At 71.3% G+C, this 57,671-nt stretch carries 36 protein-coding genes and 1 pseudogene (2 of these 37 running past the window's edge); 19 read left to right on the plus strand and 18 right to left on the minus strand.

The annotated features are described in order from the left end of the window. On the minus strand, positions 1 to 7,112 hold the 5' portion of the coding sequence (locus tag B4N89_RS25985; protein WP_078979636.1) for an amino acid adenylation domain-containing protein. It extends 241 nt beyond the left edge of the window; the window shows 7,112 of its 7,353 coding nt (coding positions 1-7,112); the start codon lies at positions 7,110 to 7,112; its stop codon lies off the left edge, out of view. Between the two features lie 218 nt (positions 7,113 to 7,330). Here B4N89_RS25985 and B4N89_RS25990 point away from each other — a divergent pair, with 218 nt between their 5' ends. The 3 genes from B4N89_RS25990 (at position 7,331) to B4N89_RS26000 (ending at position 19,868) form a co-directional block, all read left to right on the plus strand. Next, entirely contained in the window at positions 7,331 to 8,497 is a 1,167-nt protein-coding gene (locus B4N89_RS25990) for a M20 family metallopeptidase (RefSeq protein WP_078978217.1), read from the plus strand. 705 nt (positions 8,498 to 9,202) lie between these two features. Beyond that, positions 9,203 to 19,432: a LamG-like jellyroll fold domain-containing protein gene (locus tag B4N89_RS25995; RefSeq protein ID WP_078978218.1), complete on the plus strand. Its 10,230-nt coding sequence runs from the start codon at positions 9,203 to 9,205 to the stop codon at positions 19,430 to 19,432. 13 nt (positions 19,433 to 19,445) lie between these two features. After that, positions 19,446 to 19,868, plus strand: coding sequence for a hypothetical protein (locus B4N89_RS26000; protein WP_143658084.1), 423 nt, complete (start codon positions 19,446 to 19,448; stop codon positions 19,866 to 19,868). Between the two features lie 169 nt (positions 19,869 to 20,037). Here B4N89_RS26000 and B4N89_RS49095 read toward each other — a convergent pair whose 3' ends face one another. The 4 genes from B4N89_RS49095 to fhuB all read right to left on the minus strand — a co-directional run bounded on the left by B4N89_RS49095 (position 20,038) and on the right by fhuB (position 26,950). After that, positions 20,038 to 20,544 (minus strand): hypothetical protein, encoded by a 507-nt coding sequence (locus B4N89_RS49095; RefSeq protein WP_143658085.1) that lies wholly within the window; start codon positions 20,542 to 20,544, stop codon positions 20,038 to 20,040. A gap of 90 nt (positions 20,545 to 20,634) precedes the next feature. Then, complete coding sequence (gene secA2 / locus B4N89_RS26010; protein WP_078978221.1) at positions 20,635 to 23,058, minus strand: accessory Sec system translocase SecA2; 2,424 nt, start codon at positions 23,056 to 23,058, stop codon at positions 20,635 to 20,637. Between the two features lie 440 nt (positions 23,059 to 23,498). Then, positions 23,499 to 24,434 carry an RNA polymerase sigma factor SigF gene (locus B4N89_RS26015; RefSeq protein WP_078978222.1) on the minus strand — a complete coding sequence of 312 codons (936 nt, stop codon included), beginning with the start codon at positions 24,432 to 24,434 and terminating at the stop codon, positions 23,499 to 23,501. Positions 24,435 to 24,568: 134 nt separating this feature from the next. After that, entirely contained in the window at positions 24,569 to 26,950 is a 2,382-nt protein-coding gene (fhuB, locus tag B4N89_RS26020; RefSeq protein ID WP_078978223.1) for a Fe(3+)-hydroxamate ABC transporter permease FhuB, read from the minus strand. A gap of 160 nt (positions 26,951 to 27,110) precedes the next feature. On the opposite strand from fhuB, the gene B4N89_RS26025 reads away from it, so the two are divergent. From B4N89_RS26025 to B4N89_RS26045, 5 genes are all read left to right on the plus strand, one after another. Continuing rightward, complete coding sequence (locus tag B4N89_RS26025; protein WP_078978224.1) at positions 27,111 to 27,890, plus strand: 2,3-dihydro-2,3-dihydroxybenzoate dehydrogenase; 780 nt, start codon at positions 27,111 to 27,113, stop codon at positions 27,888 to 27,890. Positions 27,891 to 28,138: 248 nt separating this feature from the next. Beyond that, positions 28,139 to 29,326 (plus strand): isochorismate synthase DhbC, encoded by a 1,188-nt coding sequence (dhbC, locus tag B4N89_RS26030; protein ID WP_235618790.1) that lies wholly within the window; start codon positions 28,139 to 28,141, stop codon positions 29,324 to 29,326. Beyond that, a complete protein-coding gene (locus B4N89_RS26035) occupies positions 29,323 to 30,990 on the plus strand; it encodes a (2,3-dihydroxybenzoyl)adenylate synthase (protein WP_078978226.1) in 1,668 nt (555 codons plus the stop codon). Before dhbC ends, B4N89_RS26035 begins: the two co-directional genes overlap by 4 nt. 49 nt (positions 30,991 to 31,039) lie before the next feature. Then, complete coding sequence (locus B4N89_RS26040) at positions 31,040 to 31,672, plus strand: isochorismatase family protein (RefSeq protein ID WP_078978227.1); 633 nt, start codon at positions 31,040 to 31,042, stop codon at positions 31,670 to 31,672. 7 nt (positions 31,673 to 31,679) lie between these two features. After that, positions 31,680 to 31,910 (plus strand): phosphopantetheine-binding protein, encoded by a 231-nt coding sequence (locus B4N89_RS26045; RefSeq protein ID WP_078978228.1) that lies wholly within the window; start codon positions 31,680 to 31,682, stop codon positions 31,908 to 31,910. Positions 31,911 to 31,919: 9 nt separating this feature from the next. On the opposite strand, the gene B4N89_RS26050 is transcribed toward B4N89_RS26045, so the two are convergent. Next, positions 31,920 to 33,155 carry a serine hydrolase domain-containing protein gene (locus B4N89_RS26050; protein ID WP_078978229.1) on the minus strand — a complete coding sequence of 412 codons (1,236 nt, stop codon included), beginning with the start codon at positions 33,153 to 33,155 and terminating at the stop codon, positions 31,920 to 31,922. Then, positions 33,152 to 34,417: a serine hydrolase domain-containing protein gene (locus B4N89_RS26055; protein WP_235618791.1), complete on the minus strand. Its 1,266-nt coding sequence runs from the start codon at positions 34,415 to 34,417 to the stop codon at positions 33,152 to 33,154. Before B4N89_RS26055 ends, B4N89_RS26050 begins: the two co-directional genes overlap by 4 nt. A gap of 146 nt (positions 34,418 to 34,563) precedes the next feature. On the opposite strand from B4N89_RS26055, the gene B4N89_RS26060 reads away from it, so the two are divergent. Beyond that, positions 34,564 to 34,941 (plus strand): RNA-binding S4 domain-containing protein, encoded by a 378-nt coding sequence (locus B4N89_RS26060; protein ID WP_078978230.1) that lies wholly within the window; start codon positions 34,564 to 34,566, stop codon positions 34,939 to 34,941. 48 nt (positions 34,942 to 34,989) lie between these two features. On the opposite strand, the gene B4N89_RS26065 is transcribed toward B4N89_RS26060, so the two are convergent. From B4N89_RS26065 to B4N89_RS26075, 3 genes are all read right to left on the minus strand, one after another. After that, on the minus strand, positions 34,990 to 36,672 hold the full coding sequence (locus tag B4N89_RS26065) for an amino acid permease (protein ID WP_078978231.1): 1,683 nt from the start codon (positions 36,670 to 36,672) through the stop codon (positions 34,990 to 34,992). 237 nt (positions 36,673 to 36,909) lie between these two features. Beyond that, positions 36,910 to 38,139 (minus strand): Cmx/CmrA family chloramphenicol efflux MFS transporter, encoded by a 1,230-nt coding sequence (locus tag B4N89_RS26070; RefSeq protein ID WP_078978232.1) that lies wholly within the window; start codon positions 38,137 to 38,139, stop codon positions 36,910 to 36,912. A gap of 129 nt (positions 38,140 to 38,268) precedes the next feature. Beyond that, on the minus strand, positions 38,269 to 38,850 hold the full coding sequence (locus tag B4N89_RS26075) for a TetR/AcrR family transcriptional regulator (RefSeq protein ID WP_078979638.1): 582 nt from the start codon (positions 38,848 to 38,850) through the stop codon (positions 38,269 to 38,271). Between the two features lie 97 nt (positions 38,851 to 38,947). On the opposite strand from B4N89_RS26075, the gene B4N89_RS26080 reads away from it, so the two are divergent. After that, positions 38,948 to 40,189 (plus strand): HEAT repeat domain-containing protein, encoded by a 1,242-nt coding sequence (locus B4N89_RS26080; RefSeq protein WP_078978233.1) that lies wholly within the window; start codon positions 38,948 to 38,950, stop codon positions 40,187 to 40,189. An 18-nt stretch (positions 40,190 to 40,207) separates the two neighbouring features. Here B4N89_RS26080 and B4N89_RS26085 read toward each other — a convergent pair whose 3' ends face one another. Beyond that, on the minus strand, positions 40,208 to 40,858 hold the full coding sequence (locus B4N89_RS26085; RefSeq protein WP_078978234.1) for a TetR/AcrR family transcriptional regulator: 651 nt from the start codon (positions 40,856 to 40,858) through the stop codon (positions 40,208 to 40,210). Positions 40,859 to 41,071: 213 nt separating this feature from the next. Here B4N89_RS26085 and B4N89_RS26090 point away from each other — a divergent pair, with 213 nt between their 5' ends. Next, positions 41,072 to 42,073, plus strand: a complete 1,002-nt coding sequence (locus tag B4N89_RS26090; protein WP_078978235.1) for an alpha/beta hydrolase — start codon at positions 41,072 to 41,074, stop codon at positions 42,071 to 42,073. Between the two features lie 33 nt (positions 42,074 to 42,106). Here B4N89_RS26090 and B4N89_RS26095 read toward each other — a convergent pair whose 3' ends face one another. Together B4N89_RS26095 and B4N89_RS26100 are read right to left on the minus strand one after the other, a co-directional pair. Further along, the gene (locus B4N89_RS26095) at positions 42,107 to 42,730 is read right to left on the minus strand and encodes a hypothetical protein (protein ID WP_078978236.1); all 624 of its coding nucleotides are present in this window, start codon (positions 42,728 to 42,730) and stop codon (positions 42,107 to 42,109) included. A 184-nt stretch (positions 42,731 to 42,914) separates the two neighbouring features. Then, positions 42,915 to 43,514: a TetR/AcrR family transcriptional regulator gene (locus tag B4N89_RS26100; protein WP_078978237.1), complete on the minus strand. Its 600-nt coding sequence runs from the start codon at positions 43,512 to 43,514 to the stop codon at positions 42,915 to 42,917. Positions 43,515 to 43,600: 86 nt separating this feature from the next. Between B4N89_RS26100 and B4N89_RS26105 the strand changes: the two genes are divergently transcribed. After that, a complete protein-coding gene (locus tag B4N89_RS26105) occupies positions 43,601 to 44,098 on the plus strand; it encodes a pyridoxamine 5'-phosphate oxidase family protein (protein ID WP_078979639.1) in 498 nt (165 codons plus the stop codon). On the opposite strand, the gene B4N89_RS26110 is transcribed toward B4N89_RS26105, so the two are convergent. From B4N89_RS26110 to B4N89_RS53400, 5 genes are all read right to left on the minus strand, one after another. Beyond that, positions 44,074 to 44,892 carry a polysaccharide deacetylase family protein gene (locus B4N89_RS26110; RefSeq protein ID WP_235618792.1) on the minus strand — a complete coding sequence of 273 codons (819 nt, stop codon included), beginning with the start codon at positions 44,890 to 44,892 and terminating at the stop codon, positions 44,074 to 44,076. The genes B4N89_RS26105 and B4N89_RS26110 overlap by 25 nt on opposite strands. A 126-nt stretch (positions 44,893 to 45,018) precedes the next feature. After that, positions 45,019 to 45,582 carry a rhodanese-like domain-containing protein gene (locus tag B4N89_RS26115; RefSeq protein WP_078978238.1) on the minus strand — a complete coding sequence of 188 codons (564 nt, stop codon included), beginning with the start codon at positions 45,580 to 45,582 and terminating at the stop codon, positions 45,019 to 45,021. A 103-nt stretch (positions 45,583 to 45,685) separates the two neighbouring features. Beyond that, the gene (gene metX, locus B4N89_RS26120) at positions 45,686 to 46,912 is read right to left on the minus strand and encodes a homoserine O-acetyltransferase MetX (protein ID WP_078978239.1); all 1,227 of its coding nucleotides are present in this window, start codon (positions 46,910 to 46,912) and stop codon (positions 45,686 to 45,688) included. A gap of 36 nt (positions 46,913 to 46,948) precedes the next feature. Continuing rightward, on the minus strand, positions 46,949 to 48,325 hold the full coding sequence (locus tag B4N89_RS26125; protein ID WP_101897177.1) for a bifunctional o-acetylhomoserine/o-acetylserine sulfhydrylase: 1,377 nt from the start codon (positions 48,323 to 48,325) through the stop codon (positions 46,949 to 46,951). A gap of 311 nt (positions 48,326 to 48,636) precedes the next feature. Further along, complete coding sequence (locus B4N89_RS53400; protein ID WP_371862968.1) at positions 48,637 to 48,717, minus strand: putative leader peptide; 81 nt, start codon at positions 48,715 to 48,717, stop codon at positions 48,637 to 48,639. A 521-nt stretch (positions 48,718 to 49,238) separates the two neighbouring features. Between B4N89_RS53400 and B4N89_RS51650 the strand changes: the two are divergent. The 7 genes and pseudogenes from B4N89_RS51650 to B4N89_RS26155 form a co-directional block, all read left to right on the plus strand. Then, positions 49,239 to 50,066 (plus strand): annotated as a pseudogene (locus tag B4N89_RS51650) (isopenicillin N synthase family dioxygenase); the annotation flags it as partial. A 180-nt stretch (positions 50,067 to 50,246) separates the two neighbouring features. Beyond that, positions 50,247 to 51,602, plus strand: a complete 1,356-nt coding sequence (locus B4N89_RS51655; RefSeq protein ID WP_235618984.1) for an O-acetylhomoserine aminocarboxypropyltransferase/cysteine synthase family protein — start codon at positions 50,247 to 50,249, stop codon at positions 51,600 to 51,602. Next, positions 51,599 to 52,441, plus strand: coding sequence for an alpha/beta fold hydrolase (locus B4N89_RS26135; RefSeq protein WP_078978241.1), 843 nt, complete (start codon positions 51,599 to 51,601; stop codon positions 52,439 to 52,441). Before B4N89_RS51655 ends, B4N89_RS26135 begins: the two co-directional genes overlap by 4 nt. Before the next feature lie 99 nt (positions 52,442 to 52,540). Further along, positions 52,541 to 54,094 carry an ABC transporter substrate-binding protein gene (locus B4N89_RS26140; RefSeq protein ID WP_078978242.1) on the plus strand — a complete coding sequence of 518 codons (1,554 nt, stop codon included), beginning with the start codon at positions 52,541 to 52,543 and terminating at the stop codon, positions 54,092 to 54,094. Between the two features lie 61 nt (positions 54,095 to 54,155). Continuing rightward, the gene (locus B4N89_RS26145; RefSeq protein ID WP_078978243.1) at positions 54,156 to 55,124 is read left to right on the plus strand and encodes an ABC transporter permease; all 969 of its coding nucleotides are present in this window, start codon (positions 54,156 to 54,158) and stop codon (positions 55,122 to 55,124) included. After that, positions 55,121 to 56,872, plus strand: coding sequence for a dipeptide/oligopeptide/nickel ABC transporter permease/ATP-binding protein (locus B4N89_RS26150; protein ID WP_078978244.1), 1,752 nt, complete (start codon positions 55,121 to 55,123; stop codon positions 56,870 to 56,872). Before B4N89_RS26145 ends, B4N89_RS26150 begins: the two co-directional genes overlap by 4 nt. Continuing rightward, a protein-coding gene (locus tag B4N89_RS26155) for an ABC transporter ATP-binding protein (protein ID WP_235618793.1) crosses the window boundary here: on the plus strand, positions 56,869 to 57,671 show its 5' portion. 10 nt of this gene lie beyond the right edge of the window; the window shows 803 of its 813 coding nt (coding positions 1-803); its start codon is at positions 56,869 to 56,871; its stop codon lies beyond the right edge, outside the window. The genes B4N89_RS26150 and B4N89_RS26155 overlap by 4 nt, the downstream gene beginning before the upstream one ends.

Here is a 57,671-nt window from a genome sequence, read left to right on the forward strand (position 1 = left end):
ACGAGGTGATTGGTGTTCAGGTAGATGTCGCCCAGCGCCTCGATCGTGGCCGGTTCCAGACCGGCCAGCGGACTGCCCTCGCGGCGCAACACCTCGATCACCGGGCCGAGTTCGAGCGGCGCGCCGGCCAGGCTCTCCGGCCCGTAGCCGCCCATCGTGAGCAGCGCCTCCAGCGCCTCCGCCCGGTCCGGGACGGGCAGTTCGCGAAAACCCTCGGCCGGATAGGCGTCCAGGATCGCGAGCAGCTCGACCGGCAGGCCCAGGTCCTGGAGCCGGGTGGCCATCGCGTGCGCGATGATCCCGCCGGTGGACCAGCCGAGGAGCCGGTACGGCCCGCTCGGGTCCACCTCGCGCAGGCGGTCCACGTAGTGCGCGGCCAACTCCTCCAGCGTGGCGGGCAGCGGCTCGCCGGCGGTCGCCGCACCGACCCCCTGGGCCTGGAGGCCGTGGATCGGCACATCGGCCGGCAGATGCCGGATCAGGCCCGCGTAGCACCACGACAACCCGCCCGCCGGATGCACGCAGAACAGCGGCGTACGATCGCCGGGAGCGGCCGGGCGCAGCGGCAGCAGTACGTCCAGCGCGTCGGTGCGGTCGGTGGCCTCCAGGGCGGCGTCCAGGCCCGCGGCGGTGGGGGCCTGGAAGACGGTGCCGATGCCGATGTCGACGCCGAGTGCGGCCTTGATCCGACCGGCCAGGCGCACCGCGAGCAGCGAATGGCCGCCCAGGTCGAAGAAGTTGTCGTCGACGCCGACGCGGGGCACGCCCAGGACCTCGGCGAGCAGCGCGCAGAGCAGTTCCTCGCGCGGCCCGCGCGGCGCCCGCCCCGTGGCGGTGGTCGGGGTGTACTCCGGGCGGGGCAGCGCCTTGCGGTCGAGTTTGCCGTTCGCGGTCAGCGGCAGGCGGTCGAGGACGACCACGGCCGACGGGACCATGTGCACGGGCAGCGCCGCGGCGGCGTGTTCGCGCAGCGCGGGTCCGTCGGCGGCCGGCCGCGCGGCGGGTTCGGCTCCGGGTTCGGTCCCGGGTTCGACTCCGGGATCGAGCACCGGTTCGGCGGTGGGTTCGGCGGTGGGTTCGGCGACCACGTAGCCGACCAGGCGCTTGTCCCCCGGGGTGTCCTCGCGCAGGATCACCGCCGCGTCGGCGACCGTCGGGTGCGCGGCCAACACCGCTTCGATCTCGCCCAGTTCGACCCGGAAGCCGCGAATCTTCACCTGCTGGTCGGCGCGCCCGAGGTAGTCGAGCGTGCCGTCCGCGCGGCGCCGGGCCAGGTCGCCGGAGCGGTACATCCGGGTGCCGCGTTCGCCGAACCTGGCCGCGTGCGGGTCGGCGACGAAGCGCTCGGCGGTGAGCGCGTGCCGGCCCAGATAGCCCCGGGCCAGGCCCTCGCCCGCGACGTACATCTCGCCCGTCACCCCGGGCGGCACGGGCTGGAGGTACCGATCCAGGACGTAGACGCGCAGGTCGGGGATGTTCACCCCGATCGTGCTCGCCGTGCCGGCGGCGGCCGAGGCGCGGTCCAGCGGATGGTAGGACACATGCACGGTGGTCTCGGTGATCCCGTACATGTTCACCAGGCGCGGCGCGTCGTCGGGGTGCCGTTCGTACCAGTCGGCGAGTCGGGCCGGCTCCAACGCCTCACCGCCGAACACCACGTAGCGCAGCGCCAGTTCGCGCCCGGGGCGCTCCCGGTCGGCGGCCACCGCCTGGTGGAACGCGGACGGCGTCTGGTTGAGCACGGTGACCTTTTCGCGGGCGAGCAGGTCCAGGAAGGCGGCCGGATCCCGGCTGATCTCGTGCGGCACCACGACCAATCGGCCGCCGAACAGCAGCGCGCCCCACAACTCCCAGACGGAGAAGTCGAACGCGTAGGAGTGGAACAGGGTCCACACGTCGTCCGGGCCGAAACCGAACCAGTGGTCGGTCGCGGTGAACAGGCGGGCCACGTTGTGGTGGGTGACCGGCACACCCTTGGGCCGGCCGGTGGATCCGGACGTGTAGATGACGTAGGCCGGGTCCGAGGCGCGCAGCGGGCGTTTGCGCTGGGCCTGGGTCAGGTCGAAGCTCGGGTGGGCGTCGGCCTCGCGGCCGTCCACGTGGATCCGGGGCAACTCGTGGGCGGGCAGGCGGGACGCGGTCGCGGTGTCGGTGAGCAGCGCGGCGGGACGGGCGTCGTCGAGCATGTAGGCCAGCCGGTCGGCCGGGTAGTCGGGATCCAGCGGCAGGTAGGCCGCGCCCGCCTTGGCCACCGCGAGCAGCCCGACCACCAGGTCCAGCGAGCGGGGCAGGGCGAGCGCGACGATGTCGCCGGGGCCGATGTCGCGCGCCACCAGGAGCCGGGCCAGGCGGTTGGCCCGGGAGGAGAGTTCGGCGTAACTCAGCGACAGGCCCTCGCAGGCGGCGGCGATCCGCTCGGGGTGCTCCGCCGCGACGCGCTCGTAGCGGGCGACCAGGGTGGTCGAGGAGGTGGCGGTCGCGGTGGGGCCGACGTTCCATTCGACCAGTGCGCGGTGGCGTTCGGCGTCGTCGAGCAGCGGCAGTCGGTCGATCGGGGTGTCGGGTTCGGCGACGGCGGCGCTGAGCAGCGCGGCGAGTCGGCGGGACAGGCCCAGTGCGGTGGTCCGGTCGAACAAATCGGTGCGGAACTCCAGGAAACCCCCCAGACCCAGGCCGGGTTGCTCGCCCACGTTCAGGGTCAGATCGAACTTCGCGGTGCCGGTGGGCGTGGCCACCATGCGCGCGCGCAGCGGGCCGAGCGCGAACTCGGCGTCGGGACGCGACTGCCACGCGATCATCACCTGGAACAGCGGGTGCCGGGCCAACGATCGGGCCGGATTGAGTTCGTCGACGACCCGGTCGAAGGGCAGGTCGGCATGGTCGTAGGCGGCCAGCGTGGCGGTGCGGACCCGGTCGAGCAGGGTGCGGAAGTCGGGGGATCCGGAGGTGTCGGTGCGCAGGACCAGGGTGTTGACGAAGAACCCGACCAGGTCGGCGGTGGCGTCGTCGTCGCGGCCCGCGACCGGGGTGCCGAGCGGGATGTCGGTGCCGCAGCCGTGCCGGGTGAGCAGCGCGGCGAACGCGGCCTGGACGGCCATGAACACACTCGTCCCGCTCGCCCGGGCCACCTCGACCAGGCGGGCGTGCGTGGTGGCGTCGAGCCGGAACGGCACGGTGTCGCCCGCCGTCGAGGCGACCCGGGGGCGGGGCCGGTCGGTGGGCAGCGCCAGTTCGTCGGGCAGCCCGGCCAACGTGTCGCGCCAGAAGTCGAGTTGCCGCCGTGCGAGGGGGGTGGGGTCGCCGGGGTCGCCGAGCAGCCGGGCCTGCCACGCGACATGGTCCGAGAAGCACACCGGCAGCGGTGCGAGGTCGGGCGCGCGACCGGCCACGCGTGCGCTGTAGGCGGCGGCCAGGTCGCGGGCGAGCGGCGTGGTGGAGGCGCCGTCGCCGGCTATGTGGTGCAGCAGCAGGACCAGGGTGTGGGTGGTGCGGTCGGCGGTGAACAGCGTCGCGCGCAGCGGGGTTTCGACGGCGAGGTCGAAGGGGTGGCGCACGGCGGCGGCGAGTTCGGCGGCGGAGGCCGCGATGTGCAGGGTGGGGCGGGCCTGATCGGGGCTCAGGATGTGCTGGTACGGCGTGTCCTCGACGGCCGGGTGCACCGTGCGCAGCGTCTCGTGCCGGTGCACCAGGTCGGCCAGCGCGAGGTCCAGCGCGGCGCGGTCCAGCGGTCCGGTCAGGGTCAGCACCAGCGGGATGTTGTAGGTGGGGCTGGGCCCTTCGAGCCGGTACATGAACCACAGGCGCTGCTGGGCCGGGGACAGCGGCAGCCGGTCGGTGTCGCGCGGGACGGGGGCGAGCGCGGGACGCGGCTCGGGACGGGCGCCGGCGCGCGCCAGTTCGGCCAGGCCCGCCGGGGTCGGCCGGCGGAAGACGTCGGCGAGGCCGATCGGGGACCTGAAGCTCTCCCGGGCCCGGGCGGCCAACCGGGCGGCGAGCAGCGAGTGGCCGCCCAATTCGAAGAAGTCGGCGTTGCGGTCGGGCCGTTCGGGCAGCGCGAGCACGGCCGCGAACAGATCGCACAGGATCTCCTCGTGCAGTCCGCGCGGGCCCTCGCGCAGCCCCGGTGCGGTCGGCGCGGGCTCCGGCAGCGCACGCTGGTCGATCTTGTCGTTGGCGGTGCGCGGCAGCGCGGGCAGCACCTGGATGGCCGCAGGCACCATGTGGTCGGGCAGGACGTCGGCCAGGTGCGCGCGCAGCGACTCCGGCGCGGGGGAGCGGCCGGCGACGGGCACCGCGTAGCCGAGCAGGCGTTTGCCGTGCGCGCCCTCGCGGGCGATCACCACGGCCTGGGCGACGTCGGGGTGGGCGGCCAACACCGCCTGGATCTCGCCGGGTTCGATCCGGAAGCCGCGGATCTTGACCTGCTCGTCGGCGCGCCCGAGCAGTTCGAGGGTGCCGTCGGCGCGGCGGCGGGCGAGGTCGCCGGTGCGGTACATCCGGGCGCCCGGGTCGCCGTGCGCGGCGCCGAACGGGTCGGCGACGAAGCGCTCCGCGGTCAGGTCTGGCCGGCCGAGGTAGCCGCGGGCCAGGCAGGCGCCCGCGATGTGCAGTTCGCCGGTGACGCCGACCGGGGTCGGTCGCAGCGCGCCGTCCAGGACGTAGGCGCGCGAGCCGCGCACGGGCCGGCCGACGCCGTCCGCGCCCCAGAAGTAGGCGTCGACGGTGGTCTCGGTCGGCCCGTACAGGTTCAGCGGCCGGCTGCCGGGGGTGGCCGCCAGGCGGCGCCACAGCGGCTCGGGCACACCCTCGCCGCCCACCACCAGGATCGCCGGGTGGTGCCGATCGGGGTCCAACAGGCCGTCCGCGACCAGGACTTCGGCGTAGGTGGGGGTGACGTCGAGGTAGTCGAGGCGGTGTTCGTTCACGTAGGCGATCAGCGCGCCGGGGTCGCGGTAGGTGGCGTCGTCGAGCAGGTGCAGTTCGTGGCCGTGCACCATCCACAGGACCGGGTCCCACGACGCGTCGAACGCGAACGACGCGCTGTGGCCGATCCGCAGCCGCTCCCGGCCGGTGCGTTCGACGGCGGGCGCGATGTGGTCGGTGCCGTGCCCGGCGTACAGGTTGGCGAGCGAGGCGTGGGTGACCGCGACGCCCTTGGGCCGGCCGGTCGAGCCGGAGGTGTGGATCACGTACGCGGTCTGCCCGGGGCGCGGCGGTCGCGGGGCCCGGTCCGGGTGTGCGGCGAGCCGGGCGCGGGTGTCGGGCCGGTCCAGGACCAGGGTGCGGATGCGGTGCGCGGGCAGGGCCGCGAGGGTCTCGGCGGTGCCGATCAGGCAGGCGGGCCGGGTGTCCGCCAGCACGTCGGTGATCCGCCGGGCGGGGTGGCCCAGATCGAGGAACTGGCAGACGCCGCCCGCCTTGAGCACCGCGAGCAGCGCGACGGCGGTGTCCGCGCCGCGGTGCAGGGCGACGGCGACCGGGACCTCGGCGGCGACGCCGGCCGCGATCAACTCGTGCGCGAGCCGGTTGGCGGCCGAGTCGAGTTCGGCGAACGTACGCGCGTCGGCGCCGGCGCGGACCGCGATCGTGTCGGGGGTGCGTGCGGCCCGGCGGGAGAACAGCTCGGGGAGCGCGGCGTCGACCGGCGGTTCGGCGCGGCCCTCGGTCGCCGCGTGCACCTCGGCGGGGGTGAGCAGGTCGATCCGGCCGATCGGCAGCGCCGGCGTCTCGTGGAGCAGTGTGACCAGGCCGTCGAGGTAGCGCAGCAGGCCGCGTTCGTGCTCGGCGAGGGAGGTCGGGTCGTAGTGGTCGCGGTGCGCGTCCAGGTCGATCCGCAGGCCGCCGGCGGGGGTCGGCACCACGCCGAGGGCCAGGTCGTCGATCGGTCCGGCGGCGAGGTTGTGCACCCGGCCGACCGCGTCGCCGAAGAGCAGGTCGCCCTCGAAGGTCTTGATGTTGACCATCGGCCCGTAGAGCGGCTGTTCGCGACCGGTGGCGCCCAACTCGCGCAGCAGGTCCTCCTGGCGGAAGCGCTGGTGGCGGCGCACCGCGCGCAGTTCCAGCACGACCCGGCGCAGCAACTCGGGCGCGGTGTCGCGCGGTTGTACCGCGATGCGCATCGGCAGGATGTTGACCGCCATCGCGGGGGTGCGCAGGGCGGTGACGCTGCGCCGGTTGAGCAGGGGCAGCCCGAGGGTGATCTCCCGCGCCCCGGTGACGCGGTGCAGGTATCCGGCGGTGGCGGCGAGCAGGAGTTCGGCCCAGGTGGCGCGGACGGTGGTCGCGGCCTCGGTGAGGCGGGTGGTGCGGTCGGCGTCGAGTTCGAGGGTGCGGTGCAGGATCGGCGAAGCGGGGGAGGGGGGTTCCGGCTGCGATCGTGGGACCGGCGCGGGGGATCGGGATCCGGCCAAGGTCACGGATCGGGGTCGGTCCGCGAGATGTTCCAGCCAGAATGCGCGATCGGTGTCGTACGCTTCGCTGGCTCGGTAGTCGGCCTCCTCCGCGACCAGTTCGCGCAGGGTGCCGAAGGGGTTGGGGGTGGTCGGGGCATGGGTGGCGAATCCGGTGTACAACTCGGCGACGCGCCGGCCGATCAGGGTGAGTGCGTACGCGTCCACGGCGATGTGGTGGACGCGCCGGTACCACCAGTGGCGGTCGTCGGCGAGCCGGAACAGCGCGTGGGTGACCAACGGACCGGTGGTCGGGTCGATCGGCCGGGCCAGGTCGGCGCGCAGCCACTCCTCGGCCGCCGCCTCCGGGTCGGCGGCGGTGCGCACGTCGATGCGGTGCAGGGCGTCGTCGCGGCCGTCGGCCGTGGATCGTACGCCCTGGACCGGGGTGCCGTCCGGGCCGATCGACACCAGCAGGTTCAGCGTCTCGGCCTCGGTGCCCACTTGGCGCAGGGCCCGCGCGAACAGGTCGGCGTCCAGCGGGCCGCGGATCTCGATCCGGTCGGCGGTGTTGTACTCGGGGTCGTCCGGGGCCAGGGCCTGCGCGTAGTGGATGCCGGCCTGGGCGGCGAGGAGGGGCATCCGGACGGATTCGGGGACTCCGGGGCCGTCCTGACTCGGGTCGGCGTCCGTGACCGTGGGCTGGGCCGGGTAGTGACGCATGGTGTGGGGACTCCCGGAATGCGACGAGGGCAGGCGGAGCGTACCGATCCCCGGCACGCCAACTTAGGTAAGCCTAAGCTATCTTTCGAATGCTCGACGGGGTGCCCCCGGGAGCGGCGGAATTCGATCGGGTGGAGCTCTCGATCAGGCGGAGCTCCCGAAGGGACGCGGCTCTCGCTGGAGAACTTGCGGCTGAAGAACATGAACTGGAGCGGAACATGAGCGTGGCCGACGTGCTGAACCTACCGGCCTCGGACGCCGACCGGGCCGCGATTCGTGATCGAGTCCTGACGAACCGCGACGAGTTGCTCGCGCTGAGTCGACGCATCCATGCCTACCCGGAGCCGGCGTTCGCCGAACACCGGGCTTCCGCATGGTGCGTGGAGCTGCTGCGGGCGCACGGCTACGCCGTCACCGCGCCGGCGCACGGTCTGGACACGGCCTTCGTCGCGACCGTCGGCACGGGCCCGGTGACCGTGGCGATCGCGTGCGAATACGACGCGCTGCCCGGTCTGGGCCACGCGTGCGGACACAACCTGATCGCGGCGGCGGGGGTCGGCGCGGCCCTGGCGCTCGCCCCGGTCGCCGACCAACTGGGCCTGACCGTGCGGGTGATCGGCACGCCGGCCGAGGAACGCGGCGCGGGCAAGGCGCTGTTGTTGGAGGCGGGCGCGTTCGACGGGGTGGACGCGGCGATGATGGTGCACCCGTGTCCGTTCGAGGTGGCCGAGTTCCGCTCCTTCGCGCTCGGCACGCTGTCCGTGGAGTTCCTGGGCACCGCGGCGCACCCGAGCCTGAATCCGCACGAGGGCCGCAGCGCCGCCGACGCGCTGACGGTGGCTCAGGTCGCCCTCGGGCTGCTCGGGCGGCAGCTGCCCGCCGACTGGAGAGTGCACGGCATCACCACGGCGGCGGGCACCGCGCCCAACGTGGTCCCGGAGCGGGCCACGGCGGAGTACGAACTGCGCACCACCGACGCCGCCGACCTGGCCGAACTGCGCACCCGGGTCGAGAACTGCTTCCGCGCGGGCGCGTTGGCCATCGGCTGCGAGGTCCGCCTGACCCGCCCCGAGCCGGACTACCTCGACTTCCGCACCGACCCGACCCTGATCGCCCTGTGGCGCGCCAACGCCCGGGAACTGGGCCGCCCGGAGCCCATCACGCGCCCACCCTTCGCCTGCACCGACATGGGCAACGTCTCCCACGTCATCCCCACGATCCATCCGGTCCTGGACATCACCGGCGGCACCAGCGGCCCCCACGAGGCGGCCTTCGCCGAAGCCGCCATCTCCCCCCAGGCCGACCAGGCCCTCCTGGACGCCGCGATCGCAATGGCCTGGACCACCGCCGATTACGCAACCCTCCGCCACAACACCCCCCACTGACACACCCCACCGCCCCCGAACCCAAATCCTCGCGCGGTTCACACCCCGATCGGAATTCCGCCTGATTTCTCGCATGCGGTCTCGTCCCGAATCGGCCCGTTGACACGTGTCGGGATCTGGTATGCCCTATCTGCTCATCTTTGTAAAAGAATCGACTTCACGATGATTCGACGTCGATGCCGCAGAGGGCGCGGTGAACGGAGGGCGGTCAATCCGGTTCAAATCCCTCGGAGGACACCGGTTTTGCCGAAGACTTATAGACAAAGCCTTGAGCTCTTGTCGTCCTCACGCGCCCCTGACCTATCCGGCCGGCTGTCCGGATGTGTCACTTAAGTGCCGTGACTTTACCAAGTCTTTATTCATGATCCTTGTCTCGGTCAAGTCCTGATCTTGTGTCGGAGTCGGTAAAGGAAAAAGAATCCAACCGCGCCGTCTGGCGTCGCTGCACATCGCCCCGGGTGGGGGGTCGTGACCGGGGAGAGCCATGTCCGCACGTGGTGGGTCCATTTTCCGTACGCGCATTCCGCGTATGCGCCGACGCTTCGGAGCGGTCGCGGTCGTCGCCGCGATGACCCTGCTCGGGACGACGGTGCCGAACGCACTCGCGACACCCTCGAAGCCGAGCACGTCGATGCCGGACCTCCCCGGCCAACCCGGCGGAACCGCGCCGGCCGAAGCCACACGGTCGACAGCGACGCGACGCGCATGCCGGGAAGCGAACGATCCGCGAAAGCGGCGTCGGAGACGCCACAGGACAAGCGCAAGTCGGCGGCGCCCGGGAAGCCCACGCTCAGCAACAACCTGAAGCCGCAGACCCCGGGGCCCGCCGATCCCAAGGATGTGAAGTTCCCGGTCGACCCCAAGAACCCCAAGGGCGCGCAAGGTTCGGCCGCGGGCGCGCCGCCCAAGGGTTTCGATCCGGCGACCAGCGTCGAGGAACCGCAGCGTCGCGACGAGACGACCAAGGTCTTCCGCAACGCGGACGGCACGTTCACCACTCGGTCGTACGCGGTTCCCGTGCATGTGCGACAACCCGACGGTTCGTGGACGGACATCGACACCACACCGGCCCGGCAGCCCGACGGGCGGCTCAAGCCGCGGCAGACCGAGGCCAAGTCCGATCTGGCGCCGCGTGCGGACGACCGCGCGATCCAGAGCCTGAAGATCGACGACGGGCACTCGGTGTCGCTCGCGCTGGCGGATGCCGCCCCCGTCGCGTCGCGGATCGACGGCAACGCGGTGACGTATCCCGACGCGCGCCCGCACGCGGACGTCAGGTTCGAAACCACCAACGCCGGGATCAAGGAGACGTTGGTCCTGGACTCGCCGCAGGCACCGTCCACGTGGACCTTCCCGATCACCGCCACGGGTCTCCAGGCGGTTCGGACCGCAGAGGGCGAGATCGAGTTCAAGGACGATCACGGCGTCGTGCGGGCGGTGATCCCCCGGGGCTGGATGGAGGACTCGTCCGGCAAGGGTGAGGCCGGTGCCGGGGCCCGCTCGTACGGAGTGGCGTACGACCTGGTGCAACACGACGGCGGCATCGCGCTGCGGGTCACCCTCGACCAGGACTGGCTGCGTGACCCGAAGCGTGTCTATCCGGTGATGGTCGACCCGTCGCTGAACAACAGGTCCAGCTTCTCCACGTTCGTCGACTCGTGTTCGACCGATACGCACCACCACGCCGCGTACATGGTGACCGGCACCAGCAACACCGGATGCGTCAACCAGGCCTACATGGCGTTCAACAACTTTCGGACGCAGCTCCCCAATGCCTACGTGACCGGAGCGGCGCTTCAGACGTACGTCACCTACTCGGCGTCGTGTGCGCCCAATGTGGTCAACGTCGTTCCGATCACGCAGTGGTGGGACGCGAGCAAGTTGCGCGCCTTCCCCGGGCCGGCCACGGGCGGCGTCATCGGCTCGGCGTCGTTCTCCGGTGGTGAAACGCCGTCCGGGACGAACTGTGGTCAGGCGCCGGCTTGGCGGGCGATTCCGTTGAATGCGGGTGGCGTCGACCTTCTCACCTCATGGGCCCAGGGCCGCGACAACTACGGTTTGTCGCTTGTCGTCGACGCCGGCAACCGCGACGCCTACAAGATCTTCGCCAGTTCCAACGGCGTATCGCAGAACGCGCCCTACCTCCAGGTCGAGTGGAGCCCGTGGAACGCCCGCTACGACTGGGGCCAGTTGAACCCACCACCCACCAACAACACGCCGGGCAAGATCCGCTTCCGCGCGGAGAACATCGGCATGAACACGTGGACCGTGGGTGGCAACGGGATCATCTGGAGCACGGTCGACCCCAACGGGGCCACGTGGACGGGCGGGCAGCCGATCCCCTTCGACACTCCGAACGGCCACAATTTCGAGACCGACGTCAACATCGATCCGATGCCACCGGGCTCCTACTACCTGTGCATCGAACTCACCCGTCCCGGAGGGGTATTCGGCGACCAGGGTGTGACACCCCGCTGCGGGACGATGACCGTCGGCAATGTGCCTCCTGTGCTGAACAACACTTGGCCACCGAACAACTATGTTCAGGGCTCCTTGACCCCGCAGTTGATGGCATATGGCAGCGATCCCGACGGATCACCCGGAGGTCCCCTCCAGTACAAGTTCACCGTCTGCCCCGAAAGCGGCTCGTGCACCGAGTCGGGTTGGGTCGGTGAGCGTTGGCGGGTGCCTGCGGGTCTGCTGGCCTGGGACAAGTCGTTCTCCTGGAGCGTCCGGATCTCTGACACGGTGGATCTCGATCAGACCGAGACCTGGTGGTCGTCGTTCCGCACCCAGGTGCCGCAACCCGGCGTGAGTTCCAACCTGGCCGGGAAACCGGGTGAGCAGGCGATCAAGGGCGTCGACCCGTATCTGGGCAACTACACGACCGAGAGCGTCGACGCGTCGATCAAGGCGGCGGGGCCCGCGCTGGAGATCCGCCGTACGTACAACTCCCTCGATCCGCGAGGGAATGGGATCGGACGCGGTGCGCCGCTCTTCGGGCCGGGATGGTCCACGGTGTACGACACGCGCATCTGGTCCGACGACATCGGTGCCATGGTCACGTATCCGGACGGCCGACAGGTCCGGTTCGGGCGCAACGGCAACGGAACGTACGAACCCCCGCCGAGTCGGCAGTCGACGCTGCTGGGTGGATCCTCGGGGTGGCTGCTCACCGACAAATCCGGGTTCCGCTACATCTTCGACCAGTGGGGCCGCTTGACCCAGTTGGCGACGCACGACGGGCGTACGCAGACCATCACGTACAACAACGTGCTGGGCGTCGACCGTGTCGTCGACGACACGAGCGGCCGGTCGCTCCGCTTCACCTGGAACGCCTCGCCCCTGGTGGGTGGTCATGTCACCAAGGTGACGGCGGACGCGCCGTCGGCGGGGGCACGCGCCCCGGAGTGGACCTACGAGTACACCGGCGCCGCGCTGACCAAGGTGTGCTCGCCCGATGCGGGTACCAAGTGCACGGCGTACGGCACGACGCCGATCTCGCAATACCGCTCACTGATCGCCGACGCGATGCCGGAGAGCTATATGCGGCTCGGCGAATCGGCCGGTTCGGCGACGGCGGTCAGGGAACCCGGGTATTCGGTCGCCATGCCGGATGGCCAATACAGCGGCAATGTGCTGCTGGGCGTGCCGGGGGCTCTGACCGGTTCGAGCAACACCGCGGCCAGATTCAACGGAAGCTCGTCGGTGATGGAGCCCTGGCACAACCTCCAGAACCAGACGGCGGAATCCGCGATCGAGATGTGGTTCCGGTCGACCTCGAACAACGGCGGCGTGCTGTACGGCATGCAGAACAAGAGCGTTCGGGACAGCACGGAGACCTTGGATCTCTGGCCGGCGTTGTATGTCGGTACGGACGGCAAGTTGCGCGGCTCACTGCCCGGGATCGCCGCCTACGACCCCATGACATCGGCCTCGTCGGTTACCGACGGCGCTTGGCACCATGTCGTACTCACCGCCGACGGGGTCAATCAGCAACTCTATCTGGACGGTCGGCGCCTCGATGAACGCGCTGGTGTGGCACCGGCGGCGTCAACGCAGACAAACGCGTCCGTCGGCGCCGGGTACATCCACAGCTGGTGGCCTGCAGCAGGGCAGAATCCCCGCGGTTGGTTCAACGGGGACGTCGACGAATTCGCACTCTACGACCACGCGTTGAGCGCGACGCTGGTCGGCCAACACAGCGACATGCGTTCCGGTGGGTTCGGTATCACCTCGATCACCACGCCAGAGGGAAGGACTGCCGCCGCCCTCACGTACGCAACCGGTCAGGATCGAGTCGGGACGGTCACCGACGTCAACGGTGGCAAGTACTGGATCACCTTCCCGGACACGTCCAACACCAGCACGTACTACCCGAACTCGGTGCTCAAGGCCCGGCCGTACGACTACTACCGACTGGGCGAACGGTCCGGGACCACGGCCAAGAGCACCGTGTTCAACGACGGGCACGACAGCAACGCCGCCTATACCGACGTGGCGCTCGGGATGGAGACACTGCCCTTTCTGAGGGCGGACGACACGGCGGCGGGCTTCAACGGAAGCACATCGCAGGTCAGGCTCCCGGACGGCGAACTTTCCGGCAGCCCCAATCTGACGGCGCAGATGTGGTTCAAGACGGACCGCGCCGGGGTGCTCCTGTCCAGTCAAAAGCGCGCAATCACCGATCCCGCCGTGACCACCGGGGACTACACACCGGTGCTCTATGTCGGGACCGACGGTCGGGTACACGGACAGTTCTGGGACAACTCGCTGAATCCGATGACGAGTCAGAACCGGGTGGACGACGGGTCTTGGCACATGGTCACGCTCATCGCGAACGGCGGTTTCCAACTCCTGGTCGTGGACGGCGCCTGGGCGGATTCGCGGGTGGGGCAACCGTTCAACTTCGACGACCAGCGTTTCGTCTACGTCGGAGCCGGCGCGATCTCGGGTGGCTGGCCGGCCCAGCCGGCCGACAAACTCGGACACTTCAACGGGGTAATCGACGAGGTCGCCATCTACCGGCACGCCGACCTGGGTCTGTTTCGGGTAACGGCCCAATACCGTCGGAGCCTCGGCCTCCAGGGCGAGATGATCCACGTGCTCGCCCCGGGCAACAACGTGCTCAGCTACATGTACGAGCCGGAGAACCGAGGAAGGCTGCTGTCCTACGTCGACGCGGCGAATGGCAAGTGGCTGTACGACTACGACGATCACGGCTACCTCAAGGCGACGACGGACCCGAACGCGCACACCGTCAGATATGACAACGACGAGCGCGGAAACGTGCGTTCCAAGGAGACCTGCCGCAAGGCATGGGATTGCCAACGCGAGTTGTACAAGTACTACCTGGACGAGGCGAATCCGACCGATCCGCGTAACGACCAGGTGATCGGTTCGTGGGATGCCCGGGCGGCGGGGTACGACGACAACCGGTACGCGAGGGGCTACATCTACGACGCGTCGGGTCGACTCGCGATCTCCTGGGAGCCGGATCCCCTGGACGGCGGCGGCAGTTCGCAGTTCACCGTTCGCGAATACACGGCCGGGACGGAGCCGGCGGCGGGCGGAGGCACCCAACCCAAGGGGTTGGTGAAGGCGGAGACGACGCCGGGTGGCAAGAAGACCGCATACGCGTACAACCGTGCGGGTGACCTCGTGTCGACGGTGGCTCCTTCGGGACTGGAGACGCGATACACCCACGACGCGCTGGGACGGGTCCTGACGCGGACCGAGGTCTCCGATTCCCGACCCGCGGGTGCGACCACCACATTCACCTACGATGCGTCGTCGCGTCTCACCATACGGGTGGACCCGGTGACCACCGATGCCGTCACCGGTCGCGCGCATCTGCCAGTGACCACCACGCAGTACGACCAGGACGGCAACCCCACACAACAAGTCGTCGGCGACTACACCGGCGCCGACCCCTCCCGAACGACCTCGGCCACGTACGACGCCTCCAACCGCCTGGCGACGAGCACCGACGGCGCCGGCAACGTCACCACGTACGGATACGACACCTTCGGCAACCGGACCAAGGTGATCGATCCCCTGGGCGCCGAATTCGCCTACACCTACTCGCCCACCGGGCACCCGACCCAGAGCGCGCTGAAGAACTGGAAGGGCCGACTCGGGGACGAGACCGCGAAGACGCTGGTCCTGGAGTCGAAGGCATACGACCCGGCGGGCCGGTTGGCCACCACGACCGACGCGATGGGTCGCACCCGCCACGTTTTCTACTACGACGACAACCTGGTCGGGATGGTCCGCCAGGACGGCTTCCGCAACGCGGACGGCACCACCCGCGACATCGTGCTCCAGCGCAACGAGTACGACAACGCGGGCAACATGATTCGGCAGACCGTGGGCGGCACGGACGTCACGGAGAGTACGTTCAACGCGGCCAATCTGGTCACCAAGACCGTGCGCGACCCCGGTGGGCTCGCCCGCACCGACTCGTACTCGTACGCCCGCGACGGCGAGATCCTTACGACCACGCACGCGCAGGGCACCGTCGCGCAGACGACCAAGTACGCGTACAACCCGGCAGGCATGCAGATCGGCAAGACCGTCGGCGACTCGTCCACTGCGGCCGTCACGTCGTGGACGCGCGACCAGCGGGGCTTGGCACTGACGCAGACCGAGCCGAGAGGGAATGTGAACGGCGCCGACAAGGCGGCTTTCACCACCACCTTCGGATATGACGAGGTCGGACGACAGACCAAGACGATCAGCCCCACCATCTCCATCGAGTCCGCGGGCGGCGCGCCGGTCTCGTCACGAGCGATCACCATGACCGGTTACAACACGTTCGGCGAGGTGGCCGAGACCAGCGACGCCAACGGCAACATCACCACGCGCACGTGGTCCGCCAACGGCATCAACACGGCGACCGCCGCACCCGCCTATACGCCGCCCGGTGCGACAACTCCGTTGAAGCCGACGGTGTACAGCCTGCCGGACAAGAACGGCCGTCCCGTCGCGGACATCGACGCGAACGGGGCGATTACCCAGACCAAGTACGACGCGCTCGGCAACGCGGTGGAGCGGAAGGACCCGGCGCTGCCGGGCAAGGACGCCGGAATCTGGTCCTTCCACTACAACGACGCCGGCGAGCGCATCCAATCCGTCGCGCCGGACGGCGGATTCAGCACCGCGACGTATGACGACCTCGGGCGTCAGGTCACCGCCACCACGCTGGAACTGGTACCGACCGGCAAGACGTACACCACGAAGTACGCGTATTCGGACACCGGTGAGCGGCTCGGCACGGTCGGACCGAACGGCGAGACGGAATGGACGTTCTACAACGCCCTGCATGAACCGACCTTGTTCATCGACGCGACCCAAAGGAGCCGCGTCGTCGAGCGTGACCTCAACGGCAAAATCACGAAGTCGACTTTGGCCGACGGGACTTACCATACGCAGACGTACGACGCGTTGGGTCAGCCGATGATCACGAGCGACTACGACGCCGACAACACACTCCTGCGGATCAGTTCGACCTGGTATGACGTGTCGGGCAACCTCATTCAGACGATCGACCCGAAGCTCAAGTCGACCAGGTACGAGTACGACGCCCTGGGCCGACGCACGCGGCAGATCGAACCGGGCCCCACGTCGGCGGGCATCGTCACCGCCCTCGGCTACGACGCGGCGGGCAACCGGACGCGGTACACCGACGGCAACGGGAACGTCACGACGACGACATACAACTCGCTCGGGCTCCAGGCGTCGATGGTGGAGCCGGCCACCACGGCTCACCCGGCCGCGGCGGATCGCACCTGGTCGACCGGGTATGACATCGGCGGCCGGCCGCTCAAGGAGACACGTCCGGGCGGCGTGAACGTCGATCGCACGTACAACGTGCTGGGCGGGCTCACGTCGCAGACGGCCACCTCCACGGGACCCGACGCGGCGTCGTCGAGCAAGACCTTCGACTACGACCGTCAGGGCCGCCTGGTGAAGGCGTCCACGCCCAGTGGCGACGATACGTTCGGCTACGACTGGCGCAGCCACATCGTGTCGACGAGCGGCCCGTCGGGGACGTCGAGCTTTGTCTACGACCATCTGGGCCGGATGACCGGCCGGACCGATGCGTCCGGGACGTCGAGCTACACGTATGACGAAGCCGGTCGCACCAAGACTGCGACCGACGCCGTGACCGGTACGAATCTGGCCTACTCCTACGACGGCATCGGTCAGTTGACGCAGGTGGCGTACGGCGGGACGGGCGGGTCGGTCCGGACCTTCGGTTACGACAAGCTGCACCGGATGACGTCGGACGTACTCAAGACGTCCACAGGCGCGCAACTGAACTCGATCACCACGAGTTTCGATGCGGCCGACCGGATGATCGGCAAGACGACGAACAACGGCACCGGTCCGGTCGTGAACACTTACGGCTATGACGACGCGGGCCGGCTGACGAGTTGGAACAACGGCTCGACGACGGTGCCCTACGAGTACGACAACGCCGGGAACCGGACCCGGGACGGGCCACGCACGGCGACCTACGACCAGCGCAACCGACTGCTGAGCGATGGCGCGTACACCTACGACTACACCGCGCGTGGCACGCTCGCGAAGAAGACCACGGTCGGCGGCTCGGCGTTCACCACCCTCACCTACGACGCCTTCGATCGGCTCACCGCCGACGGATCGTCGAGCTACACGTACGACAGCCTCGACCGGGTGCTCACCACCGGTGGACGCACCTTCGCCTACAGCGGCACGGGCAACGACCTGGCGACGGACGGCGCGGACACCTACAGCCGCGGCGCGAACGGCGACCTGATCGGCATCCGCAACGGCTCGACCGGCCAGGCGGACCTGGCCGTGGTCGACGAACACAGCGACGTGGTGGCCACGTTCCAGGCGAGCGGGACGACGCTGAGCCGATCGGTGACGTACAGCCCGTACGGGCAGGTGCTCACTTCGTCCGGGCCGCGCACCAGCGTGGGGTACCAGAGCGGATGGACCGATGCCGGTAGCGGCAAGGTCAACATGGCCGCACGCTGGTACGACCCGTCCACGGGCGCGTTCGCCTCGCGCGACAGCGTGACGCTGGATCCGTCGGCGTCGACCAACGCGAACCGGTATGCGTACGCGAGCGGCAATCCGCTCATGTACACGGATCCGACCGGCCATTGGTCGATCAAGGGGGCACTGAAGAAGGTCGGCAAGGTCGCCGCTGTCGCGGCGCCGATCGTCGGCGGTCTGGTCGGCGGCGCGGCGGGCATGGCCATCGGCAACCCGGCGCTCGGCGGTGCCATCGGCGGCGCGCTCGGGGGTGCCCTCGCCTACGGCATCACCACCGCCATCAACGGCGACAACTTCAGCTTCAAGGAACTCGCGTTCCAATCCGGGCGCGGCGCCATCGAGGGCGCGATCGGCGGGCACTTCGCCAAGGTCGGCGGTTATGCCGCCCAGTTCGGGTTCGGCGCGTTCGCGAGTGGCATCGGCTACGGCTTCGATGTCGTCACCGGGCGGGCCGACTTCAGCTGGGGCGACCTGGCCATGCAGATGGCCGTCGGCGGCTTCTTCAACGCCGCCGGCCGCTACGTGAGCAACAAGTGGAACAAGTGGCGCGGCGGCCGGGAGGATGTCGAGGGCCCGGGCGGCCGAAGGGGCGAGGAGGACGGCCCCGGCGGTCGGCGCGGCGACGAGGACGAACCCGCCGCGCGCAAGGCCCGCGAGGACGCCGAGGCCAAAGCCCGAGAGGCCGCGGAGGCCGAAGCGGCCCGCAAGGCGGAGGCGGCCCGTCTCGCCGAGGAGGTCCGAGCCCGTTCGCCACAGGGCGCCGCCGACGACGCCTCGGCCGGCAAGGGCCGCGCCTACGAGGCGGCCACCACGTACGCCCCACGCCCGGCACCGATCCGCCCGGAGTACCTGGCCAAGCCGGCCTCCATCCAGGAAGCCCAGGCCCAAAACGCCGTCCGAGTAGTCGAAAACGCCCCCAAACTCAACGACGGCTCCACCACCGCAACCTTCACCCCCGCCGAAGCCACGAACACGTCATCGTCGCGAAGCGGTCCGAGCGAGAGTGGCGGGTCACGCGCGAGGGAGACGCCAGAGCAGGGAACTTGCCAAAGGCCGAACAGCTTTGTTCCGGGCACTCAAGTGCTGATGGCGGACGGTAGCCACAAGAGCATCGAGAACGTCCGGATCGGCGACGAGGTCCTGGCTACCGACCCCGAGACCGGTCAGAGCGGCCCTCGAACAGTCACCGCCGAGATCACCGGCACGGGTGACAAGAACCTGGTCGAACTCACCGTCGACGTCGACGGCCCGGCCGACACCCGAACCGAAACCATCACCGCCACCGACAACCACCCCTTCTGGGTCCCCGAACTCGGCAAGTGGAAAAACGCCGCCGACCTCAAGCCGGGCCAATGGCTGCAAACCGCCGCGGGCACCTGGGTCCAACTGACCGCAACCCGCTCCTGGACCCAACTCGAATCCGTCCATAATCTAACCGTCGACGACCTGCACACCTACTATGTGCTTGCAGGTGCGACGCCGGTTCTCGTCCATAACGAAAACTGCGGCGATGAAGCTATTGTTCACATGGCAAATTATCCGGATAGGCAACATGCTCTCATTACCATTCATTACGGTGATGATATTTTGCGGACCCATCAGTTCGGCAGTCTTACCAATCCAGTCAATGGTATAACCAGGTTCACCCTGGATGAGCTGCCGAGGCTGACGATCAACCTTCGAGTGCCTTTGCCGCATGGGCTGCGAGCAATCATGAAAGCAGAGGATGGGTTGTATAAAACGGAAATGGGAAGGTATCCGCCCTACAGTTTGCCGGATCAGGGTTGTGTTTCCTATTGTGCGCAAGTTTTGAAAGCCGGAGGCGTGGAAAACATTCCGGAGCACAATGACGAGGCTCAAGCATGGCTCTTTGCGCGCTATGGATAAAGGATGGTGATGTATGTCTCGACCTGAAGGTTGGGAGTGGCTGGACGAGCCGCGAGAGCATTGGGATATCCCTGCTTCCCTCCGCAGGCCCGGCGGCTCGCCACAATCCAACCTCGTCATCGCAATGCTCTCCTGTGAATTCTTGGGTCACGAGACCGTAGCGCTCGCAGGTCGATTCATCACCGAGTATTCGATGCTCTATCTTCGTCCACCGGACAGAGGGCTGAACTTCCACGAACAGTCGCGACTCGGGGCGGTGATCACCAGGCATACCCGGCGCACATATGAGGCGTGGGAGGGGTTCAAGGCGGCTGCGGAGAACGATGGTCCGGCGGCTGAGGTGCGTCGACTCATTCAGGAAGGCAGGCAGGCGCTTGCCCTTGAGCTGAACAGTGCGATCTCGGCCTTCCGGCAACTTCCGGGTAGCGTGCTGTGAATTATCGGTGTGCCATCCATGTGGCGACGCGGCGTGGTGATGGAACATCCTGCGACAGAGGTGTCCTTCGCGGGCCTGCGGAGTACTCGGTATGCACAGCCACGACGTGTTCTTGGACGGTCCGCAGCGGCGCACGGGATGTATTCGATGTCCGCCATTCGTGAGGCAATCAGATGCCCACCGTGGTGCGGATGAGGTTGCGGACTTGGGAGTGGGTGGTTTTGGGGTCGGGGGATAGGACGGTTATTTGGGGGGCCGGTTGGACGGAATCCGCTATTGCCCATTGGATGTCTGTGGTTCGGCCGGCCAGGGATCGGGCGGCTGCGGTGACTTGTGGGCCTGTGGCGATGATTATGCGGCATTTGCGTGCCACGAAGGCGGTCAGGTAGGTCTCGGCGTCGGTGGGGGATGTGGCTGGGATTTGTAGGCGTTGGGCGTTGACCTTGTTTGTAGTGGCTGCGTCCTGGAGGGCTTGCCAGGCTGCGTCGGCGGTGGCCGGGCCGCTGGGGTCGTCGGTGCCGACTGCGGCGCAGACCACTGGGTTGAGGGAGACGTTGCGGGCTTCCGGGAGCTTTGGTTTGTCGTTGCCGGTGTCGTCGCGGAGTGCGAAGAAGGTGATGATTCCGGCGATGGTTACTGCTACGGCTGTGGCTGCGGCCAGCAGTTTGGTGCGCATCGGGTGGACCCGCCTGTTCGTGTGAGGCTTTTGGCTCGCCTCGAGGTGGGAGAACCTGAAGGGGTTTCTATCACTCGGGTCGCTTGTTGGTCAGTCGTTGTCGGTTGTGGTGGGGAGGAGTTTTCGGGTGATTGTGGTGAGGAAGGGGTCGCGGAGGGACTGGGAGGGTTGGTCGTCGACCATGTAGGTCCAGGTGGTGCTTGGGCGGGTGAGGTTGGAGGCTTTCTCGTCGAGGCCGGACTTGGTGATTTTGGCGGTGTTGAGGTGGTTGGCTGCGGTTGTTTGGGCTTTGTGGAGCAGTGGGGCGAAGGCGCGTTGGGTTTCGGCGTGGAAGGCGTCTATCGGGTTTTGGCGGGCCAGGGCGCGTAGGTGGATGCCCTCGCGGAGGTCGGCGGTGCGGGCCAGGTGGTCGGTCCAGGCGCGGTCGAGGGCGTGGAGGAGGAGTTGGCGGGCTGCCTCGGCCAGGACGGGATTGCCTACCTCCTCCAGGAGTTCGGCCCAGCGGTCCGGGTTGAGGTCGGACAGGATGACGGACGCGGCGTCGTCGTGCAGGACCTCGTGGCGCAGGGCCAGGACCTCCTGGCGTTGCAGGTGGAGTTGTTGGTTGTACATCCATGTGGTGCGGTGGGTGTCGAACAAGGTGCCTTCGGCGACTCTTTGTGCCTGTTCGACGTAGCGGCGCACGGCCGCGTCGAGGATGCGGCCGTCGGGCTCGACCCGCGCCGCGCGGGGTGGGGGCTCGGTGGTGTGCCGGGTGATGGACTCGTCGTCGAGGCTGGTCAGGAAGACCGAGGTGCCCGGGTCGCCCTGGCGGCCGGCTCGGCCGCGCAACTGGTCGTCGAGGCGTCGGGTGTGGTGTCGGCCGACCCCGACCACGAGCAACCCGCCCAGTTCGACGACCCGTTCGTGGTCCGCCTTGTCCGCACCGCCGAGGCGGATGTCCGTACCGCGCCCCGCCATCTGGGTGGATACCGTGATCGCGCCGATCGCCCCGGCCTCCGCGATGATCGCGGCCTCGCGGCTGTCGTCCCGGGCGTTGAGCACCGCGCACCGCAGGCCCGCTTCGCGCAGCGCGGCGCCGATCCGCTCCGACGCGGCGACGTCGCGCGTGCCGATCAGAATCGGTCGGCCCGTGGCGTGGGTGCGTTCGACCAGGGCGAGCAGCGCCGCGTCCCGGGTTTCCTCGTCGTCATAGAGCCGATCCGGCTCGTCCACCCGCACGCAGGGCAGGTTCGGCGGCAGGTCGCCCGTCTCCAACCGGTAGAACTCGCGCAGTTGTTCGGAGACGATCACCGCCGTGCCGGTCATCCCGGCCACCGTCGGGTAACTTCCGATCAGGTCCTGCACGATCAACTGGTCCAGGACCTCCCCGCGCGGCCCGGCGGTCAGCCCCTCCTTGGCCTCCACCGCCGCGTGCAGCCCGTCGGGCCAGCGCTGCCGCTGGGCGACTCGGCCCCGGTTGGCGTCGACCAGCTTGATGCCGCCCTCGCGCACCAGGTAGTCCACGTCCCGGCGCAGCAGCGCCCGCGCGTACAGGGCGACGTTGACCTGGGACAGGCGCGTGTCCATGCCGCGCGCGTACAGGTTGTCCACGCCCAGCGCCCGCTCCACCTCGGCCACGCCCGTGTCGGTGAGCTGTACGGTCATCGCGTCCGACGCGGCCTCGTAGTGCCGGCCCTCGACCAGGTCCGCCACCACCCGGGCCGCCTCCGCCTCGTCGGACCCCGCGGCCACCCCGCCGGCCAGGACGAGCGGGATCCGGGCCTCGTCGATCAGCACCGCGTCGGCCTCGTCGACGATCGCCACATCCGGTGCGGGCAGCACCAGTTCGGCGACATCCGTACGCAACCGGTCGCGCAGCGTGTCGAAGCCGACCTCGGTGACGGGCACGTGCACCACGTCGCGGCCGTACGCGGACCGCCGCTCCGCCGGGGTGGACTCCTGGGTCACGTGCGACGCGCGCACGCCGAGCAGGTCGTAGACGGGCCCCATCCACTCGGCGTCGCGGCGGGCCAGGTAGTCGTTGACCGACAACACGTGCACCCGGCGCCCCTGGAGCGCGAAGGCGGCGGCGGCCAGCGCGCCGACCAGGGTCTTTCCCTCGCCGGTGGCCATCTCCACCACCGTGCCGCGCAACAGGCTCAGTACGCCCAGGAGTTGCACGTCGTAGGCCCGCTCGCCCAGGGCCCGGCGGCCGGCCTCGCGCCCCAGCGCGCACAACTCGACCATGGCGTCGTCGTCCCAGGGCGTGCCGGGGATCCCCGACGCCCGGGCGGCACGACCGAACCGGCCGCCGGAACGCGCGGCGGCGGCCCCCGGCTCGGGTTCCGCGCCGCCGACCCGTACCCGTAGCGTGTGCGCCGCCGCGCGCAGTTCGGCGTCGGACAGATCGCGCAGCGCCGCCTCGCGGTCGGCGGCGCGCCGGACCAGGGGGCGCAGGCCGGTCGGGGTCACGGTTCCGGGTTTGCCCAGGAAACGACGGACGGACCGGGTGAGAGCGCCGGACGAACCCACTGGGCCTCCACTTTTGCGGGGCGGGTGGCGCCCCTGTCGTCGGCAGCCGAGGCGACGGCGACGCGGCGGTCGGATGCCGTGCGACGCGCGGTGTACTCACCCGCGCCCGCCCCTTCCGAACCGCGCCCCCGTAACCCGACACACGTCACAACCTCGACCCCACGTCGCCGAGGATCCGGTCGGTGCGGCCGTTCGGACAACGAAGCGAGGTCCATGGCTGTTCCCCATTCGTGACCCGGATTCCCTGTCCGTGATCGTCTGCCCCGTGATCGGTGACCCCGACCGGCGGGATCGGGCCGAGGCGATCCGACCGGCGACCGGCGCGGCGGTCCGAAACGCTCGGCGGGGCAGATCGACCAGGGGCGGGGCCGCGTGTTCGTGCGGCCCCGCCCCTGGTCGATTCGCCCCGAATGCGAAGTATGTGAATGGCGCGAAGTGCGCTAGTCCGCGAGCAGTTCCGTGCGCAGCCGGGTCAGGATGCGGCTGAGCAGGCGGGAGACGTGCATCTGGGAGATCCCGAGCCGGGCGCCGATCTGGGCCTGGGTCAGTTCCTGGCCGAACCGCATCGACACGATTTCCCGATCCCGCTCCGGCAGCGCGGCCAGCAGCGGCTTGAGCACATGCAGGTTCTCCGCGACCTCGTAGCCGGGGTCGACGTAGGACGAGCGGCCGGAGTAGCCGTCGCCGGGACCGTCCTCCGAGGTGGGCGCGTCCAGCGAGGCGGCGGAGTAGCCGGCCGCCGCGGTCAGCCCCTCGGTGACCTCTTCGATGCTGATGCCCAGGTATTCGGCCAGCTCGGCGGGGGTGGGCTCACGGTCGAACCGACCGGTGAACGCGTCCCGCGCGCGGGCCAGTTCGAGCCGCAGCTCCTGAAGACGCCGCGGCACGTGCACGGCCCAGCTGGTGTCCCGGAAGAAGCGCTTGATCTCACCCGAGATGGTGGGTATCGCGAAGGTGGGGAACTCGGTCCCGAACGAGGCGTCGAAGCGGTCGATCGCCTTGATCAGCCCGATGGTGCCGACCTGGACCATCTCCTCGACGGACTCGTGCCGCGAGCGGTAGCGACCGGCCACGAACCGGACCAGGGGGAGATTGAGTTCGATCAGGGTGTTGCGCACGTACTGGTACTCGTGCGTGCCCTCCTCCAACACCCTCAGTCGGTCGAAGAGGACCTTGGACATCGCTCGGGCGTCGCTCGCGGTCGGCTCCGCGTGATCGGGCGAAGCCAAGGTGTCGAAGACCCGGTCGGCGAATTCGTCGGACGTGCCGACCGAGGATTCCGGAGCCGAGGACGCGAGTGCCGGGAATGCGACGGGAGGAGCCGTGTGAGCAATCTCCGCGGCGGCTGTGGTCGCGGTCGTCGTGCTCGGGTTCATCGTCTGCCTTCCCCTCTTGTCGTACGCGGTGCGTGGGCGCGGTGCATTGTTCCGACGTCCGGGCATACTGCCCCGCCTCTTTCGGCGTACACCCCTTCGCCGAGGATTATTACGATCCGGCCGCGCCCCCCACCTTACGCGCGTGCCGAGGCCGACCGACCCAGCAGTACCCACAGCAGGAACGGGCCGCCCAGCACCGTGGTCACCACGCCGACCGGAATCTCCGCGCCGTCCAGGACGATTCGGCCCAGCATGTCGGCCAGCACGATCAGGATCGCGCCGACCAGCATCGAGCCGAGGACGGGCACCCGCAGCGGCCCGGTCAACCGTCCGGCGATCACCGGCGCGGCCAGCGCCACGAAGCCCACCGGCCCGCAGATCCCGACCGCCAGACCCGCCAGGCAGACCGCCGCGACCAGGCAGACCAGCCGGATCCGGCCGGGATCCAGGCCGAGCGAGGAGGCGGTGGAGTCGTCGAAGCGCAACACGTCCAGCTTGCGCCCGAGCGCGAGGGCGAGCGGGACCAGTACGGCGAGCCCGATCAGTACCGGCCATGCCACGCTGTAGCCGCGCCCGTTCAGGCTGCCCGAACTCCATACGTACAGCGCGCTCGCCGAGTTGAGCGAGCGCCGGGCGAGCACCACCTGGGTGATCGCGGACGCCAGCGCGGACAACGCCAGGCCGACCACCAGAACCCGATAGCCGCGTTGGCCCAGGCCGCCGGCGACCGCGGTGACCACCACGGCGGCGACGAGCGCGCCGATCGGTCCGGCCCACCACGCACCGAACGAGCCGCTCGCGCTGAAGCTGACCGAGATCAGGACGGCGGCGGTGGCGCCGTCGTTGACGCCGAGCAACTCCGGGGTGGCGAGCCGGTTTCGGGCCAGTGTCTGGGTCAGGCAGCCCGCGACGCCCAGGGCGGCGCCCGCCGCCGCGCCGGCCACGATCCGACCCAGGCGGAACTCGCGGACCAGCAGCACGTCGAAGTGGTCGCCCCGGCCGAGGATCGCGTCGAACGTGCGGACCAGGCCCAGTTCGCGCTGGCCGGAGTACACCGACACCACGATCGCCGCGGCCAGCGCGACCGCGAGCAGCGTCGTGGCCAGCACCGCCCGACCGGGCAACAGCAGGGAGAACCGACCCCGGCGCACCACCAGATGCTCGGGCAACCGGCGCACGCGCCGCACGAGCGCCGCCGAACGCGCGGCCTCGTCCGCACGCGCCGCCTCGCACTCGGGCGCATCCTCGCCCGCTCGCGCATCCGCGCCCGCACGCGCCACCCCGGCGCCCCCGCCCGCGCCCCCGCGCCCGATCCCGAGCAGGCGCCGCACCCGAGCCGCCCCGCCGACCCCCCCGCCCGACGCCGACGTCGGCTCCGGCGCGTCCGTCAGCCCCAGCGCGCCCAGCCGCCGCGACCGCACCACGCCGATCAACAGCGGCGCGCCGATCAGCGCCACGATCACCGAGACCGGCGCCTCGAACGGCCGGGCCACCACCCGGGCCGCGACGTCGGCGGCGGTCAGTACGGCCGCGCCGATCAGCGCGGAGAAGCACAGTTGGGCGAGGATGCGCGGGCCGGCCAGGGTCCGGGCGAGGAAACCGGCGAGCAGACCGAGGAAGGAGATCGGGCCGACCAGGGCCACCGACGACGCGGTGAGCAGCGTCACCGACACCGCGACCAGGGCCCGGGTCAGCGCCGGGCGATGGCCGAGCCCGCGCGCCAGGTCGTCGCCCAGGACCAGTGCCGACAACGACCGCGAGACCAGTACGGCGAGCACGAACCCGCCGGCGAGCACCGGCGCGAGGCTGCCGAGCGAGTCGAAGCCCTGGATGCCGGCCAGCGAACCGAGGATCCAGAAGCGGAAGTTGTCGTACGCCTCGGTGGAGTTGACGATCAGGATGTTGGTGATCCCGCCGAAGGTGGCGCTCAGCGCGGCGCCCGCGAGCACCAGCCGCATCGGCGAACCGCCGCCGCGTCGGGCGGAGATGGCCAGGACCAGCAGCCCGGCCACGGCGGCGCCGGCGAACGCCCAGACCAGATAGCCGTATCCGGTCTGCACGCCGACCAGGGTGATGCCGAGCACGACGCCGAGCGAGGCCCCCGCGTTGACCCCGAGCAGGCCGGTCTCGGCGAGCGGGTTGCGGGTGACGGTCTGCAACAGACAGCCCGCCGTGCCCAACGCGGCGCCGGTGAGCAACGCGGTGAGCGTGCGCGGCAGCCGCAGATCGCGAATGACCAGGGTCAGATGACTGTCGGAGCGGGCGCCGTGCCGGTTGAATATGTAGTCGAAGGCGCCGCCGACACCGACCTCGCCGGCGCCCACCGAAAGCGAGATCCCGGTCAGCACCACCACCGTCGCGGTCAGCGCGATCGCGGCGATCAGGACCGTACGCCGACCGGCCGCGCGCCCCGAGGGGTCGTCGCGGCGATCGTCCGAGTGCGCCCCGGGCGTGGCGTCGGTGGACAAGCTCGGCGGGCCACCCAGGTTTTGCAGAATCGGCTGATGCACAGTCATAAAGTGAGGCTAACCTAACCACCGAGCACCCTTGGAAGGCCGCATCACGCCGACTTCGAGCCCGCGTCGAAGGCCTCGCCGGGATCGACCATGAGATCGATATTAGGTTAGGCTAACCTAAATCCCGATCAACGGGGTTGTGCTTGCCAAGGGGAGTTTCGTGCACCCATCAGACCTCGCCGGTCGCGTCGCGGTGGTCACCGGCGCCGCGCAGGGCATCGGTGCCGCCGTCGTCCGGGCCCTCGTCGACCACGGCGCGACCGTTGCCGCCACCGACCGCAATCCGACCGGCGTCGAAAACCTGATGGCCGACGACGGCACCGACGCGGTGATCGCCTACCCGCTCGATGTCACCGACGCCTCGGCGGTCGACACCACCCTCGCCGCGATCGAGCGCCGGCTCGGACCGATCGACATCCTGGTCAACGTGGCCGGTGTGCTGCACGTCTCGCCGGTGGCCGAACTCACCGACCGGGACTGGGCCGACACCTTCGCCGTCAACACCACCGGGGTGTTCCACACCGGCCGGGCGGTGGCCGGACCGATGGCCGCGCGCGGGCGCGGCAGCATCGTCACCGTCGGCTCCAACGCGGCCGGCATCCCGCGCACCGGGATGGCGGCCTACGCGGCCTCCAAGGCCGCCGCCACGATGTTCACGATGTGTCTGGGACTGGAGCTGGCACGCAGCGGTGTGCGCTGTAACGTGGTCTCGCCGGGTTCCACCGACACCCCGATGCAACGCGCCCTGTGGACCGACCCCGAGGCGCCGAAGCGGGTGCTCGACGGCGACCCGGCGACGTGGCGCACCGGGATTCCGCTCGGCCGGATCGCGGACCCCGCCGACATCGCCGAGGCGGTCGTGTTCCTGGCCTCGGACCGAGCTCGGCAGATCACCATGCACAACATGTACGTCGACGGCGGCGCCACGCTGCACGTGTGACGAACAGGCGCCCCTCGTATGGGACTTCGACCACGAGCCGCCCGGCGGATCGGACCATGCACCCTGCACCCCCGCGCAACGCAAGGCAACGCACCGCGCGCGCGGCGACCGGAACCGCAGACCGTGGAAGCGGACCGCAGCGCATCCGTTCGACGTGCCCCACTCGCCCGGCCCACCGGCCGACCGGCCGGTCGTCGGTGCCGCACGGACTCCGCACCACCCCGTCGGAGAATCAAAGGAGCCTCAAGGTGACCACCCCAGAAGCCACCGGCCTGGCCACAGTGGGCGCGGCGACCGCGCTGCTGGAGGCGTATCGTCCGGGCGACACACGCTTCTTCGCGTCCCCCACCCGCACCCTGCTCGCGCACGGCACACAGGCCGAAGTCGCGCACGACGCGCGCCCGTTGCCGACACGCGTGGCCGCGACACTGGCCGACGCGAGCCCGGTCGGCGGCCGGCCCCCGATCGTGCTGGGCGCGGTGCCGTTCGACCAGAGCGCACCCGCCGCGCTCGTGGTGCCCGGCACGATCGACTGGGGGCCGCCGCTGTCCGCCGACCCGCTGATCGCACTGCCCGCCCCCGCGCCGCCGCCGACCGACTGGGACATCCGTCCGGTACCCGCGCCGGAGGCCTACCGCGCGGGCGTCGCCGAAGCCGTGCGGCGCATGCGCGCCGGGGCGTTCGACAAGGTCGTGCTCGCCCGCACCCTGGAACTGCACGCGGCCGATCCGCCGGACATACCCGTCCTGTTGCAGCGCCTGGCCCGCCGCGACCCGCAGGGGTACACCTTCGCGGTCCCGGGCACCCGGCCCGACCACACCCTGATCGGCGCCAGCCCCGAACTGCTCGTCTCCCGACGCGGGGACCGTGTGGTCGCCAACCCGCTCGCCGGATCCGCCAAGCGCAGCACCGACCTGGCCGAGGACGTACGCCGCGCGATGGCCCTGCTCGAATCCGAGAAGGACCTGCACGAACACGCCGTCGTGGTGGCGGCCGTGCGGGACGCGCTCGCCCCGCACTGCGCCACGCTGGAGATCCCCGAACGGCCGACCCTGGTCTGCACCGCCGCGATGTGGCACCTGTCCACCACCGTCACCGGCACCGTGCACCCGGAAAGACGGGCCTCCGCCCTGGAGTTGGCCTGCGCACTGCACCCGACGCCGGCCGTCTGCGGCACCCCGACGACCACCGCGCGGCAGACCATAGCCGACCTCGAACCCTTCGACCGGGGCCTGTACACCGGCATGGTCGGCTGGGGCGACGCGGACGGCGACGGCGAATGGGTGGTCACCATCCGCTGCGCCGAGGCGGCGAGCGACGTACTGCGCCTGTACGCCGGTGCCGGCATCGTCGCGGACTCCTCCCCGGACGCGGAAACCGCGGAGACCGAGGCCAAGTTCCGCACGTTCCTGCACGCCGTGGCGGGTGAGCGATGAGCACCCCGAGCACGCCGACCACGGCGAGCACTCCGAACCCCGGTTCGGCCGCGCCGACTTGGCCCGCCGAGTTCGCCGAGCGCTACCGCGCGGCCGGCTGGTGGCGCGGCGAGACCTTCGGCGGCGTCCTGCGCGACCGCGCCGCCGCGCACCCGGACCGGGTCGCCATCGTGGACGGCGAACGCCACTGGACCTACCGCGACCTGGACGAGCGAGCCGACCGCGTCGCCGCCGGACTGCTCGCGCTCGGCGTCGTCAAGGGCGATCGGGTCGTGGTGCAACTGCCCAACGTGGCCGAGTTCTTCGCCGTGATCTTCGCCCTGTTCCGGATCGGCGCCCTGCCGGTGTTCGCGCTGCCCGCGCACCGCCGGACCGAGATCGGCCACTTCTGCGCGTTCAGCGAGGCCGTCGCCTACGTGATCCCCGACGTGTCCGACGGCTTCGACCACCGCGCCCTGGCGACCGAGGTGCAGGAGGCCACGCCCACGCTCCGGCACGTCCTGGTGGTCGGCGACCCGGGCGAACACACCGCGCTGGTCGACATCGAGCGCGACCCGGTCGAGATCACCGACCCGCCGGCCCCGGGCGATCTCGCCTTCCTGCAACTGTCCGGGGGAAGTACGGGCGTGCCCAAGCTGATCCCGCGCACCCACGACGACTACATCTACTCGCTGCGCGGCTCCAACGAGATCTGCGCGGTGGACGCGGACAGCGTGTACCTGTGCGCGCTGCCGGCCGCCCACAATTTCCCGCTCAGCTCGCCCGGCACACTCGGCGCGCTCTACGCGGGCGCACGCGTGGTGTTGTGCCCCAAGCCCACCCCCGACGTCGCCTTCGCGCTGATCGAACGCGAACGGGTGACCATCACCGGCGTGGTGCCGCCGCTCGCCCTCGCCTGGACCGAGGCCGCCGAGCGCGGCGGCCACGACCTGGGCAGCCTGCGCGTACTCCTGGTCGGCGGGGCCAAGTTCAGCGAGGAGGCGGCCCGCCGGGTCACCCCGACCCTCGGCTGCACCCTGCAGCAGGTGTTCGGGATGGCCGAGGGCCTGGTCAACTACACCCGCCTGGACGACCCCGACGAGGTGATCGTCACCTCGCAGGGCCGGCCGATCTCCCCGGACGACGAGATCCGCGTCGTCGACGACGCCGACGTCCCGGTCCCCGACGGCGAGACCGGACACCTGCTCACGCGCGGCCCCTACACCATCCGCGGCTACTGGAACGCGCCCGAGCACAACGCGAGATCGTTCACCGAGGACGGCTTCTACCGCACCGGCGACGTGGTCCGCAGGCTCCCCTCCGGCCACCTCGTGGTGGAGGGCCGGGCCAAGGATCAGATCAACCGGGGCGGCGAGAAGGTGGCGGCGGAGGAGGTGGAGAACCACATCCTGGCCCACCCGTCCGTACACGACGCGGCCGTGGTCGCCGTACCGGACGCCTACCTGGGCGAACGCACCTGCGCGTACGTGATCCTGCGCGCCGGCGCCGAACCGCTCAAGCCCGTGGCCATCCGCCGCTTCGTCCGCGAGCGCGGCCTGGCCGGCTACAAGGTGCCCGACCACGTCGAGTTCGTCGAGACGTTCCCCTATACCGGCGTCGGCAAGGTCAGCAAGAAGGACCTGCGCGCGGCGATCGCGGCCGGACTGGCCACCCGGGCCGGCTGAGACCCCCCGTCCACCCCCATCACCCACCTCCCGAAGGACCGCCTCCCCGATGGCCCTGCCCAAGATCGCCCCCTACCCCATGCCGACCTCGGCCGACCTGCCGACGAATCGGGTGGACTGGACCGTGGACCCCACCCGCGCCGCGCTCCTCGTGCACGACCTCCAGAACTACTTCCTGTCCGCGTTCACCCCGAACGCGTCGCCGATCACCGAACTGCTCGCCAACGTCGCCCGCCTCAAGGACGACTGCGACCGACTCGGCGTACCCGTGGTCTACTCCGCGCAGCCCGGCGGTCAAACGGCCGAACAGCGCGGCCTGCAACAGGACTTCTGGGGACCCGGCCTGCCCGACGACCTGCACGCGGCGGCCGTCGCCGCACCGGTCGCGCCCGGCCCCGCCGACACCGTGCTGACCAAGTGGAAGTACAGCGCCTTCGTCCGCACCGAGTTGCGCCGCTGGATGCGCGACCTGCAACGCGACCAACTGATCATCGTCGGGGTGTACGCGCACATCGGCGTGACCACCACCGCGTGCGACGCGTGGATGCAGGACATCCAGACGTTCGTGGTGGCCGACGCGGTGGCCGACTTCACCTCGGACAACCACCGCATGGCCCTGTCCTGGGCCGCCGCGAACTGCGCGGTGGTCACCGATACCGAATCACTCTTCGCGGGAAAGTAGACCGGACATGGCCCTGACCCTCGAACTGATCCGCACCGATGTGGCCGACATCCTCGGCGAGGACCCGGCGGACATCCCCGACGACGAGAACCTGGTCGACTACGGCCTGGACTCGGTCCGGGTGATGGCGCTGGTCGAGCGCTGGACCCGCGACCACGGGGTGAGCGTGGACTTCGCCGACCTGGCGGAGCGGCCGACACTGGAGGGGTGGTCGCAACTGCTCGCGCCGAGGCCGTAGTCGCCAGGTTCACGGGTGGCGTGGATCCGGGGCGCACAGGGCGTGGTCGATCAGCGCCCTGGTCGCCGCGTCCACCCGTGCGCCGCCCGCCTCGTCGTTCGCGTCGACGCCGTTGCGCACCACCAGGACCGCGCGGCGCCCGTCGGCGGTGACGCCGTTCTCGCTGGAGAAGCCCAGGTCGTCGCCGCCGTGGTGCCAGTACCGGCCGCCGCAGCTCGACTCGGTGCTCTCCAGGCCCAGCCCGTAACCGCGTCCGGGCTCGTCGGGGATCGGGTGGGTGCGCCGCATCTCGGCCAACTCGGCGGGGCCGAGCAGCCGGCCGGACAACAACGCGACGAAGAACCGGTCGATGTCGCTCGGCGTGCCGTGGATGGCGCCCGACGCGTCGGCGACGGTGTGGTTGAGCACGGTCGTGTCGGTCGGGCGGGTGTCGCCCGCGAAGGTGTGCTGCGCCCGCGCGTGCGGCCGCGGCAGGTACGGATCGTCGCCCGGGACGCGGGTGTCCTGCAGGCCGAGGGGGCGGATGATCCGATCCTGTACCTCCTCGCCCCACGAGCGTCCGGTGACCTGCCGGATGATCAGGCCCACCAGCAGGTAGTTGGTGTTCGAGTACGCCCACGAACTCCCCGGCTCGAAGCGGCTCGGCAGGGTCAGCGCGGCGGCGACCAACTCCTCGGCCCGATAGTGCCGGAAGCGGTTCTCCCGGTAGCCGGACGCCGAGTACAGGGCGGGTACGGCGGCGGGCAGCGCGGTGTAGCCGGGAATGCCGCTGGTGTGTTGGAGCAGATGGCGCAGCGTGATGCGGCGGCCGTCGTTGCCGTTGGCGCGCACCACGCCCGGGAGCCAGGTCTCGATCGGGGCGTCGAGTCGCAGCCGGCCCTCGGCGACCAGTTGGAGGGCGACGGTGGCGACGAAGGTCTTGGTCGTACTGCCGGTGCGGTAGTGACCGTTCGGGGCCGGCGGCCGGCCGGTGTGCAGTTCGGCCTCGCCGCTGCGAGCGGTACGGACGGTGGCGGGGCCGCCGGGCGTCGGGCGAGCCGTGTAGTGCACGGTGACGCCGATCGCACCGGCCGCGTGGATCGCGTCGGTGTCGCGCTGGAGGCGGGAGGCCGGGGGAGGGTCGGCGGAGGAGTCGGCGCTCGCCGCCGCCGCGCCCGGGCCGGCCGTCGTCAGGGTCAGGGCGATGCCCAGGGCCAGGGCCGTCGGGCGTGGCAACCTGCCGCGGGTCCGGTTCGGCGCGGTCATCGTCGCGCGCTCCCTTCGGGGCAGAGCAGGCGGTCGGTGAGTTGTTGCACGGCCACCTCGGCGCGCAGGCCGTGTTCGTCGTCCGTGTAGGTGCCGTTGGCCACGATCACCACGCCGCGCCGGCCGTGCTCGGTGACGCCGACGCGGATCTTGGAGCCCTCGACGTCCCCGCCGTGGCCCCAGCGATACCCGCCGCACGGCAGCGGTTGGCGCATCAGGCCGAGACCGCACCGCACGCCCGGCATCACCTGCTCGAAGTCGGGCGGCATCGGTACGGTCTCGCGCATCAGCGCGAGGTGTGCCGGCGGGAGCAGCCGGCCGCGCAGCAGCGCGGTGAAGAAGCGCTCCAAGTCGGCGTGCGTGGTGACCAGTTCGCCGGCGGCGTCGGCCCAGGACATGGTGCGTACGGTCGTGTCCACCCACTGGTCCCGGTCCGGGAAGCGGTGGTACGAGTGGGCGTACGGCGCGGGCAGGGTCGGGTCGTCGCCGGGGGCGTGTGTGCCGGTGAGGCCGAGCGGGCGAAGGACCCGGGCGCGCACCTCCTCGGCCCAGTGTCGCCCGGTGATCCGCTCGATGATCATCCCGGCCAGGACATAATTGGTGTTCGAGTACTCCCAGTTCGGCGCCGGGTCGTCGGGTGCGGCGGGCGGGAAGCTCGGCGGGAACCGCAGCGCGGCGGCGACGAGCTCGGCCGGCCCCGTGTGGCGAAACCGCAGCCGCTCGAAGTCGGCGGCGGTGTCGCCGAGTTCGTTGCTGTAATTGTGCAGTCCACTGGTGTGACCCAGCAGGTTGCGCACGCTCACCCGGCGCCCGTCGTTGCCGTTGCCGGCCACCAAGCCCGGCAACCACCGGTCCACCGAGTCGGTGAGCGACAACCGCCGCTCGGCGACCAGTTGCAGGACGACCGTGGCCACGAACGCCTTGGTGGCACTGCCCGCCCGCAAGGCGCCGCCGCGCGGCATCGGTTGCCCGGTACGCAGGTCGCCGGGTCCGGCGCTTGCCTCGATCCGTTCGGATCCGTCCCGGAGCAGGATCGCGACATTGACGTAGCCACCCTCGCGAAGCAGCCACTCCGCCTCCCGGCGCAGTCGCGCACCGCCCGCCTGTGCCCCGTGCGCGGCAGTGGCGGTGGCAGTGGCGGCAGCGGCGGCGGGCGCGGTGGCGACCACGGCGGACCCGGCCAGCGTGACGGCCAGTACGCAGCACCGGCGACGGGTCACGGCGGTGGGATTTCCGGGCAGGTGGATCGTATTCGGGAACACGCCGACTCCTCGGGGACGCACGGGTATCCCCCGAGGGTCCCGCCCGACGGGATGCCGCAACGACCGTGCGGGCACCCGAACCGGCAGGGGTGGAGCCCGGTGCGCGGAGGTGGGGTCAACCGAACCGGGCGGGTTAGAGTCGGGGCATGGCAACAGACGAGGGGACGACCGTTCGGGTCGACAGTTGGATCTGGTCGGTGCGGCTGACCAAGACCCGCTCGCTTGCCGCCGCGGCCTGCAAGGCCGGGCACGTGCGGGTCAACGGGGACAAGGTCAAGCCCGCGCAGACCGTCAAGGTCGGGGACGAGGTGCGGGTGCGCGTGGACGGCTACGAGCGGATCGTCGTGGTCAAGCGCATCGTGCGCAAGCGGGTCGGCCCGCCGGTGGCCGCCGAGTGCCTGACCGACAACAGCCCGCCGCGTCCGCCTCGGGACGAGGTCCTGATGGTTCCCCAACGCGACCGCGGCACGGGCCGCCCGACCAAGCGCGACCGCCGCCTCCTGGAGCAGTTCCGCGAGCACTGACCGATGGCGCGGTGGGCCCACCGAGCGGAGTGGGCCCACCCACGCGGGTCAGAGCGCGGTGGGTCCCGAGGGTCCCTCGCTCTTCCCCGACCCAGCAGACCCAGTCGACCCGGCAGACCCAGCAGACCCAGTCGTCCCCGGAGACCCCGCCGTCCCCACCCACTCGACCACGGCGTCCCGCGGTGCCACCGCGCGCGGCAGCGTCTCGCCGCGGAAGAACGACGGCGCGACGAACCGGTACCCGAGCATGAGCACGGCGCCGAGCAACAGTGCGCCGATCCCGGTCAGGAACACCCCGCCGAGCTGCCAGTGCGGCGCGAACGGCAGGCTCCAGTACGTCGTGCCGTAGTCCTTGTCCGAGTAGACATAGCAGGCGTCGACGAAGAAGTACGCCAGCAGCGCGCCGCCGAGCCCCGGCATGATGCCCTTGGTGAGCAGGTCGCGCCGGCTGCGGGTGAGCACGCGCCGGTGGTACCAGACGCAGGCGAAGCCGGTGATGCCGTAGTAGAACGCGATGGCCAGGCCGATCGAACCGATGGAGTCGGTCAGGACGTTCGTGCTGACTCGGGTGATCGCCACGTAGAAGGCCACCGACGCGATCCCCATGCCGACCGTGGACCAGGTCGGCACCTGGTTGCGGGTGTGCACACGCGCGAACTTCGCCGGGATGGCCCGGTGCGCGGCCATCGACAGCGCGGTGCGCGCGGTCGGCAGGATGGTGGTCTGGGTGGACGCCGCCGACGAGGTCAGCACCATGAACACCAGCAACTTGGCCATGAACCAGCCGAATCCGACACTGCCGAAGACGCTCGAACCGAGGCTGGACAGTACGTCCCCGGAGTTGTCCGGATTGGCCAGACCGTTGCCGGTGTCGCCGGCGCCCGCGAAGGACAGCGCCGAGGTGCTGATCAGGACGTAGATCAGGAGGAGCAGGACGGTCGAGATCACCGCGGCCCGGCCGGGGGTGCGCGCGGAGTCCGCGGTCTCCTCGTTGATCGACACGGCCGTGTCCCAGCCCCAGTAGATGAACACCGCGGCCAGGACGCCCTTCGTCAGCGCGTCGACGGAGTCGATCTCGAACGGGTCGAACCAGGACCACGCGACGTGGACCGAGCCGTCCGGGGCGTTGCCGAGGTAGACCTTCCAGAGCGCGGTGAGGCCGAGGGCGACCAGGACCACGATCTCGATGGTCAGCAGTACCTTCTGCAGGTTGGCGGACAGTTCGATGCCGACGTAGCAGATCCAGGTCATCAGGACGATCCAGACGACGCCCGCGAAGGTGGTCCAGAACGTGTCCTCGGCGAGGCCGTGGGCGCCGACCAGTTGGAAGCCGTACTGGCCGGCGATCTGCGCGAGGTTGGCCATCACGACGACGTCCGCGACGATGATCGCCCAACCGCCCATCCAGCCGGTCATCGGGCCGAACGTGCGCGATCCCCAGGTGAAGGTGGTGCCGCAGTCCGGGTTGTCCTCGTTCAGTTCCTTGTAGCCGTAGGCGATCAGGAACATCGGGACGAAGGCCAGGACCATGACGATCGGCGATTGCAGGCCGACGCCCGCGACGATGATGCCGAGGGTGGCGGCCAGGCTGTAGGCCGGTGCGGTGGAGGCGAGCCCGATCACGACGCTGGACGCGAGGCCCAGGGCGCCGGTCTTGAGGCCCTTCTCGCCGGCTGCGCGACGCAGGGGCGGTTCGGGCGAGGAGGGTCTTGCGGGGTCGGTGGAGACCATGGCGAACCGTCCTGTCCTAGCCGGGTGGTTTACACCCGTTTGACCGAAAACGGACCATTGCAGCAGAGGATCAGATTAGACCCCCCGGCAAGCCGCCCGGCAGCCCCGAAGGCCGGAAAAATCAAGGGAACTGATGCTGTGTCAGGCACTTGGGACGGCAGGTGTCGCGGGGTGGCGGGCCGGTTACCCTCGGCCACGAACCCGACACCGCGCGACCGCGTCGCCGCCGGGCGCCGCTCAGGCCGGCACCCGGGTCGCTTCGGCGGCCGAGTGCTCGGCGGCCGGGTGCTCGGCGGTCGGCTGCGCGACGTGCGCGGATGTACGCCCGCGCATGCGGGAGTCCGTCCAGGCGCTCGCCAGCGCGATCAGACCCAGCGCGACGCCGACCCACGCGACCGCGGCGTAGCCGAAGCCGGCCGCGATCACCCGGCCGCCGAGCAGTGGGCCGACGGTGATGCCGACGTTGAACGCCGCCGTGTTGGCCGCGCCGGCGAGGGTGGGGGCGTCGGACGCGATGGCGAACACCCGGGCGTTGACGGCCGGATTGGCCGCGAAGCCGCCCACGCCGAGCAGGAAGACCAGGACGAAGGTGGCCGGCACGTGGTGTGCGGTCAGCGCGAGCAGCAGGGACACGACCACGATCGTGCCGATGCTGCCGTACAGGGTGGCGAACGGGTGTTCGTCGGCCACCCGTCCGCCGATCGTGATCCCGACCACCGCGCCCACCCCGTACCAGGACAACACCAGCGGTACCCACGCCTCGCCGATCCCGGTGGTGTTGGTCAGCATCGTGCCGAGGTAACTGAACACCGCGACCACGGCGCCGAAACCGGCCGCCGTCGTGGTGTACGCGACCCACAGTCGCGGCCGGCGCATGGCGCGCAGTTCGGTCCGGACCGAGCGCGGCGCCTCGTCCGTGGTGTGGCCGCCGGGCAGGACCGCGTATACCGCGACCGTGCTCAGCGCGGTGAGCAGGGCGACCGCCCAGAAGGCCGCGCGCCAGCCGGCCCAATTGCCGATCATGGTGCCGAGCGGAAGGCCGACCACGGTGGCCAGGGACAACCCGCCCGCGACCACCGCCATCGCCTTGGCCCGCGCGTTCGGGGCGACCAGGCCGATGGCGGTGACGGCCGCCACCGCCCAGAAGCCGGCGTAGGCGATGGCGCTGACCACGCGGGTGGCGAGAATCAGCCAGTAGCCGGGGGCGAGCGCGCCGACCACGTGGCCCAGGACGAACACGCTCTGGAAGGCGATCAGGGCGGTACGTCGCGGCCAGTGCAGGGTGAGTACGGCGAGCAGGGGCGCGCCGATGACCATGCCGACGGCGAAGGCCGAGATCAGCAGCCCGGCGTCGGGGATGGAGACGCCGAGGTCGGCGGCCATCGTCTCCAGCAGTCCGGAGAGCATGAACTCCGAGGTGCCTTGGGCGAATATGCCGAGTCCGAGGACGTAGACGGCCAGGGGCATGGGGGACTCCCGAGTCGGTGGTGCGGTGTGCGTTCGCGTTTTGGAATGTTCGGTTCAAAATCAGGGCAGACGTGGGCGCGGCCGAAGGTCGCGGCGGGCGCGCCGGGTCGGCTCGGTGTGCGCGGGTCGCTAGAGCGCCGCGAGTGTCGTCTCCGCGATCGCCGTCAGCCCCGCACGGTTCACCCCGCTGCGGGCGGCGAGCCGGATTCCCGACACCGCGCCGATCACGGCGTGGGCGAGGGCGTCGGCGTCCTTGTCCCGGTCGATGTCGCCATCGAGCCGTCCGGCGTCGATCGCGGCCTTGATCGCCGCGTGCCGGCGGAGGTAGTCCCGTTCGAGCAGTGCGGTCACCTCGACGTCGCGGCCGGACAGTTCGATCGCGGTGTTGACCACCAGGCAGCCGCGCCGGTCGCCGGGGTTGTCGGTCTCGTCGACCACGATCGTGGTCAGCAGGTCGCGGATCTTCTCGTGCACGGGCCGATCGCTCTCCAGGTTCGCCACCTGGACGCTCGTCATGTGCTCGATGTAGCGCCGCAGTGCCCGCAGGAACAGATCGCGTTTGCTGCTGAACGTGTTGTAGATGCTGCTGCGGCCGAGGCCGGTCGCGTCGCACAGGTCCTGCGTCGAGGTGGCCTCGTAGCCCGCCCGCCAGAACGCGTCGAGCGCGGCCTGGACCGCCTGTTCCTCGTCGAACTTCCGTGGTCGGGCCATGCGGAGCACGCTAGCAGGTTTTGTAATGAGTGGTCCAATAAGGTTGATCGCCCCCGACCGTCGACGCCGCGCGCCCGAGAGGGAAAGATTGTCGACCATGGTGGAGTGGGGGCCTTTGGCCGGGCTGGACGGGATCGACTGGGCGGGTTCGGGACACGCGTACGGCTCGGCCGAGGACGTGCCGGAACAACTGCGCGCGTTGCGCTCGGCGGACGCGGGGGAGCGGGGGCGGGCGCTGGACGCGCTCTACGGCAATATCTTTCACCAGGGCAGCCGATACGAGGCGACGGCGCACGCCGTACCGTTCCTGCTCGCGCTCGTCGCGGATCCGGGCACCCCCGATCGGGCCGAACTGGTGCACCTGCTTGCGGCGTTGGCGATCGGATTCGACGAGGTACACCTTCCCGACGGGGTGGCGATCGCCGCTTGGCGCGCGGCGGTGCGCCAGGCGCGCGCGGGGGGCGCGGAGGGGGCCAGGCGGCGGTTCGACGGGTGGATCGCGCAGGCCGACGGGGAGGCCGAACGACGCGCCCGGGAGCGGCGGCGGGACACCTTCGACTTCGAGCGGTCGTGCCGGGCGGCCGAGTACGAACTGCGCGCCTACGACGCGGTGCGCGCCGGCGTGCCGACGCTGTGCGGTGTGCTGACCGATCCGGATCCGCGGCTGCGGGCGGCGGCGGCGTACGCGGTCGGCTGGTTTCCCGAGGAGGCGCCGCGGATCCTGCCCCGGCTGCGCGACCTGCCGGCGACCGAATCGGTGCCGGGCGTCGCGGCGAACGCGATCGTGGCGATCGGCCTGCTCGGCGACGCGGCCCAGATCGCCCCGCTGCGGGCGTACCACCAGGGTGCCGACGAGCCCCTGGCCCGCTGGGCGGCGGCGACCGCACTGGCCCGCCTCGGTGCGGCCGACCTGGAGGTGATCGCCGAACTCGCAGCCTGCACGGTGGACCCGCCGGCCGACGACGAGGCGGTCCCGATGGGCTTCTTCGACGGGGATCTGCGAGCCTACGCGTCGAGCAGTCTGGCCGCCCTCGAAGCCGGCGAACTCCCGGTCGACGTACTGGAATCGATCCTGGCCGGATTGTCCCGCACCTCCGGCCCCTCGGCCTTCGCCATCACGGACGCGGCGCTTCGCCTGGCCTTCGGCACGGAGGCGCTCGGTGCGCCGGCGCCGGCCTTCGCCGACTTGTCGGCGGCGCGGCGCCGGGTCGTGGCGACCCTGGCCGAACTGGATGTGGACACCTGGAAGTGGGTCGACTTCCGAGAGTTGCTGCGGGCGCGCGATCTGCCGGACGACCGGGCGGCGTGCCGGAGGTACGCGGGGTTGGCGCAGGACTGAGCCCCGGCGGGGTGCGGGCTACTCCGTCATCGGCGCGCGCAGCGCCTCCGGGTCGGTGGCGGCCGACAGCAGGCGGGCGCGGATGGCGGTGCCGGCCCGGGTGTAGGCGTCCTCGTCGTCGTGCAGGACGCTGATGCCGTTGGCGGCTTCCAGGAACGCGATGATCTCGAAGACGAGTTGGGCCGTGTCCAGGTCCCGGTGGGCCTCGCCCCGGGATTTCGCGGCCTCGGCCTCGGCGATCAGCAGGGCGCGCCAGCCGCTCCAGGCGCCGGCCAGTGCGTCGCGGACCCGGCCCGGGCGGGCGTCGAATTCGGCGGCGGTGTTGAAGAAGAAGCAACCACCGGGGAAGACCCGGTCGCGCGAGTAGGCGATCCAGCGCTCGGTCAGCCGCCACAGCCGGACCAGGCCGGCAGGCCCCTCCATCGCCGGGGTCACCACATGGTCCACGTAGACCTCGACCGCCGCGCCGATCGCCGCGAGTTGCAATTCCTCCTTGGAACCGAAGTGGGCGAACACCCCGCTCTTGCTGATCTCCAGGTCGCTCGCGAGCCGGCCGATGGACAGGCCTTCCAGTCCCTCCATCGAGGCGATGTCGGCGGCCCGGTGGACGATCGCCTGCCGGGTGCGATCGCCCTTGCGGACTCGCCCGTCGGTCGCGGACGTGCTCATGACCCCTCCTGTTTCCGCCGGCCCGACCGGTCCGGCCCCTCGGGTCGGCCCGCCGCCTGCTCGGCCGACCGGCGTCGATTATCCCGCTGTCGGGCCCGCCCCCGGCCTTGACAGTCTTCGCCGACCTGATAAATAGTACGACCGATCGTGCAGTTTTGATCCGGCTGGTTGCGTCTCATCCAGGCGAACCACTCACCCAGGGGGCATGCGGACATGACCCATCCGAAGGCGTCCGGCGCCATCGCCGGCCCGATCGATCCCGAACTCGCCTCGATGGCACCGGCGTTGACCGATACGCGGAGGCCCACTCGGTCCGGGGCGGGCGGCAGGCGGGCCGGGGAGACGTCCGCGCGGTTGGCCGTGCGGGCGGCGACGGCCCTGTCCCCGCGGGCCGCCGGGGCACTGGCGTATGTGCTGTTTCGGCGTCCGTTCGGGCGCAGCCCGGTCCGGCCGGCGGAGCGCTCGGCGCACCTGTTCGCGGTCACCGACACCTTGGATGTCGGCGGCCGGAAGGTGGTCACCTACCGCTGGGGCGACGGGGCCGAGCCGGTACTGCTGCTGCACGGATGGCAGTCCCGGGCCTCGCGCTTCGCGCCGTTCGTCGAGGAGCTGCGGGCCCGGGGGCTGACCCCGATCGGCTTCGACGCGCCGGGCAACGGGGATTCGGGCGGGATCGGCCCCACGGTTTTGGACTATGCCGAGATCGCCCGGCAACTCCAGGAGCGCCATGGGGAGTTCCGGGCCATGTTGGCGCATTCCTTCGGGGTGCTCGGGGCGTTTCAGGCGTTGCGCTCGGGGGTGCGGGCGGATCGGGTGGTGGCGATCGGCGGAGTGTGCGACATGGAATACCTGTTGCACCGGTTCAGCGCCCGACTCCGGTTGGACGCGCGGGTCGTGGCGCTGGTCCGGGAGCGGGCGGACGAGCGGCTGCTGGCCCCCGAGACGGACATCTGGGAGCGGTTCTCCGCTTCCCACGGTCCCGAGCGGGTACGGGTGCCGATCCTGGTCGTGCACGACGAGGACGACCCGATGGCGACGGTGGACCAGGGGTATCGGCTGGCGGCGGCCCATCCCGACCGGGCCCGGCTGTTCGTCACCAGGGGACTCGGCCATCACCGGGTGATGAGCGACCCGGTCGTGGTCGCCGAGGTGCTGCGTTTCCTCGACGAAGCCGAGGCGCCCGCCCCGGCGGCCTGCCGGTCCGGGGCCGCGTAACACGGCGTCGGGTGCCCGGTGTCGGGTCCCGGGTCACGTACGTGGTGCGCGCCGGCGGGGGTCGGGGTGCCACGGGGAGATTCGGGCCGGGGGCCACGGGTACCGGTCGAGGACGCGCGACGGCGTGGTCGCGCTTTCGTCGTCGACGACGTGGAGGTAGCGCAGGCCGACGTAGTTCGCGGTCGGGTGGCCGGCGAGCAGCGGGCTGTCGAAGCTGCCGGTGCCCTTGGCCATGTCGGCGCGCGGGTTCGCCAGTTGGATGTACGTGAACGTGCCGGCGCTCCGGGCGATCCAGCCGGTGAAGATCACCACGTGGCCGTCGGGGGTGTCGTCCAGCGCGTCGCCGGGGAGCAGATCCTCGCGGGCGACCCGATCGGTGACCGAACGCCGGTCGAGCGAGTCGGTGTTGAAGTCGGTGCTCGGCAGATGCCAGGCCATCGCGACCATCCCGGAACAGTCCGTGCGGTAGTCGTGCGCGCCGTCGGCGTCCGGGGCGACGGCCTGCTGGTCGTACTCGATCCCGCGGTCGAACCAGTCGCTCGCCCGGGCCAGGACCTCCGAACGGGCGATGGCCCCGCCGCGTGCGGAGGCGGCCTCGGCCGCCGGCGCGGCGGTCACGCCGAGGGCGGCCGCGAAGAGGAGGAGGGCGATCGTCACCCGGGCGCGGAACCGGGTGTGGACCTGGGCGTGAACCCGAGACTGGGCCCGGGAACGGGCCCGGGCATAGGTACGGGCCGCAGTGCGACGGCAGACTGCCATAGGGTTCAAATGGTGCATTTCACTAGGTTTATCCACGACGCGACGATCTCGATGCACCTGCCGGGGTGTGTCGGCCTGCGGATCAGTCGCCCAGTGCCGCCCGGGACGCGGCCAGGGCGGCGGCCTCGATCGACCTCGGCGGGGTGCGACCCGCCCCCAGGTGTCGGCGCAGCGCCGCATACGGCACGTCGACCAGCGCGAACGTGACCCGTTCCAGGCCCGCCGGCGAGACGCGGCCGAAGCGTGCCCGGGTGTACGCCCGCAGCGCATCCCGCAGTGCGTCGTTGATGCCGGCGGGATCCTGGTCGAGCTCGGCGGGCCAGGAGGCGACCAGGTCCTCGCGGCGATGGAGGAGCAACACGCGAGCCTGGTCCGGATGCTCCCGGGCCCAGCCCAGTACGGCCCGGATCGCCCGGTCGGCGCCGCGCTCGGGGTCCGGGTCGGCCAGCGCGGCCAGGAAGGGTTCCTGGAAGCGGTGCACGGTGCGCACCCACAATCGGGCGAGCAGCAGGTCGCGCGACGCGAAGCGGTGGTACACGGATCCGACCGGCGCCGACGCCTCGGCGGCCACGGCCGCCATCGTCACCCCGGCGGCGCCGGCCCGTGCGGCGACTCGCAGTGCGGCGTCGAGGAAGTCGTCGTCGCCGAACCTCGGTTTGCGGCCCACGTCCGTCCGCCTCACCCTCGTGCTTGATTTTTTATGGAGCCATGATTCTAGTATGGAGTCACCAATATCGTGGAAACGCTGTGAACGATCGGCGGTCGACCATGCTCATCACCCCCGCCCTCCTCGACACCGCCCTGCGCATCGTGCGCTCGCATGGGGTGGGCTTTTTGGCCACCACCGACGAGTGCGGCGCGCCGCGGGTGCGCCCGGTGCAGCACCTCGCGGTCGAGGACGACGCCACGATCTGGTTCGCTACCAGTCCACGATCGCGCAAGGCGCTCGACCTCCGGGCCCGGCCCGAGGTGTCGTACTCGGTCGAGGACCGCCCGGCCGTCGCCTACGCGACGCTCTACGCCAGGGCCGAAACGGTCGACTCCGAGGCGGAGTCGAGCGCGCGCTGGGACGAGACGCTGCGGCCGTTCTTCCCGGCGGGTCCGACCGGGGGCGACTTCCTGCTGGTGCGCCTGGTGCCGCATCGAGTCGAGGTGCTCGACTTCTCCGCCGGGGTGCACCCGGAGCCCTACGGGCTGGTGCCGGCGATCTCGGTGCTCCGGGGTGCCGGATCGGGGCCGAGTCAGGCGGGGAAGTCGAAGCTGTAGCCCTGTTGGACCAGCCAGGGAAGCAGCTGCTTGAGCGCGGCCAGGGTCTGTGCGCGGTCGCCGCCCGCGTCGTGCATCAGGATTATCCCGCCGGGCCTCAGCTCCTTCTCGGCGGTGGCCAGGATCTTGTCCGCGCCGGGGCGCTGCCAGTCGCGGGTGTCGTCGGACCAGTCCAGCGAGCGCATGCCGTACCCGGCCGCCATCGCGCGCACCTGCGGTGACCAGTCGCCGCCGGGCGCGCGGAACCAGTCGACCTTCGTGCCCGGTCCGGCCGCCGCGACGATCTGATCGTGCGCGGTGGTGATCTCGTACTTGATCCGGGACAGCGGGCGCTTCGCGATGCCCTCGTCGTGGGTGACCGAGTGGTCGCACAGCCGGTTGCCGTCCGCGACGACCTCCTTGACCAGCTTCGGATTGGCCTTCGCGTTCGGGCCGAGCATGCAGAACGTCGCCTTGGCCTTGTACTGCTTGAGCAGTGCGAGCACCTGCGGTGTCCACTGCGGGCTCGGCCCGTCGTCGAAGGTCAGCGCGACCGTACGCCCGCCGGTCGCGGTCTTGCGCACCAGCGCGTCCGGCACCAGCGGCGCCGGTATCGACGCCTGCGGATCGGCCGCGGTGGGCGCGTCGGACGGTGGCGGACCGACCTCCGCGGACCCCTCGCGCCCACCGGGCTTCGCGTCGTTTCCGGAACCTCCCGAGTCCGACGAACACGCCGCGGTCCCGGCGGCGAGCACCCCGGCCACGGCGAGAACGGTCAGACGACGCAGGACACGGCGGGTGGGCAGGCTCGTCACCGGGAACTCCAAGCACTGTTCGGAACTACGGACACATGTCCGAACACGTACGCGGCCAACGGACGGGTTCCGCACCCGAAGCCCATTTTGCGGCGACTTGGCGTGCCCTTGGCCCTCGGAGGCAGATCAGTCGCGGTCCAGGGCGCCGAGCGTGGCGGGCAGGTCGGGGGTTTCGGCGGCGGGGCGGTTGTAGGGGAGCCGGCCGAGTACGGCGGCCATGCCGCAGGTGTTCGTGACGGCGGAGAAGACCAGGCCGGAGCCGATCGCCGCGGACAGGAGGCGGGCCTTGGGCGCACGGCGGCCGGCGAGCAGGCCGAGCACCACGAGGGAGCCGGCGGCGAAGCGGACCTGGCGCTCCATCGGCCACACCCGGCGTGCGCCGTCGGGGGCGTCCAGGGCGTGGCCCTCGGCGGCCCAGGCCGAGGTGCCGCCGGTCAGGTGCGCGGCCTCGACGCCGGCCGCGGCCAGCTCGGTGCGGGCCCGCTCGGAGCGGGCCCCGGAGGCGCAGACGATCAGCAGTTCGGGGTGCGCCGCCCGCTTGAGCACCGGCACCGCCTCGCGCAGCCGGTCCAGCGGGACGTTGTACGCGCCGGGGATGTGGCCCGTGGCGAACTCGCCGGGGGTGCGCACGTCGAGCACGGTGAATTCGGTCAACCGGGCGCGGACCTGCGCGGGAGCGAGGGCGGTCATGGTGATCGGCCTTTCGACGGCCCGCCCGCTGCCGGACCGGGGGGCCGCGCCGGTGCGTGGCGCGGCTCCCCGGACTCGACACCGGGTGGGGTGATGGGGAGGACTACCTTCCGGTAACGGTGGGATCGAGCAGGGTGTTCCGGTTCGGCGGCGGATTTCGGGGCGGCGCGGGACGTGCGGCGCGCTCCGGGGGCTCGGTACTCCCGACGCGGTCGGCCGATCCCGCTCGCTCCAGGAGTTCGGTGACCAGGGGAGCCACCTGGTCCAGTTCGAGCAGGAAGCCGTCGTGGCCGTACGCGGAGCGCACCACCCGCAGTGGGCCCGCGTTCGGGATGGCATCGGCGAGGGTGCGCTGCTGGCTCGGCGGGTACAGGCGGTCGCTGTCGACGGCCGCGACCACCGTCGGGGCGGTGATCCGGGCCAGCGCCGCCGCCACGCCGCCCCGGCCCCGGCCCACGTCGTGGCTGTTCATCGCCTCGGTCAGAACCACGTAGCTGCCCGCGTCGAAGCGTGCGGTCAGCTTGGCCGCGTGGTGGTCCAGGTAGGACTCGACGGCGTAGCGGCCGTTCGGGCCCTCGCCCGGCTGTCGTTCCCGGCCGAAGCGGGTGGCCAGTTCGGGCTCGCTGCGGTAGGTGATGTGCGCGATGCGGCGGGCCAGGCCGAGCCCGCGCCAGGGCCCGGCCGAGGCCGGCCGGTCGTGGTAGTCGCCGCCGGCCCACCCCGGATCGCCACGGATCGCGTGCACCTGCGTCGAGCACCACGCGATCTGCTCGGCGCCGGCCGCCGCCGTGGTGGCGATCAGGAACAGCGCGCCGACCCGCTCCGGATGGGTCACCGCCCACTCCACCGCCCGCATCCCGCCCATCGATCCGCCCACCACGGCCGCCCAGCGCTCGATGCCCCACACGTCGGCGGCGGCCACCTCCGCGGCCACCTGGTCGCGAACGCTCAACCGGGGAAAGCGGCTTCCCCAGGCCCGGCCGCCCGGACCGGGCGAGGCGGGGCCGGTGCTGCCCCGGCAACCCCCGAGCGCGTTCGGCGCGACCACGAACCACCGGTCGGTGTCCAGCGCGCGACCCGGGCCGATCAGGCCGTCCCACCAACCGGGAGTGGGAAAGCCGGGACCGGCCGGACCGGCGACGTGGCTGTCCCCGGTCAACGCGTGCAGGACCAGCACCGCGTTCGAGCGGTCCGGGGCGAGCCGACCCCACGTCTCGTAGCCGATACGGACCTCGGGCAGCACCTCCCCGGACTCGGTCCACAGCGGTGCCGGCAGGATCAGCGAACGCGGCCCCGCCGGGGCGGGCGTGGTGTGTGTGGCGTGCGACATGGCGAGCGTTCCGTCCGAAGTTCCCGGCTTTTCCGGCTAGTTCGACTGCGCGGCGGCGCGGAATCCGGCCACCAGGTCGGCGCGCAGGTCGGCCAGTCCCTCGATGCCGACGGACAGCCGGACCAGGCCGGGGGTGACCCCCGTGGCCAGCCGCTCCGCGTCGGTGAGCTGGGCGTGCGTGGTACTGGCGGGATGGATCACCAGGCTGCGCACGTCGCCGATGTTGGCCAGGTGGCTGAACAGGGACAGCGCGTTCACGAACCGGCGGCCCGCCTCGATGCCGCCCTTCAACTCGAACGCGACCACGGCCCCGGCGCCGCGCGGCAGATAGCGCTTCCCCGCCGCGTACCACCGGCTGCTCGGCAGGCCCGCGTAGTGCACGGTCTCCACCTCCTCCCGGCTCTGCAACCACGCGGCCAGCGCGCTCGCGTTCGCCACGTGCCGCTCGACGCGCAGCGACAACGTCTCCAGGCCCTGGAGGATCAGGAAGCTGGTCAGCGGCGCGATCGAGGCGCCCACGTCGCGCAGCAGCTGTACGCGCAACTTCGCCGCGTACGCGCCCGGGCCCAGATCCGCCCAGTAGCGCAGCCCGTTGTAGCTCGCGTCGGGCTCGACGAAGCCGGGGAACCGTTCCGCGTGCGCGCCGAAGTCGAAGGCGCCGCCGTCCACCACGACCCCGCCGATCGCGGTGCCGTGCCCGCCCAGGAACTTGGTCGCCGAGTGCACCACCACGTCCGCGCCGTGCTCGATCGGCCGCAGCAGATACGGCGTGGGCACCGTGTTGTCCACCACCAGCGGTACACCGGCCTCGTGCGCGACGTCGGCGACCGCCGCCACGTCCAGCACGTTGGCGCGCGGATTGCCCAGCGTCTCGGCGAACAGCAGCTTCGTCCCCGGCCGGATCGCGGCGCGCCACGCGTCGAGGTCGTCCGGGTCGTCGACGAAGGTGACCTCGACGCCGAGCTTGGGCAGCGTCCAGTGGAACAGGTTGTACGTGCCGCCGTAGAGCGACGCACTGGACACGATGTGGTCGCCCGCCGCCGCGAGGTTGAGCACCGCCAGCGTGGTCGCCGCCTGCCCGGAGGCCGTCGCGACCGCCGCCACGCCGCCTTCGAGCGCCGCCACGCGCCGCTCCAGCGCGTCGGTGGTGGGGTTGTGGATCCGGGTGTAGATGTGGCCTTCCTGGGACAGGTCGAACAGTCCGGCCGCGTGGTCGGTGTCCCGGAAGACGAACGAGGTGGTCTGGTAGATCGGCACCGCACGGGCCCCGGTGGTCGGATCGGGCTCGGCGCCGGCGTGGACCTGCCGGGTCTCGAAGGACCACGACGCGGGATCGGCCGTAGGTACGGGGCCGTCGGTGCCCACGGGTTCGGCTTCGGCGGCGGGCGGCGTGTCGGTGGCTTCGAGGGTCATCGGAAAACTCCTTGCGGGATAGGGGTGTCGGCGGTGGGCGCGGGCAACGATTGGGTCGCGCCGGGCCGATTGCGGGTAGGCGGGGTTCCGCCCGCAGCGTGCGGGCGTGCCGCACCGGCCGCACGGCACGCGGCGAAGTGGCCGCGGGGCGGGCGTGGTTCGGCCACCCGAGGACCCCGGCCGGAAGGCACCCGGGCACGGGGGAGCGGAAAGCGGGAAGCGGGAGAACGCGGAGGCGCGGCGGAGCCCGCGGGTCAGCGCCCGGGCTCACACACCGCGCGAACCACCGGGACCGGAGCGGTCACCGGGGTTCAGTGGGACATGCGACACGCCATGCTGGTCACGCGCACGAGATCCACGTGGCGGCGACTGACGAGCATGGGGCAGGACATGGCCGCGAGTGTAGGCGGCCCGACGCGGTTTGCGCCACGGGGTGGCGCGCGCCACCCGCCACCGGTCGGCGCCGGACCCGTGCCTCGGCCGTCGACGGCCGCGATGTCCGACCCGTCCCCTTACGCGTCGTCGACCGCATGTGACGGAAAGTCCGCTGGACCAACACGCCTTCGTCGTGCTTACATCACGGCCATGACTCCGCGTCAGGTCGCTTCCGCGCTGCTCGACCCCTTCTGGGTGGGTCGACGAGCCGACCACTTCGACCAGATCTGTCGCTGACCCCTGCGCTCGTGCGGTGCGCTTTCGCGCCGCCGAGCAGGTGTGTGCCCGCCCCCGCGTGACCTGTGTCGGTCCGCCGCGCGCCGGCCCGCCCGCCTTCCGCGTCGCCGCCCTTCGGGCCGGCCGCGCCGTCCGTACCCGATCTCGCCCCACCCGCCGCGAATCCGCCGTGCCGCGCCCCGCCCTCTCCCGGGCCGGCGCCCGGTCCGGCGTGCCCGAGGCTGTACCGAGGACCCCAGTCATGGCAACCAGCGCACCGCCCACCACCCTGCCCGTGATCGACATCTCCCGATTCCGCGACCCCGCCGCGGACCCGGCCGCCTTCCTGGCCGAACTCCGCTACGCCGCACGGGAGATCGGCTTCTTCTACGTGATCGGCCACGGCGTCGACCCGGAGCTGCGGGCCCGCGCCCTCGCGGTCTCGAAGCGCTTCTTCGCGCTGCCCGAGGCGGACCGGCTCGCGGTGGAGAACATCAACTCGCCGCAGTTTCGCGGGTACACCCGCACCGGCACCGAATACACCGAGGGCGGCCCGGACTGGCGCGAACAACTGGACATCGGCCCCGAGCGGGCGGCGCTCGACCTCGGCCCGGACGATCCCGCCTACCTGCGACTGATCGGCCCCAACCAGTGGCCGGCCGCGCTGCCCGAGCTGCGCGAGACCGTACTCGCCTGGCAGGCCGAGGCGTTGCGGGTCAGCCGTGAGGTGCTGCGGGCGCTGGCCGCCGCGCTCGGCCAGGACAGCGGCTACTTCGACCAGTGGTTCGACGAGGAGGCCGCGGTCCACGTCAAGGTGGTGCACTATCCGGGGCGGCCCAGCGCCGACGTGGACCAGGGGGTGGGAGCGCACAAGGACTACGGCTACCTCGCACTGCTCCAGCAGGACGAGATCGGCGGCCTCCAGGTGCAGGCCCGGGACGGCTCCTGGATCGACGCGACGCCGCTGCCGGACGCGTTCGTGTTCAACATCGGCGAGATGCTGGAGATCGCCACCCGCGGCTACCTGCGGGCCACTCGGCACCGGGTGGTCGCCCCGCAACCGGGCGTCGACCGCTACTCGTTGCCGTTCTTCCTCGGCCCGCGCCTGGACGCGGTGGTCGAACCGCTGGACCTGCCCGCCGAGTTGGCCGCCGAGGCCGACGGGGTCACCGAGGATCCGAACAATCCGCTCAAGCCCGCCTACGGGGAGAACGCGCTGATCGGGTGGCTGCGGTCGCATCCGCGCGTGGTGGAGCGGTGGTGGTCGGACCTGCTCCCGGGCGCCGACGAACCGCCCGAGCCCCGACCCGCCTTCGAGACCCTCCAGGTCCACGCCGGTGCCCGCCCCGACCCGGCCACCGGCGCCCGCGCCGTGCCGATCTACCTGACCAGCAGCTACGTCTTCCGCGACGCGGCGCACGCGGCCGACACGTTCGCGCTCACCGACCTGGAGACGCACGCCTACACCCGGCTGTCCAACCCCACCACCGCCGTGGTGGAGGAGCGCGTCGCCGCACTGGAAGGCGGCACCGCGGCGGTGGCCGTGGGCAGCGGTCAGGCCGCCACCACCCTCGCGCTGCTCAACCTGGCCCGCGCCGGCGACCACCTCGTCGCGGCGGCGTCCCTGTACGGCGGCACCCGCACCCTGCTCGAACACACCTTCGCCGACCTGGGTATCGAGGTGACCTTCGTCGACGACCCGGACGACCTCGACGCGTGGCGCGCCGCGATCCGACCGACCACGAAGGCGCTGTTCGGCGAGAGCGTCGGCAACCCGCGCGGCAACGTGCTCGACCTGGCCGCCGTCGCGGAGATCGCGCACACCGCCGGTGTCCCGTTCGTGGTCGACAACACGGTACCCACGCCGTACCTGCTCCGGCCGATCGAGCACGGCGCCGACATCGTGGTGCACTCCACCACCAAGTTCCTCGGCGGACACGGCACCGCGATCGGCGGCATCGTGGTCGACGGCGGCACCTTCGACTTCGGCGCGCACGCCGACCGCTACCCGGGCCTGGTCGCGCCCGACCCGACCTATCAGGGCCTCTCCTTCTGGGAGCGGTTCGGCCCGGACCGGATCGCGTACGCGCTGCGCCTGCGGGTACGGCTGTTGCGCGACCTCGGCCCGGCGGTGTCGCCGCTGAACAGCTTCCTGCTGCTCCAGGGCATCGAGACGTTGTCGCTGCGCCTGGACCGGCACACCGCCAACGCCGAGCGGGTGGCGGCCTGGCTCGCCGCGCGGCCCGAGGTGGTACGGGTGGACCACCCGAGCCTGCCCACCAGCCCCTGGCACGCGGCGGCTCGGCGCTACCTGCCACGCGGCGCGGGAGCGGTACTGTCGGTGGACCTGGCCGGCGGCCTGGCGGCCGGGCGGCGCTTCGTCGAGGGACTGCGGCTGTTCAGCCACCTGGCCAACATCGGCGACGCGCGCAGCCTGGCGATCCACCCCGCGTCCACGACCCACGCGCAACTGGACCCCGATCAGCGGCTGCACGCCGGGGTGACCCCCGGACTGGTCCGGTTGTCCGTCGGCCTGGAGGGTATCGACGACCTGCTCGCCGACTTGGCAGGCGGGTTGGCGGCCGCCGCGGCCGGCACCGACAGCTCCGCGGAGGGTTCCCGATGACCACCCGTCAGGCCGTACACGAGAGCCGGATCCGCGGTGCCCGCGGCGAGTTCCACCTACGCGTATGGCCGGTCGCGGGCGAACCCGTCGCGGTCGTGCTCTTCCTGCACGGACTCGGCGAACACGCCGGTCTGCACGAGCCGTTGGCGCGTCGACTCAACGCCGACGGGATCGAGGTGTGGGCCCCCGACCAGATCGGCCACGGCCTCAGCGATGGCACCCGGGTCCTGGTGGAGAGCCTGGACGCGCTCGCCGACGACGCCGAACTGGTCCTGGCGCGGATCACGGCGGGCCGCCCCGGCGTACCGCTGATCCTGGCCGGCCACTCGCTCGGCTCGGCCGTCACCCTGCTGCTCGCGGGCGAGCGGGCCGCCGCCGCGTCCGCCCGCGCGCTGGTCCTGGCCGGCGCCGGGACCGGGTTGTCGGCGGGCGAAAGCGGTCTGCGCGCGCTGCTCGCCGAACACGGCATCGACCCGATGTCGCTGCGCAAGGACCCGAGCGAACTGTGCACGAACGCCGAGTACGCCGAGCGGTTGCGCAACGACCCGCTGGTCTGGTCCGGCGGCCTGCGCCCCGAGACGCTGGACGCGCTGGAAGCCGGCGGCGCGCGGATCGCCGCACTGATCGCCGGCGGCACGATCACGCGGCCGGTGCTCTTCGTCCACGGCGAGGCCGACGACCTCGCGCCCGCGAGCGCGGTCCGCGCCGCCGCCGAAACGCTGCCCGACGCCCGGGCCCGAATCTTCCCCGGCGACCTGCACAACGTGCTCGCCGAACAGGACAGCGCCCAAGTGCACGACGAGATCGCCGAGTTCGTGCTGGCCGCCGCCCGCGCCTGAGCCCCCGGGCCGGCCGGCCCCGAAGCCGCACGGCCCCGCCGCCCCGCGCGGCCCCACGTCACCCCCGCACCACTTCACCCGCAAGGAGATCGATCCACCATGCGCCGCTCCGCGCTCCGCATCGCCGCCGTCCTCGCCCTGGCCGGACCGGTCCTCGCCGCGTGCGGCTCCGGCGGCACCCCGAATCCCACCGCCAACGGCGCCAATACCCAGGCCCCGGCGCCCGCGGACAGCGCGCTCGACCCGAACGCCACGGCCCGGGTGCGACTGGTCCTGGAGCCCACCAGCCTCAACCTGACCACCACCGCCGGCGTCGCGCTGGAACAGGTTCTGCTCGACAACGTCTATCAGGGACTGCTCGGCGTCGACACCAACGCCGACAACAAGATCGTGCCCGCCCTGGCCTCCGGCTTCGAGACATCCCCCGACGGCCTCACCTACACCTTCCACCTCACCCCCGGCGCCGCGTTCCACGACGGTTCGCCGGTCACCGCCGAGGACGCCGTCTGGTCGCTCCAGCAGGTGCTCGCGCCCGGCTCCAAGCAGCCGAACGCCAAGACCCTGGCCTCGATCGCGGGCGTGGCCGCACCCGACCCGGCCACCGTGGTGATCACCCTCAAGCAGCGCGACACCAACCTCACCTGGGCGCTGACCCAGCGTCAGGGCGTGATCTACAAGAAGGGCACCGACTTCGCCCGGCTGGACACCACGGAGAACGGCACCGGCCCGTTCAAGCTCGACGGCTGGCAACGCGGCTCGGCGATCACCCTCGTGCGCAACGACGCGTACAAGGGCGCCAAGGCGAAGGTGGCCAAGGTCGTGCTCAGCTACATCCCCGACCGCAACGCCGCGAACAACGCGCAGGCCACCGGGCAGACCGACATCGAGACCGCCGCCGAGGCCACGCTGCTCCAACCCTTCACGGGCAACGACAGGTTCACCGTGCTGCGCGGCACCACCACCGACAAGTACACGCTGGCGATCAACAACGCCAAGGCACCGTTGAACAACCCGGCCGTGCGGCACGCCATCCGGCGCGCGATCGACAAGGACGCGCTGATCAAGTCCCTCGGTGGAGCGGGAGTTCGGCTCGGCGGCCCGATACCCACCTCCGACCCCGGCTACCAGGACCTGACCACCATCGACCCGCACGACGCGGCGGCGGCGAAGAAGGCGCTCGCCGACGCCGGGGTCACCGATCTCAAGCTCACCCTGAAGATCCCCAACATCTACCCGGCCGCGATCGGCGACGTCCTGGTCTCCAACCTCAAGGACGCCGGTATCGAACTCACGGTCAAGCAGCAGGAGTTCACCGCCTGGCTGAGCGAGGTCTACACCGCGAGGGACTACGACCTGAGCCTGGTGAACCACGCCGAGCCGCACGACGTCGGCAACTTCGCCACCCCCGGCTACTACTTCGGCTACGACAACGCGCAGGTGCGCGAGTGGTACGCGCAGGCCGTGGCCGCGCCCGACGAGCGCACCCGCACCGATCTGCTCGCCAAGGTCGGCCGCCAGGTCGCCGAGGACGCCGGCGCCGACTGGCTGTACCAGGCCCAGACACTGACCGTGGTGCGCAAGGGCGTCAGCGGCGCACCCCAGCACCACACCAGCAGCCGACTCGACCTCGCCCGCATCGGGATCACCAAGTGATCTCGCACCGCCGGCCGCCGCGCGCCCGGCCGTCGCGACCCGGCCCGGATCGGGGTCCGGCATGACCGTGTTCGTCGTGCGCCGGCTCGGACTGCTCGCACTGTCCCTGCTCGGCGCGAGCATCCTGACCTTCGCCCTGCTGCGACTGCTCCCCGGCGACGCCGCCGCCTCGGTCGGCGGCATCACCGCCGACAAGGCGCAACTGCGTTCCATTCGGCACGACTTGGGCCTCGATCGGCCGCTGATCGTGCAGTACTGGACCTGGCTGACCGAGGTACCCACCGGCGACCTCGGCCACTCGCAGCTCAACGGCTCCTCGGTCACCGGCGAACTCGGCGAGAAACTACGGGTCACCGGCCCGCTCGTGCTCGGCGCGCTGGCCCTGGCGCTGGCCTTCGCGGTACCGCTGGGAATGCTCGCGGCGGTGCGCCGAGAGCGGCGCGACGGTACCGCGATCAGCGTGGCGAGCCAGCTCGGGATTGCCCTGCCCACGCTGTGGGTGGGCCTGTTGCTGATCCTGCTGTTCGCCGTGCAGACCCCGCTGCTGCCCGCCCAGGGCTTCCCCGTGGACGGCTGGGCCGACCCCGGCGAGGCGAGCCGCAGTCTGGTGTTGCCGACGCTGACCCTCGCCCTGTCCGAGGGCGCGGTGCTGCTGCGCTTCGTGCGCTCGGCCACGCTCGACGTCCTGCACCGCGACTACCTGCGAACCGCACGCGCCGCCGGGCGCACCCGCACCGGCGCGCTGCTTCGGCACGGGCTGCGCAACGCGGCCGGGCCGGTGTTGTCCATGCTCGGTGTGCAGGTCGCCGCCCTCCTGGTCGGAGCGATCGTGGTGGAGAAGGTGTTCACCCTCCCCGGCGTCGGCTCGATGCTGGTCGCCGACGTGGGCAACCGGGACCTGGTCAAGGTGCAGGGCGAGGTGATGCTCCTGGTGGCGATCGTGCTGTTCGTCGGGTTCCTGGTGGACATCGCCCAACGGCTGATCGACCCGCGCCTGGCGGACGTTCGGGTCCGGGAGGTGTCCGGATGAGGGCGCGAGACGCCGGCGGCCCGGTGGTGCGCGCGCTGCTGCGCGACCGCAACGGCCTGATCGGCGGCACGCTGGTCGCGATCCTGGTCGGCGCGGTGCTGCTGTCGCTCGTGTGGACTCCGTACGACCCGACCGCCGTCGACCCGAACTCGCCCTGGCTGCTCCCGTTTTCGGACGGACACGTGCTCGGGACCGACATGCTCGGACGGGACCAGTTCAGCCTGATCCTGGCCGGCTCCCGGGAGACCCTGGCAATCGCGCTCGGCTCGGCCGGGATCGCCGCCGCGCTCGGCGTGCCACTGGCGCTGGCGGCCGCGCTCGGGCCGCGCCGGGTCGCGGCCGGAGTGGTGCAACTGGTCGACGTGGCCATCGCGTTCCCGGCGCTGCTCACCGCGATGATCCTGGCCGCCGTGTTCGGCGGGTCGGTGTGGACCGCCGCGAGCGCGATCGGCGTGGCGTTCGGAGTACACCTGGCCCGGATCGCCCGGGCCGAGATCGAGCGGGTGGCCGGTACCGACTACGTCCTGGCCGCCGCCGCGAGCGGATCGAGCACGTGGCGCACCGTTCGGCGACACATCCTGCCGAACATCGCGCCGACCCTGCTGGTCCAGCTCTCGCTGGTGATGGCGGTGGCCTCGCTGACCGAGGCCGCGCTGTCCTACCTCGGGTACGGCAGCCCCGCGCCGGCCGTGTCCTGGGGCCGGATCCTGCACGACCAACAGCCCTACATCTCGGCCCGGCCGCTGCTCGTGGTCTGGCCCGGACTCGCCGTCGCGCTCACCGTTTTGGGCTTCAACCTGCTCGGCGACGCGCTGCGCGACGCCACCGATCCGCGCCTGCGGCACGGGGGATCGGGGCCGGTCGCCAAGGCCGACGTCGAGCGCGCGGTGCGGGCGACCCGCCCGCCCGCCGCGGTCGACGGCGCGCTCCTGGAGATCACCGACCTCACCATCCGGATCGCCGGCCGCACCGTGGTGGACGGCGTCGACCTGACCCTCGCGCCCGGCGAACGGCTCGGCCTGATCGGCGAGTCCGGCTCCGGCAAGTCGCTCACCGCGCTGGCCGTGCTGGGCCTGCTGCCCGAGGGCGCCGAGGTCACCGGCAGCATCCGGCTCGACGGCGCCGAACTGCTCGGCCGCTCCGAGCGCGAACTCGCCCGCATTCGCGGCGATCGGGTCGCCATGGTCTTCCAGGAACCGCTCACCGCGCTCGACCCGACCATGCGCGTCGGCCGGCAGATCGCCGAACCGCTGCGCCTGCACCGGGGCCTGACCCGCCGTCGGGCCGACGAGGCGGCGATCGAGCTGGCCGCGCGGGTGGGCCTGCCGGATCCGGCCGACCTGGTCCGGGCCCGGCCGCACCAGCTCTCCGGCGGGCAGCGCCAGCGGGTGGGCATCGCGATCGCCCTGGCCTGCCGACCGGCGCTGTTGATCGCGGACGAGCCGACCACCGCGCTGGACGTGACCGTACAGCGGGACATCCTCGCGCTGCTCGACGAGCAGGCCCGGGAGCAGGGCACCGCGCTGCTGTTCATCACGCACGACCTCGCGGTGGTGTCGTCGGTGAGCGATCGCATCGCGGTGCTGCGCGGCGGGCGTACGGTCGAACAGGGGCCGCTGCGGACGATCCTGCACGACCCGCGCGCGCCCTACACGCGCGCGCTCCTCGCCGCCGCGCGGGCGACGGCGTTCACCCCGATCGAGGCGCCGACCGAGATTCCCACCGACTCCGTGGAGGCCGCGTCGTGACCGCGCCCGCCGTACTGCTGCGCGCCGAGGGCCTGACCCGGACGTATCGGCTGCCGCGTCGTTCGTTGTGGGCCCCACCGGGGCGGCGGTACGCGCTGCGCGGGGTGGATCTGGCGCTGGCCGAGGGCGGCGCGCTCGGCGTGGTCGGCGAGTCCGGCGCGGGCAAATCCACCCTGATCCGGCTGCTGCTCGGCCTGGACCGGGCCGACGGCGGCACGGTCCGCTACCGCGACCGCGAGGTCCGACCCGGGCCGGCCCGCGGCCTGACCTGGTTCCGGCGCGAGGTGCAGATCGTGCTCCAGGACCCGATGAGCTCGCTCGACCCCCGCGCGCGGGTGCGCGACATCGTGGCCGAACCGCTCGAATGCCTGGGCGTCGCCGGCGACCACGACGCGCGGGTGGACGAGGTGCTGGCCGCCGTCGGCCTGGACCCCGACACGCGCGACCGGTACCCGCACGAGTTCTCCGGCGGCCAACGGCAGCGTGTCGCCATCGCCCGAGCCCTCGCCCCCGCCCCGCGCGTGCTGGTCGCCGACGAGCCGGTCAGCGCGCTCGACGTGTCCGTCCGGGCGCAGATCCTCGATCTGCTCGGCGACCTCAAAACCCGACTCGGCCTGTCCCTCGTGCTGGTCTCGCACGACCTCGGCGTGGTGCAACACCTGTGCGACGAGGTCTTGGTCCTGAAGGCGGGCGAGGCCGTGGAGTCCGGCCCGACGGCGCGGGTCCTGGGCGACCCCGGCCACGCGTACACCCGGGCCCTGCTCGCGGCGGTCCCCACGCTGCCCGCGCCGAGGGGGTC

It is taken from the genome of Embleya scabrispora (genome assembly GCF_002024165.1).
Taxonomy (GTDB): Bacteria; Actinomycetota; Actinomycetes; order Streptomycetales; family Streptomycetaceae; genus Embleya; species Embleya scabrispora_A.

Excerpts from the sequence above, each read along its gene's own strand:
- B4N89_RS25990 (WP_078978217.1), top strand. The coding sequence starts at position 7,331 with ATGAGCGTGGCCGACGTGCTGAACCTACCGGCCTCGGACGCCGACCGG.
- B4N89_RS25995 (WP_078978218.1), top strand. The coding sequence starts at position 9,203 with ATGCCGGGAAGCGAACGATCCGCGAAAGCGGCGTCGGAGACGCCACAG.
- B4N89_RS26000 (WP_143658084.1), top strand. The coding sequence starts at position 19,446 with ATGTCTCGACCTGAAGGTTGGGAGTGGCTGGACGAGCCGCGAGAGCAT.
- B4N89_RS49095 (WP_143658085.1), bottom strand. The coding sequence starts at position 20,544 with ATGCGCACCAAACTGCTGGCCGCAGCCACAGCCGTAGCAGTAACCATC.
- B4N89_RS26015 (WP_078978222.1), bottom strand. The coding sequence starts at position 24,434 with ATGAACCCGAGCACGACGACCGCGACCACAGCCGCCGCGGAGATTGCT.
- fhuB (WP_078978223.1), bottom strand. The coding sequence starts at position 26,950 with ATGACTGTGCATCAGCCGATTCTGCAAAACCTGGGTGGCCCGCCGAGC.
- B4N89_RS26035 (WP_078978226.1), top strand. The coding sequence starts at position 29,323 with ATGAGCACCCCGAGCACGCCGACCACGGCGAGCACTCCGAACCCCGGT.
- B4N89_RS26040 (WP_078978227.1), top strand. The coding sequence starts at position 31,040 with ATGGCCCTGCCCAAGATCGCCCCCTACCCCATGCCGACCTCGGCCGAC.
- B4N89_RS26045 (WP_078978228.1), top strand. The coding sequence starts at position 31,680 with ATGGCCCTGACCCTCGAACTGATCCGCACCGATGTGGCCGACATCCTC.
- B4N89_RS26050 (WP_078978229.1), bottom strand. The coding sequence starts at position 33,155 with ATGACCGCGCCGAACCGGACCCGCGGCAGGTTGCCACGCCCGACGGCC.
- B4N89_RS26060 (WP_078978230.1), top strand. The coding sequence starts at position 34,564 with ATGGCAACAGACGAGGGGACGACCGTTCGGGTCGACAGTTGGATCTGG.
- B4N89_RS26065 (WP_078978231.1), bottom strand. The coding sequence starts at position 36,672 with ATGGTCTCCACCGACCCCGCAAGACCCTCCTCGCCCGAACCGCCCCTG.
- B4N89_RS26070 (WP_078978232.1), bottom strand. The coding sequence starts at position 38,139 with ATGCCCCTGGCCGTCTACGTCCTCGGACTCGGCATATTCGCCCAAGGC.
- B4N89_RS26075 (WP_078979638.1), bottom strand. The coding sequence starts at position 38,850 with ATGGCCCGACCACGGAAGTTCGACGAGGAACAGGCGGTCCAGGCCGCG.
- B4N89_RS26080 (WP_078978233.1), top strand. The coding sequence starts at position 38,948 with ATGGTGGAGTGGGGGCCTTTGGCCGGGCTGGACGGGATCGACTGGGCG.
- B4N89_RS26085 (WP_078978234.1), bottom strand. The coding sequence starts at position 40,858 with ATGAGCACGTCCGCGACCGACGGGCGAGTCCGCAAGGGCGATCGCACC.
- B4N89_RS26090 (WP_078978235.1), top strand. The coding sequence starts at position 41,072 with ATGACCCATCCGAAGGCGTCCGGCGCCATCGCCGGCCCGATCGATCCC.
- B4N89_RS26105 (WP_078979639.1), top strand. The coding sequence starts at position 43,601 with ATGCTCATCACCCCCGCCCTCCTCGACACCGCCCTGCGCATCGTGCGC.
- B4N89_RS26115 (WP_078978238.1), bottom strand. The coding sequence starts at position 45,582 with ATGACCGCCCTCGCTCCCGCGCAGGTCCGCGCCCGGTTGACCGAATTC.
- metX (WP_078978239.1), bottom strand. The coding sequence starts at position 46,912 with ATGTCGCACGCCACACACACCACGCCCGCCCCGGCGGGGCCGCGTTCG.
- B4N89_RS26125 (WP_101897177.1), bottom strand. The coding sequence starts at position 48,325 with ATGACCCTCGAAGCCACCGACACGCCGCCCGCCGCCGAAGCCGAACCC.
- B4N89_RS53400 (WP_371862968.1), bottom strand. The coding sequence starts at position 48,717 with ATGTCCTGCCCCATGCTCGTCAGTCGCCGCCACGTGGATCTCGTGCGC.
- B4N89_RS26135 (WP_078978241.1), top strand. The coding sequence starts at position 51,599 with ATGACCACCCGTCAGGCCGTACACGAGAGCCGGATCCGCGGTGCCCGC.
- B4N89_RS26140 (WP_078978242.1), top strand. The coding sequence starts at position 52,541 with ATGCGCCGCTCCGCGCTCCGCATCGCCGCCGTCCTCGCCCTGGCCGGA.
- B4N89_RS26145 (WP_078978243.1), top strand. The coding sequence starts at position 54,156 with ATGACCGTGTTCGTCGTGCGCCGGCTCGGACTGCTCGCACTGTCCCTG.
- B4N89_RS26150 (WP_078978244.1), top strand. The coding sequence starts at position 55,121 with ATGAGGGCGCGAGACGCCGGCGGCCCGGTGGTGCGCGCGCTGCTGCGC.